This window comes from Nostoc sp. NMS7 (genome assembly GCF_017115085.1).
In the GTDB taxonomy this organism is placed as follows: Bacteria; Cyanobacteriota; Cyanobacteriia; order Cyanobacteriales; family Nostocaceae; genus Nostoc.
The window spans coordinates 1-57,671 of sequence record NZ_JABXKJ010000233.1; the positions used below are offsets into that span (position 1 = coordinate 1).

49 protein-coding genes and 5 pseudogenes (1 of these 54 running past the window's edge) are annotated in these 57,671 nt (G+C 41.4%); 33 read left to right on the forward strand and 21 right to left on the reverse strand.

The genetic code is table 11. The annotated features are described in order from the left end of the window. From HWQ38_RS30090 to HWQ38_RS30100, 3 genes and pseudogenes are all read left to right on the forward strand, one after another. Positions 1-464 (forward strand): DUF4114 domain-containing protein (locus tag HWQ38_RS30090; protein WP_292801187.1); only part of this gene is annotated, 464 nt, incomplete at its 5' end. A 95-nt stretch (positions 465-559) separates the two neighbouring features. Continuing rightward, entirely contained in the window at positions 560-841 is a 282-nt protein-coding gene (locus HWQ38_RS30095) for a hypothetical protein (RefSeq protein ID WP_292801189.1), read from the forward strand. A gap of 167 nt (positions 842-1,008) precedes the next feature. Further along, positions 1,009-1,350: pseudogene (locus tag HWQ38_RS30100) on the forward strand (ISNCY family transposase); the annotation flags it as partial. 292 nt (positions 1,351-1,642) lie between these two features. Here HWQ38_RS30100 and HWQ38_RS30105 read toward each other — a convergent pair. From HWQ38_RS30105 to HWQ38_RS30115, 3 genes are all read right to left on the reverse strand, one after another. Continuing rightward, complete coding sequence (locus HWQ38_RS30105) at positions 1,643-1,978, reverse strand: hypothetical protein (protein ID WP_292801191.1); 336 nt, start codon at positions 1,976-1,978, stop codon at positions 1,643-1,645. Positions 1,979-1,999: 21 nt separating this feature from the next. Then, positions 2,000-3,673, reverse strand: a complete 1,674-nt coding sequence (locus HWQ38_RS30110) for a SulP family inorganic anion transporter (RefSeq protein WP_292801193.1) — start codon at positions 3,671-3,673, stop codon at positions 2,000-2,002. Positions 3,674-3,946: 273 nt separating this feature from the next. After that, on the reverse strand, positions 3,947-4,111 hold the full coding sequence (locus HWQ38_RS30115) for a hypothetical protein (RefSeq protein ID WP_292801195.1): 165 nt from the start codon (positions 4,109-4,111) through the stop codon (positions 3,947-3,949). Positions 4,112-4,117: 6 nt separating this feature from the next. On the opposite strand from HWQ38_RS30115, the gene HWQ38_RS30120 reads away from it, so the two are divergent. Together HWQ38_RS30120 and HWQ38_RS30125 are read left to right on the forward strand one after the other, a co-directional pair. Continuing rightward, positions 4,118-5,926 carry an ABC transporter ATP-binding protein gene (locus HWQ38_RS30120; RefSeq protein WP_292801197.1) on the forward strand — a complete coding sequence of 603 codons (1,809 nt, stop codon included), beginning with the start codon at positions 4,118-4,120 and terminating at the stop codon, positions 5,924-5,926. Between the two features lie 39 nt (positions 5,927-5,965). Further along, positions 5,966-6,394: a hypothetical protein gene (locus HWQ38_RS30125; RefSeq protein ID WP_292801198.1), complete on the forward strand. Its 429-nt coding sequence runs from the start codon at positions 5,966-5,968 to the stop codon at positions 6,392-6,394. A gap of 188 nt (positions 6,395-6,582) precedes the next feature. Here the strand turns inward: HWQ38_RS30125 and HWQ38_RS30130 are convergent, their stop codons facing one another. From HWQ38_RS30130 to HWQ38_RS30145, 4 genes are all read right to left on the reverse strand, one after another. Next, positions 6,583-6,930 carry a hypothetical protein gene (locus HWQ38_RS30130; RefSeq protein ID WP_292801199.1) on the reverse strand — a complete coding sequence of 116 codons (348 nt, stop codon included), beginning with the start codon at positions 6,928-6,930 and terminating at the stop codon, positions 6,583-6,585. 139 nt (positions 6,931-7,069) lie between these two features. Continuing rightward, complete coding sequence (locus tag HWQ38_RS30135) at positions 7,070-7,468, reverse strand: hypothetical protein (protein ID WP_292801201.1); 399 nt, start codon at positions 7,466-7,468, stop codon at positions 7,070-7,072. Between the two features lie 12 nt (positions 7,469-7,480). After that, positions 7,481-7,789 carry a hypothetical protein gene (locus HWQ38_RS30140; protein WP_292801203.1) on the reverse strand — a complete coding sequence of 103 codons (309 nt, stop codon included), beginning with the start codon at positions 7,787-7,789 and terminating at the stop codon, positions 7,481-7,483. Between the two features lie 122 nt (positions 7,790-7,911). Then, positions 7,912-9,294, reverse strand: a complete 1,383-nt coding sequence (locus tag HWQ38_RS30145; RefSeq protein WP_292801301.1) for a cytochrome P450 — start codon at positions 9,292-9,294, stop codon at positions 7,912-7,914. A 258-nt stretch (positions 9,295-9,552) separates the two neighbouring features. On the opposite strand from HWQ38_RS30145, the gene HWQ38_RS30150 reads away from it, so the two are divergent. From HWQ38_RS30150 to HWQ38_RS30190, 9 genes and pseudogenes are all read left to right on the forward strand, one after another. Then, positions 9,553-10,185 carry a ParA family protein gene (locus HWQ38_RS30150; RefSeq protein ID WP_292801205.1) on the forward strand — a complete coding sequence of 211 codons (633 nt, stop codon included), beginning with the start codon at positions 9,553-9,555 and terminating at the stop codon, positions 10,183-10,185. 3 nt (positions 10,186-10,188) lie between these two features. Beyond that, positions 10,189-10,929 carry a hypothetical protein gene (locus tag HWQ38_RS30155; RefSeq protein ID WP_292801207.1) on the forward strand — a complete coding sequence of 247 codons (741 nt, stop codon included), beginning with the start codon at positions 10,189-10,191 and terminating at the stop codon, positions 10,927-10,929. Between the two features lie 741 nt (positions 10,930-11,670). Then, complete coding sequence (locus tag HWQ38_RS30160; protein ID WP_292801208.1) at positions 11,671-11,982, forward strand: BMC domain-containing protein; 312 nt, start codon at positions 11,671-11,673, stop codon at positions 11,980-11,982. 85 nt (positions 11,983-12,067) lie between these two features. Next, complete coding sequence (locus HWQ38_RS30165; protein ID WP_292801210.1) at positions 12,068-12,418, forward strand: carbon dioxide-concentrating mechanism protein CcmK; 351 nt, start codon at positions 12,068-12,070, stop codon at positions 12,416-12,418. 141 nt (positions 12,419-12,559) lie between these two features. Beyond that, positions 12,560-12,742, forward strand: a pseudogene (locus tag HWQ38_RS30170) (type II toxin-antitoxin system ParD family antitoxin); the annotation flags it as partial. 1,170 nt (positions 12,743-13,912) lie between these two features. Beyond that, positions 13,913-15,100: a HetZ-related protein 2 gene (locus tag HWQ38_RS30175; RefSeq protein WP_292801212.1), complete on the forward strand. Its 1,188-nt coding sequence runs from the start codon at positions 13,913-13,915 to the stop codon at positions 15,098-15,100. A 272-nt stretch (positions 15,101-15,372) separates the two neighbouring features. Then, positions 15,373-16,641 carry a pilus assembly protein PilB gene (locus HWQ38_RS30180; RefSeq protein ID WP_292801214.1) on the forward strand — a complete coding sequence of 423 codons (1,269 nt, stop codon included), beginning with the start codon at positions 15,373-15,375 and terminating at the stop codon, positions 16,639-16,641. Between the two features lie 188 nt (positions 16,642-16,829). Continuing rightward, positions 16,830-17,513: a Crp/Fnr family transcriptional regulator gene (locus HWQ38_RS30185; protein ID WP_292801216.1), complete on the forward strand. Its 684-nt coding sequence runs from the start codon at positions 16,830-16,832 to the stop codon at positions 17,511-17,513. Between the two features lie 49 nt (positions 17,514-17,562). Further along, positions 17,563-17,688, forward strand: a pseudogene (locus HWQ38_RS30190) (RNA-guided endonuclease TnpB family protein); the annotation flags it as partial. On the opposite strand, the pseudogene HWQ38_RS30195 reads toward HWQ38_RS30190, so the two are convergent. Beyond that, a pseudogene (locus HWQ38_RS30195) lies at positions 17,687-17,998 on the reverse strand (LLM class flavin-dependent oxidoreductase); the annotation flags it as partial. The pseudogenes HWQ38_RS30190 and HWQ38_RS30195 sit on opposite strands and share 2 nt — an antisense overlap. Positions 17,999-18,127: 129 nt before the next feature. Then, positions 18,128-18,412: pseudogene (locus tag HWQ38_RS30200) on the reverse strand (LLM class flavin-dependent oxidoreductase); the annotation flags it as partial. A 633-nt stretch (positions 18,413-19,045) separates the two neighbouring features. Between HWQ38_RS30200 and HWQ38_RS30205 the strand changes: the two are divergent. The 4 genes from HWQ38_RS30205 to HWQ38_RS30220 all read left to right on the forward strand — a co-directional run bounded on the left by HWQ38_RS30205 (position 19,046) and on the right by HWQ38_RS30220 (position 24,472). After that, positions 19,046-20,863, forward strand: a complete 1,818-nt coding sequence (locus tag HWQ38_RS30205) for an iron uptake porin (RefSeq protein ID WP_292801218.1) — start codon at positions 19,046-19,048, stop codon at positions 20,861-20,863. Positions 20,864-21,445: 582 nt separating this feature from the next. Then, positions 21,446-23,071: an FAD-binding protein gene (locus tag HWQ38_RS30210; RefSeq protein ID WP_292801220.1), complete on the forward strand. Its 1,626-nt coding sequence runs from the start codon at positions 21,446-21,448 to the stop codon at positions 23,069-23,071. After that, a complete protein-coding gene (locus tag HWQ38_RS30215; RefSeq protein ID WP_292801222.1) occupies positions 23,068-23,397 on the forward strand; it encodes a 4Fe-4S binding protein in 330 nt (109 codons plus the stop codon). Before HWQ38_RS30210 ends, HWQ38_RS30215 begins: the two co-directional genes overlap by 4 nt. A gap of 19 nt (positions 23,398-23,416) precedes the next feature. Next, the gene (locus HWQ38_RS30220) at positions 23,417-24,472 is read left to right on the forward strand and encodes an ABC transporter substrate-binding protein (RefSeq protein ID WP_292801224.1); all 1,056 of its coding nucleotides are present in this window, start codon (positions 23,417-23,419) and stop codon (positions 24,470-24,472) included. Here HWQ38_RS30220 and HWQ38_RS30225 read toward each other — a convergent pair. Next, positions 24,446-24,877, reverse strand: a complete 432-nt coding sequence (locus HWQ38_RS30225) for a hypothetical protein (RefSeq protein WP_292801226.1) — start codon at positions 24,875-24,877, stop codon at positions 24,446-24,448. The two genes, HWQ38_RS30220 and HWQ38_RS30225, sit on opposite strands and share 27 nt — an antisense overlap. A gap of 57 nt (positions 24,878-24,934) precedes the next feature. Between HWQ38_RS30225 and HWQ38_RS30230 the strand changes: the two genes are divergently transcribed. The 8 genes from HWQ38_RS30230 to HWQ38_RS30265 all read left to right on the forward strand — a co-directional run bounded on the left by HWQ38_RS30230 (position 24,935) and on the right by HWQ38_RS30265 (position 36,281). Beyond that, on the forward strand, positions 24,935-26,428 hold the full coding sequence (locus tag HWQ38_RS30230; protein WP_292801228.1) for an amidohydrolase family protein: 1,494 nt from the start codon (positions 24,935-24,937) through the stop codon (positions 26,426-26,428). A gap of 94 nt (positions 26,429-26,522) precedes the next feature. Next, positions 26,523-28,004, forward strand: coding sequence for an amidohydrolase family protein (locus tag HWQ38_RS30235; RefSeq protein ID WP_292801230.1), 1,482 nt, complete (start codon positions 26,523-26,525; stop codon positions 28,002-28,004). A gap of 183 nt (positions 28,005-28,187) precedes the next feature. Then, positions 28,188-29,369, forward strand: a complete 1,182-nt coding sequence (locus HWQ38_RS30240) for an acyl-CoA dehydrogenase family protein (protein ID WP_292801232.1) — start codon at positions 28,188-28,190, stop codon at positions 29,367-29,369. A gap of 152 nt (positions 29,370-29,521) precedes the next feature. Continuing rightward, positions 29,522-30,343, forward strand: a complete 822-nt coding sequence (locus HWQ38_RS30245; RefSeq protein WP_292801234.1) for a class I SAM-dependent methyltransferase — start codon at positions 29,522-29,524, stop codon at positions 30,341-30,343. 321 nt (positions 30,344-30,664) lie between these two features. Beyond that, the gene (locus HWQ38_RS30250) at positions 30,665-31,771 is read left to right on the forward strand and encodes an aliphatic sulfonate ABC transporter substrate-binding protein (RefSeq protein WP_292801236.1); all 1,107 of its coding nucleotides are present in this window, start codon (positions 30,665-30,667) and stop codon (positions 31,769-31,771) included. A 41-nt stretch (positions 31,772-31,812) separates the two neighbouring features. Next, positions 31,813-32,676 (forward strand): TauD/TfdA family dioxygenase, encoded by an 864-nt coding sequence (locus tag HWQ38_RS30255; protein WP_292801238.1) that lies wholly within the window; start codon positions 31,813-31,815, stop codon positions 32,674-32,676. Positions 32,677-33,571: 895 nt separating this feature from the next. Continuing rightward, on the forward strand, positions 33,572-34,660 hold the full coding sequence (locus HWQ38_RS30260; protein WP_292801240.1) for a sulfonate ABC transporter substrate-binding protein: 1,089 nt from the start codon (positions 33,572-33,574) through the stop codon (positions 34,658-34,660). A 577-nt stretch (positions 34,661-35,237) separates the two neighbouring features. Next, positions 35,238-36,281 (forward strand): aliphatic sulfonate ABC transporter substrate-binding protein, encoded by a 1,044-nt coding sequence (locus tag HWQ38_RS30265; protein ID WP_292801242.1) that lies wholly within the window; start codon positions 35,238-35,240, stop codon positions 36,279-36,281. Between the two features lie 69 nt (positions 36,282-36,350). On the opposite strand, the gene HWQ38_RS30270 is transcribed toward HWQ38_RS30265, so the two are convergent. Further along, positions 36,351-36,485 (reverse strand): hypothetical protein, encoded by a 135-nt coding sequence (locus tag HWQ38_RS30270; RefSeq protein WP_292801244.1) that lies wholly within the window; start codon positions 36,483-36,485, stop codon positions 36,351-36,353. 110 nt (positions 36,486-36,595) lie between these two features. Here HWQ38_RS30270 and HWQ38_RS30275 point away from each other — a divergent pair, with 110 nt between their 5' ends. After that, on the forward strand, positions 36,596-36,877 hold the full coding sequence (locus HWQ38_RS30275) for a hypothetical protein (RefSeq protein WP_292801246.1): 282 nt from the start codon (positions 36,596-36,598) through the stop codon (positions 36,875-36,877). 233 nt (positions 36,878-37,110) lie between these two features. Here HWQ38_RS30275 and HWQ38_RS30280 read toward each other — a convergent pair whose 3' ends face one another. Then, positions 37,111-37,923 carry a hypothetical protein gene (locus tag HWQ38_RS30280; RefSeq protein WP_292801248.1) on the reverse strand — a complete coding sequence of 271 codons (813 nt, stop codon included), beginning with the start codon at positions 37,921-37,923 and terminating at the stop codon, positions 37,111-37,113. Between the two features lie 436 nt (positions 37,924-38,359). Here HWQ38_RS30280 and rnhA point away from each other — a divergent pair, with 436 nt between their 5' ends. Further along, positions 38,360-39,268: a ribonuclease HI gene (rnhA, locus tag HWQ38_RS30285; protein ID WP_292801250.1), complete on the forward strand. Its 909-nt coding sequence runs from the start codon at positions 38,360-38,362 to the stop codon at positions 39,266-39,268. 43 nt (positions 39,269-39,311) lie between these two features. Here rnhA and cruG read toward each other — a convergent pair whose 3' ends face one another. Both cruG and cruF read right to left on the reverse strand, forming a co-directional pair. After that, the gene (cruG, locus tag HWQ38_RS30290) at positions 39,312-40,541 is read right to left on the reverse strand and encodes a 2'-O-glycosyltransferase CruG (protein ID WP_292801252.1); all 1,230 of its coding nucleotides are present in this window, start codon (positions 40,539-40,541) and stop codon (positions 39,312-39,314) included. 129 nt (positions 40,542-40,670) lie between these two features. Further along, positions 40,671-41,579 carry a gamma-carotene 1'-hydroxylase CruF gene (gene cruF / locus HWQ38_RS30295; protein ID WP_292801254.1) on the reverse strand — a complete coding sequence of 303 codons (909 nt, stop codon included), beginning with the start codon at positions 41,577-41,579 and terminating at the stop codon, positions 40,671-40,673. A 458-nt stretch (positions 41,580-42,037) separates the two neighbouring features. On the opposite strand from cruF, the gene HWQ38_RS30300 reads away from it, so the two are divergent. From HWQ38_RS30300 to HWQ38_RS30310, 3 genes are all read left to right on the forward strand, one after another. Then, a complete protein-coding gene (locus tag HWQ38_RS30300) occupies positions 42,038-43,123 on the forward strand; it encodes a spermidine/putrescine ABC transporter substrate-binding protein (RefSeq protein ID WP_292801256.1) in 1,086 nt (361 codons plus the stop codon). A 91-nt stretch (positions 43,124-43,214) separates the two neighbouring features. Then, positions 43,215-44,108, forward strand: coding sequence for an ABC transporter permease (locus HWQ38_RS30305; protein WP_292801258.1), 894 nt, complete (start codon positions 43,215-43,217; stop codon positions 44,106-44,108). Positions 44,109-44,162: 54 nt separating this feature from the next. After that, the gene (locus HWQ38_RS30310; protein WP_292801260.1) at positions 44,163-44,867 is read left to right on the forward strand and encodes a Uma2 family endonuclease; all 705 of its coding nucleotides are present in this window, start codon (positions 44,163-44,165) and stop codon (positions 44,865-44,867) included. Between the two features lie 22 nt (positions 44,868-44,889). Here the strand turns inward: HWQ38_RS30310 and HWQ38_RS30315 are convergent, their stop codons facing one another. From HWQ38_RS30315 to HWQ38_RS30345, 7 genes are all read right to left on the reverse strand, one after another. After that, positions 44,890-48,510, reverse strand: coding sequence for a response regulator (locus HWQ38_RS30315; RefSeq protein WP_292801262.1), 3,621 nt, complete (start codon positions 48,508-48,510; stop codon positions 44,890-44,892). Positions 48,511-48,559: 49 nt separating this feature from the next. Then, positions 48,560-48,910 carry a four helix bundle protein gene (locus HWQ38_RS30320; RefSeq protein WP_292801264.1) on the reverse strand — a complete coding sequence of 117 codons (351 nt, stop codon included), beginning with the start codon at positions 48,908-48,910 and terminating at the stop codon, positions 48,560-48,562. Positions 48,911-49,068: 158 nt separating this feature from the next. Next, a complete protein-coding gene (locus HWQ38_RS30325; RefSeq protein WP_292801266.1) occupies positions 49,069-52,383 on the reverse strand; it encodes a GAF domain-containing protein in 3,315 nt (1,104 codons plus the stop codon). A 126-nt stretch (positions 52,384-52,509) separates the two neighbouring features. Next, positions 52,510-52,983, reverse strand: coding sequence for a chemotaxis protein CheW (locus HWQ38_RS30330; RefSeq protein ID WP_292801268.1), 474 nt, complete (start codon positions 52,981-52,983; stop codon positions 52,510-52,512). A 104-nt stretch (positions 52,984-53,087) separates the two neighbouring features. After that, positions 53,088-53,453 carry a response regulator gene (locus tag HWQ38_RS30335; RefSeq protein ID WP_292801270.1) on the reverse strand — a complete coding sequence of 122 codons (366 nt, stop codon included), beginning with the start codon at positions 53,451-53,453 and terminating at the stop codon, positions 53,088-53,090. 776 nt (positions 53,454-54,229) lie between these two features. After that, complete coding sequence (locus HWQ38_RS30340; RefSeq protein ID WP_292801272.1) at positions 54,230-55,450, reverse strand: response regulator; 1,221 nt, start codon at positions 55,448-55,450, stop codon at positions 54,230-54,232. Positions 55,451-56,156: 706 nt separating this feature from the next. Continuing rightward, the gene (locus tag HWQ38_RS30345; RefSeq protein WP_292801274.1) at positions 56,157-57,020 is read right to left on the reverse strand and encodes a WYL domain-containing protein; all 864 of its coding nucleotides are present in this window, start codon (positions 57,018-57,020) and stop codon (positions 56,157-56,159) included. 118 nt (positions 57,021-57,138) lie between these two features. Here HWQ38_RS30345 and HWQ38_RS30350 point away from each other — a divergent pair, with 118 nt between their 5' ends. Next, on the forward strand, positions 57,139-57,309 hold the full coding sequence (locus tag HWQ38_RS30350; protein WP_292801276.1) for a hypothetical protein: 171 nt from the start codon (positions 57,139-57,141) through the stop codon (positions 57,307-57,309). Positions 57,310-57,473: 164 nt separating this feature from the next. After that, positions 57,474-57,671: the 5' portion of a DUF433 domain-containing protein gene (locus HWQ38_RS30355; protein ID WP_292801277.1), read on the forward strand. Its footprint extends 54 nt past the window's final position; the window shows 198 of its 252 coding nt (coding positions 1-198); its start codon is at positions 57,474-57,476; the stop codon falls past the right edge of the window.

Consider the following 57,671-nt stretch of genomic DNA (forward strand, 5'->3'; position numbering starts at 1 on the left):
CAGTCAAAGCGGAATTTAATGTTTACAGAGAGGCGTCTTACAACGATTACGTCGGCTTTTATCAGGTGACTGATCCAAATGGTGGAATTGATACCAATGGCGACGGCAAGCCTGATATTCTCGCGGGACAGGCTGGTTATATTCAGGCTGCTGTGCGTGGTCGGGTTGCTGGTATTGATTTGAGTGTGAAAAATCAAGGTACTGCTACTGAGACTGGTATTTTCCAACCTGGTGCTATCTTTGCTCCATTCATTATTGTTAATGCTAAACCTGATGCGCTTTTAGATAACAATTCTAGTAATGATCCGGCGGTTTATTTCCCGTTCTTGGGTGCTAATTCTGATCATACGGATCACATTCGCTTGTTAGCTAGTAATACTTTTGGCTTTGAGGATTTAGCCAATGGTGGCGACAAGGATTTCAATGATCTGATTATCAAAGTTAATTTGACAACCACAATTTAGTCATCTTATCGAAGAAAGGCTTTTTGTAAGGAGGCAGAAGGAATTCTGACTCCTTACAAAAAGCCGTGAACGAATGTTCAAGGGTTTAAACCCGAATGGCATTAAGAAAAGCCGAAACGCTTGTGGATGCTGCACAAAGTAATCCCGCAACTCTTGGAGACGCTGCGCGAACGTTGCTAGCTGAAAACCTCTCTTGTGGTGTTGAATCGAGCGACTGTCATGTTCGCGCAGCGTCTCGTAGAGAAGGTACTTGTTGCGCCTCGCCCATCGCACAAAATAAATTTTCTTCAATTTCAGCGAACGCTAATCAAACACAGGGGCAGGTAGAACAGGTTTATCTGCTTCCTTATCGGGAGAAAACCAAGTTTCGGGTGTAGAAGTCAAAGCGGATAAAGCAAGCGAAAGTTCCGCCGCATCCGTGCCACAGCCTGAAAAATGGTCGCATGAGGCGATAGTTGCTTTTGTCAAATATGCGACCGAGGCGTATGCAGAAACTGAAAGTTGCGGCGAATTCGGGGTTGGGCTTCTTGCAAGAGTGCTGGATGTCAATCAAATTCCCTTAAAGGATGGGGAAGATGCCTTATTGGTCAACTGGTGTGAGTTAACTATTACTCGTGATGATGGCACTCTAATTTACAAAAATAACTTTGCCACAAATCATCAAATTACTGAGATTAACGTTGAGGCAATTGTATCGGCTGGTCGCACCAGATGGAAAGTGGAAAACAAAAATAACAATACACTGAAGACCAAGGGTTATAACTTAGAACACAACTTTGGACATTGAAAAAACCATTTATCTTCCCTATTAGCGACCTTTAATATTCTGGCATTTCTGTTTCATACTCTACTTGACCTTACTTCAGTAAAATACCAATTTATTCGCTAGAATTTACCAACGCGCAAGACCTTTTTTGATGATTTACGAGCTTTAATCCGTTATCTCTACTTTGATTCCTGGGACAATCTACTCGACTTTATGATCCACGGTTTGGAATTAGACTTTCATCCCAACACAAGCTGAAAACATCATTTTTGAGAATATTCACAATTCCGTGTAATACATGGTCATTTTCTCCCATTCCATCTATTACTTGGTGGATTTTTGTACCTATCAATTTATTTTAAATAGCCATAGATACCTTTAATTCATTACTCAGCAATATTCTCAACAGATTTCATGTTCCATCAGTTAGTTTTACGCTAAAAATGTTGATAACCATACTCATAATGAGAATTGCTGACAAGTGCTTTATAGAGTTGCTAAGTAACGTAGAGTGTGCATTGGCATAACCAGCCGATGCATTGGCATAACCAGCCGATGCAATGGCATAACCACTCGATGCATTGGCATAAGCAGTCGATGCATTGGCATAACCAGCCGATGCATTGGCATAACCAGTCGATGCATTGGCATAACCAGCCGATGCATTGGCATAACCAGGCGATGCAATGGCATAACCAGTCGATGCAAGTTTAATCTGGCGGAACAAACTCAACAAAGCCGCCTTCATTGCAAAATATTGTCAGTCATTTTATTCCATCAATTCTTTCGTTTTTAAATCAGCCGCTATCGGTAGAGAACATCCTGCAATCTCAGGAGAGATAGAGCAAATCGCATCTGTCGTTGTTTCAAAACAATTTGATAACCCAATTGTTTTTAACAATCCTGAACGTTCTAATAGTTGTTTGACTTCGGGTTGTAAACCTGTGAGAATTAACCGGCAATTGTGCCGTTCCATGTCATGATAAATATCCTCTAAGGCTACTAACCCAGTTGTGTCCATATTTGGCACAAACCGTAACCGTAGAATTAAATACTTCACTTCCGGTTCATCGCGCAGGAAGGTAGCAAACCGTTCAGCAGCACCAAAAAATACGGGGCCATCTACCCGATAAACGGCAATTTCCTTACCTAATTCCAGAGGAGTACCAGGGGGAAATACTTCGGTTTCAGGTATTTTAACTAGGCTTAAATCGCTCATCCGTTTGATGAACAAAGCTCCAGCTGCAATCAATCCCACTTCGACAGCCAGAACTAAGTCAAACAAAATTGTCACTAGCCAGGTGAGAATCATCACCGCAAAGTCGGAGTAGGTAGCACGCATTAACAAACCAATGCCTTTCCACTCAATCATCCGCCCACTAACTACCATGAGAATCCCAGCAAGTGCCGCTAAAGGAATCTGTGCTGCTAAGGGTGCTAAAGTTAAAACAATAATCGCTAAAGCAACGCCGTGAATTACCCCAGATAGTCGGGTTTTACCGCCAGAACGGACATTGACAACAGTCCGAGCGATCGCACCTGTTGCGGGAATGCCACCAAAAAATGGCACAATAATATTTGCCAATCCTTGACCAATCAATTCGCGATCGCTATTGTGTTTTTCGCTTACCGTCATCCCATCAGCCACCACCGCCGATAGCAACGATTCAATACTTCCCAGTGCTGCTAAAGCCAAAGCCGGATTAATCAGTTCCCGAATCAAGCCAAAATTATTCCAGTGGGGAATACCTTGGGGCATCGGTAAGGATTGCGGAATGTTGCCAATTGTGGGTACATCGAGATGGAAATAACTAGCGATCGCTGTTGCCAACACCAACCCCATTAAAGAACCCGGTATTATAGAATTAATCTTGGGCCACATAACCGTGGTTACAATCACCACTATTGCCAACCCAACAGCAGCCCAATTTAAAGCTTCTACATGAGTTAGACTTTGCCAAAGTCCCGGCGCAAAATGTTCACTGCGCGGTAGTTGTAAACCAAAGAAATTATTTAATTGACCACAAAATATAATCACGGCAATACCATTGGTAAAGCCTGCCGTCACTGGATAGGGAATAAACTTCACTAGCTGTCCAAGTTTGGCAACCCCCAAGGCAATCTGGATAATCCCAGCCATCACCCCAGCAATCCAAACTTTCTCAATGCCGTACTTGGCGACAATTCCCACTAAAACCACAGCCATTGCACCTGTTGGCCCTGTAATCTGTACCGAGGAACCGCCAAAGATTGCCGCGACAATTCCCGCCACAATCGCGGTGTAAAGTCCAGCTTTTGGTTCTACTCCACTCGCTACCGCAAAGGCTAAAGCTAAAGGTAAGGCTACTACTGCTGCTGTCAGCCCTCCCGTCAAATCGCCACGCAGTCCACTAAATAAGCGTCCCAGACGCTGTGGTTCTTCGAGGATATCTGAGATTGCCATATTCAGTTTCAACTCTCATACAGAATTTGCTGATACATACATTGATGTGATATGATATCCGGGCAATTAAGCATAATACCCGGAACCCCAAAGAGCCTGCGGGGAAAAGCCCCTTTATTATAGACATCTGGGAAAAAAGTCAAGATTATATTGTGATTAGCTTGTAGCGTGCAATATTGAAGAATCCGCCCATTTGGGTTTTAGATGAAGCTCCCTTGGCGGTGGATAAGGGACTGACAACAAATAAATTACCCAATCTTGTGGGGTATTTTTTTATTTGTCAGTCCCTAATGAAACAGAAGCGGCAATCTGGCGATCGCTCAAAGGGATTATAGTCGATAAAACTATAATTGCGTTCGCGTAGCGTACCGTAGGTAATCGCTCATCGTCAGACTCAGGACTTTGTTCTGTGTTAATATCAACTGCACGAAACCGCAAAAAGCCGTGGCTACTCTATTAAAATCTCATCGGATATCAAGAAGGCGTAAACATTCAACGCATCCTCTCCAGCGCTTGCTTGAGTATGGACACCAGTATCGTAAACAAATTTGGCTGGCGACTACTTATTCTACGCTCAATAAATTTTTCGACTTGGCACCACCCGGCTTAATTGGCGTTGCGGTGGATGTGGTAGTCAAACAGCAGGATTCCATAATTGCCCAGTTAGGGGTACGCGATGTCTTTCAACAATTTTTGATTATTTCCTTCCTGACTGTGATCATTTGGATACTAGAATCTGTTTTTGAGTACGCCTACGCTCGACTTTGGCGGAATTTGGCTCAGAATATTCAGCATGACTTGCGTTTGGATGCATACAAACATTTGCAAGAGTTGGAATTGGCTTATTTTGAAGAACGCAGCACTGGCGGTTTAATGTCTATTCTCAGTGATGATATTAACCAATTAGAGCGGTTTTTGGATGGAGGAGCGAATGATATTATCCAAGTTTCCGCAACTGTTGTAATTATTGGCGCTGCTTTCTTTATTTTGGCTCCTAGTGTAGCGTGGATGGCTTTGTCTCCAATGCCGTTTATCCTCTGGGGTTCCTTTGCTTATCAACGATTACTTGCACCTCGCTACGCCGAAGTACGAGAAAAGGTAGGTTTCCTGAATTCGCGTTTGTCAAATAATATTAGTGGAATTACTACTATTAAAAGTTTCACTGCTGAAGCTTATGAAGCCTCTCGTCTGGAATTAGATAGTGAAGCTTATCGCCGTAGTAACTCTAAAGCAATTACTCTTTCTGCTGCTTTTGTCCCGTTAATTCGGATGCTAATTTTAGTGGGTTTCACGGCATTACTGTTGTATGGCGGGATGGCAGCAGTTTCTGGAAAAATGTCTGTAGGTACTTACAGCGTATTAGTATTTTTAATTCAGCGCTTGCTGTGGCCTTTAACAAGATTAGGCGAAACTTTTGACCAATATCAAAGGGCAATGGCTTCTACTAATCGAGTCATGAATTTGTTGGATACTCCTATCGCTATTCATACAGGTGATGTATCGTTACCTGTGAATGAAGTGCGCGGTGAAGTGCAATTTAAAAATGTTTATTTTGCCTATAAAGATAGATTTCCAGTGATTAAAAATCTGTCTTTGGATATTCCGGCAGGAAAAACGATCGCAATTGTCGGTTCAACTGGTTCTGGTAAAAGCACTTTAGTCAAACTCTTGTTGCGGTTGTACGAAGTGCAAACGGGAAGTATTACTCTCGATGGCATTGATTTACAAAGTTTGAATTTGCAAGATTTACGCCGTTGCATTGGTTTGGTGAGTCAAGATGTCTTTCTATTTCATGGCACTGTAGCGGAGAATATTGCTTATGGTAGCTTTGAAACTAGAGAAGAAGAAATCATCACGGCGGCGAAGATAGCGGAGGCGCACGAATTTATTATTGAATTGCCCGAAGGTTATGAGACAATTGTAGGAGAAAGAGGACAAAAGTTATCTGGTGGACAAAGACAACGGATTGCGATCGCCCGTGCAGTTCTCAAAAATCCCCCCATTCTGATTTTAGATGAAGCAACCTCAGCAGTGGATAATGAGACAGAAGCGGCAATTCAGCGATCGCTCGAACGGATTACAGTCGATAGAACTACAATTGCGATCGCTCATCGTCTTTCCACCATCCGCAATGCCGATTGCATTTATGTCATGGAACATGGGAAATTAGTAGAGTCGGGAACTCATGAGCAATTGCTGGAGAAAGATGAGATTTATTCTAGTCTTTGGCGTGTACAGTCAGGTTTGAGATAACTTTCGCGCAAAGTTTTGTGTCTTCATTACGAATTATTTATGTTTTTTGGTAATAGTCAACCAGAATCAGGTGATACTAAGTGGCGTCGCCAGTTAGATAGGTTTGTGAAAGCAAATCAGCAGGAATTGGCGGCGCTGTTTTGGGGATTGTGGTTAGCAAATGGTGACAGTCAGGGTACTGTTGGTATTGATTTGCAACCAACACCGCATTTTGTTTATTGTCCGAAAGAGCAGATAGATAAGTTAAATAATCAAGTTGATAATCGGCTTCAGGAAATTTTGGGAATTGTTGAGAATCATCAGCCGGAAGTGGAAGTTGTGATGATTGGGATTGGTAAGGGGGAAATTAAGTTAATTCAGTTTGCACCGGAACCAGCACCACCGATTTGTTTTGAGGAAGTTGGGAAGGATGTGGATGGGTTATTGGATGTGCTGGAAGAGAGGATGAGGGAGGAGATTGTTTTTTAACGCAGAGGGACGCTGAGGGAAGCGCAGAGGAACGCGGAGGAAGAGAAATAACTCTGCGCTTATTTTTTAGTTGATTGCTTTGTAGAAATCTGGGTAAGTTAGATTTTCAGCACAATGCCAGATAATGTTAAATACGGCTTCGTAGCGATATGAACTGTTTTTGTAGAACTGTTCACTCAGATAGTCTTTTAGGTTATGACTACTTGTGATAAATGTTCTTTTTGAAGGATTTTCGTCAAGCTTTCTGCTATATCCAATAAACAGGATTCATAAGATAGTTGATGTGTGGGTTTAAGGCTGAATTTGTTTTCGTAGTCATCATATTCCTGAAAATTCTCAATGTCCTGAACAAGAAGAAGGACAGCTTGTTTTAGGCTCTCTTTAACTAATTTATTGCCTAGATCAAGTTGTTCTAGATTTTGAACAGCATTTACTAGACTTTGAGATGCTTGCAAACGCATGAATCTATTTTGATTACTTTCACGTATTTGGAATAAAGTAGCGATCGCCTTTGGATTACCTGAATCAATTTTCACTAAATCAGTTGGCTTCCTGTCAAGTCTACACGCAATAAGTATCTGTAAAGTTTTCCCTCTTATGACTCAAAAAATACAGATGGTGAAATGTGAAAAAAACTCTGCGAGGTGAGCGATATGATTAACTGTCAGATAGACTTCAGAGTTGTATCTCAAGCATTGGAGAATCAATATCTAAAAGCCAACTTTCATCAATAAAATCTAAATTTTCATTGTAAATAAGAACCAACTCACCTAACTTTTGAGCGTTATTACTTGCCGTCTGTGTCCCATCAACAGCAGAAGCTATAAGGAAAAACTTTAGTTGTAGAAAACGTTCTTTGTGGGTAACGCCAATAGAGCTACTAACTAATTCAGCTTTTAGGAGACGAGGCAAAGTAATTGTTTCATAATATTTATCTTGTTCATCCCAGTAACCGCATATTTTATAATCAGATAGTTCCAGATGTTGTTTAACAACAGTATTAGCATCTAAAGTTTCTAATATTTCAGTTAAATCTCGCCAAACTTGATGATTTTTCAATTCAAGTTTTTTCATAGTTCTGCGGGTTTAATGTTCTGTTACCAAACCGGGGAAGTGTAATATACCATCAATAAATTTTGCATGAAATCGGCGCTCACCACCTTTACCTAATACTTTAGATTTCAAATCGTAGCCGGATTCTTGGGAAGTCACCAGTCCCACATTACCACGAGGAGGTACTTGCCCTTTCTCAATAGCTTTTAAATGTTTGCCATTCTGATCGTATTTTAATGAAAACTTTATTTGTTCACTTGCAAATGAAACTAGCAGACCACTGGTTGACAAATATACAGCATTAGGTTGAATATCTTCCCAATTATTGGGTAAAGCTTCCATTTAATTTACTAGTGATATACTAGTCAAATTTAATTCGTAATGGGCTACGTCCCGCTACGCTAACGTAATTCGTAATTATTACCCCATAGTAGGGTGGGGATTAAAATGCCCACCCTAATTGCCTAAACTAGCGCTGGTGTATTTGCACGCTTAACTTGAGGTGTAGCAATCATCCGCATTCCGGCGGGTGCAGCTATAGTTAACCCACGGCGCACAGGACGCACAGGACGCTTATTCACCTGCGATACTTGAAATTCCGACAAAACAGTTGCCAAGACGATTTTCATTTCATACTGGGCAAATGCCATCCCAATACAGCGACGATTACCGCCACCAAAAGGTAAATATTCATAAGGTGAATATTGTCTTTCTAAAAAGCGTTCTGGTTTGAACTGCTTGGATTGTGGGTAAACTTCTTCCCGATGATGCGCTAAATAAATACTGGGGACAATTACCGTTCCCTCTCGCAGTTCGTAGCCCATAATTGTAATTGGGGTCTTCACAATCCGGGGGAAAGCAGTCATGGCGATTGGGTAAATTCGCAATGTTTCTTGGCAAACTGCTGTCAAATAGGGCAATTTAGCTACATTACTCAAATCGGGGTTAACTCCAATGGTGTTGAGTTCCTGTAGTAACTTCTCACGCACCTCTGGTAAATGGTCAATCCAGTAAAAAGCCCATGTCAATGCCGAAGCGGTAGTTTCATGTCCCGCAACTAGCAACGTCATTAACTCATCGTGTAATTCTTCATCTGACAGCCCTTGACCATCGTCGTAACGAGCCGCCATCATCAAACTTAGGATATCTTGGCGATTTTGCTCAGATTCAGCCCGGCGTTCTCGAAGCAAAGCATAAATCAGTTGATCAATTTTTTGCCGTTGTTGCAGAATCCAACCCCACGGACTCCACGCACCAAAATCTTTTTGCATGAACTGGAAAAAGAAGGCGCTGGACATTACAGGCGAACTGATGAAGTCTAATAAGTCACTTAGCGATCGCCTCAGTGACTCAAAAAGCTGTCCTTCATTCAAACCAAATACAACCCGCAGAATAACACGCAAGGTGATTTCTTGCATCGACTCACGGATATTAAAAGGCTTGCCAATTTCCCATTCGTTACTCACCTGTCGGGTTATTTCGCGGATATCCTGACCATAAGCCCGCATCCTCTCGCCATGAAAGGGAGGAGCTAATAGTTGCCGTTGACGCTGGTGGCGATCGCCATCTGATAACATAAAGGAGCGATCGCCAAGTAAAAATCTTAGTCTTATGTTCCCTCTCCCAACCTCAAAATACCTAGAATCAGCAGTAAAAATCTGCTCAAGCGCTTGGGGTTGACTAAAGTACACAAGATGATTATCAGAGCGACTACTCCTGATCGTGAAAGTGTCACCATAGATTTCGGCAAAATCATCCACATATTTCACTGGCTGACCAATAAACTTGATCATCCGCAACCAGCGCGGTATTTCAGGCCCGTCAGGCAGATTGTAAGTTGTTGTCATAGAATTTTGTGGAGTTGATGGCTGATGAATTTTATTGTTACGAGTTTTCATGTTATTTAGGGTTACAGAAAGCGGTATATTCATGATTGGGGACTAGGGACACAACGACTTGCTCAGTGCATCGCTGGGGAATGGGGAGACAAGCTGGACAAGAAGGAGAATAATAACTCCTAACTCCTGTACAGACGCGATTAATCGCGTTTCTCCTAACTCCTAACTCCTAACTCAGCACTCAAGAGGCAGCATCGGACGCAAGCAGTGCCAAAAATCATCGCTATTCTCAACGGTAAAGGAGGAGTCGGTAAAACGACTACCGCAGTCAATCTGGCTGCAAACTTTGCCAAGAAAAAAAAGGTGCTGCTGATTGATGCAGATATTCAAGGTTCTGCCAGTTGGTGGTTTGGGCGCAGTCAGCAGGGAATGGGATTTGATTTATCTCAAGAAACTGATCCCACACTTTTAGGTGATTTAGGAAAGATAACAGGTTACGATTTAGTAGTGGTGGATACACCTCCCGCGCTACGCTCTGAAGCATTAGTCGCGGTAGTTGCGATCGCAGATTATCTAGTTTTGCCTACACCCCCAGCCGCAATGGATTTAGCAATCCTCGTGGAAACAGTCAAGGAAGCCGTCATCCCCTTGGGAACCCCCCATCGGGTATTGCTCACCAAAGTCGATACGCGCAGTCTGGGGGAAGCACAAGAAGCAAAAAATACTCTGACTCGCTTAGGTATTCCTACTTGTAATACCTTTATTCGTGCCTATAAAGCTCATGAACGAGCAGCACTTGAGGGTGTAGCGATCGCTCAATGGCGAGGAAGTAACGCGCGGGAGGCGGAATCAGACTATCGCCGCGCAGCTGATGAATTACAGCGTGATTGGAGAAAATAAATAATGGCTAGGAAACAAAGTCTCTCTGACTTATTACAAGAAGAAGCGCAAAAATTTACACCCTCAGAAGGTGAATCTGCGATCGAAGTTACAGCAGAAAAAATTGTCGAAAAACAGGCTTCATCTGATGAGGAATCCTCAGACCAGACAGATCACTCAACTTCTATTAAGCGCACAAGTCCAACTAAGGCCGATTTAGAAGAAACTGTCAAAGAGTTGACAAGTAATCTAGAAACAAGTCACAAAAAAGAAGCATCTCTTGAACAGGAGATTGCTAATTTACAATCAAAATTATCTCAGCAAAAAACATTAGCATCAGAACAACGATTAATAGCAGAAGAGCTAACAAAAGAACTTGACGAAACCAAAAAAACAGCACTGCAACTTGCAGAAGCAAATTCCCATCTGATAGAAGAAATTAATTCTTTAAAACAAACAGCAGAAGATAATTCTAAACTTGTTGTCAAAGAAACTAGTGCGATAAAACCAGTAAAAGAACAGTACAATCCATATAACTACAAAAAATCACATCGGCCATCGGAAAAACTAGCTCAAAATCAACCAGGTGAGTATGCTGATAGTGTTGTAAAAGAAACTAGTGCTATACAACCAGTAAAAGACCACTACAATCCACTTAACTACAAAAAATCACATCGGTCATCGGAAACACTAGCTCAAAATCAACCTCAAAATCAACCAAATGAGTATCCTGATAGTTCTAATGAGATGTGGTTACTTGACTAGAGTCAGATTAATTCGTAATACTTCTCTACGAGAGGCTGCGGTTCCATCGAGCGAAGTCGAGATGCTCAGTACAAGTTCGTAATGACGCTCTCTAGGAGATGCTAAAAGCGTAGCTTGCTTCTCTGTAAGAGTATGATGACTCTCTCTCCATGGCGCTAAGGTAATTCGTAATTAAGAAACCGGTTTAATTTACCTACCAAATTTTCTTTCTTAGTGGTTTGGAATTAGTTGGTAAGTAGGTAGGCGTAATTAAACATAAGATCAAACCTCACCCTCAATCCCTCTTCGTGAGTTCGGAGAGGGAAGCCGGAGGCAAGGTGAGGTTTTATATTTAATTTGACCCACTTATATCATGTCCGCTTGATTACTTACTAAACCCCAAGAACCCCACCTCGCCAAAGCTACGCTTTGTCAGGGAATGGGGGTGGGGTGCAATGACTATGGGAATCACAACTAATTACCGGGACATGATATTACTTATCTAAATCTCCAACTAAGTTTAATTACGAATTACGTTAGCAATGTTCGCGTACGACTTCTAGTCACCCGGCAGTAATAAATTAGACTTTACAAACATCCTCTCAACTCCTCACTCCTGTACAGACGCGATTAATCGCGTCTCTCCCCACTCCCCACTCCCCAAAAATTATGGCATCAAAGAAAGTTTTCCAAAATGTCAAAATTTGGACTAAAGCCACGTACAATTGAAGTCGCCTATCACTTAATCCAGGAGCTAATGCCATGCCAATGGCCGTTGGCGTAATTGAAACTTTAGGTTTTCCTAGTGTCTTAGCAGCAGCAGATGCAATGGTCAAAGCTGCGGGTGTGACAATAGTGTATTATGGTCAAGCCGAAAGCGCTCGCCTGCTAGTTGCTGTACGGGGACACGTTGCTGAGGTAAAAAGAGCAGTTGAAGCCGGAATCGCAGCCGGAGAGGAAGTAAAGGTTGGTACAGTAATTACCTACTACATCGTTCCTAATCCCCCGGAAAATGTAGAAACCATATTACCAATCCATTTCACTGAAGAATCAGAACCTTTCCGCATCTTCTAAGCAATTTTGCAATCAAAATCTGTAGCGAAGCTTCGGACAATTAACTTGTCGCCCCCATATCGTTTATTCATAAAGGAGATTAATAATGTCATTACAGGCAGTTGGAGCACTTGAAACGAAAGGTTTTCCTGCGGTGCTAGCAGCAGCAGATGCGATGCTAAAAGCTGGTCGAGTTACCCTCGTTGGTTATATCAGAGTAGGTAGCGCTCGCTTTACAGTTAATATTCGTGGCGATGTTTCTGAAGTAAAAGCCGCTATGGCTGCTGGTGTTGAAGCCGCAGAGAATGTTTATGGCGGTACCCTAGAATCTTGGGTGATTATTGCTCGTCCCCATGAAAACGTTGAAGCTGTTCTGCCAATTGGTTACACAGAACAAGTCCAAGAGTATCGAGAATCTGTAGAAAATCCCATTGTTAGATCATTGAACAGTAGATAAAGTCAACCCCCTGCGGGGGAATTCAAAATTTCAAACGAAGAATCTCCATAAATGAATACTCGTTTGAGGAGAGAATAGCAGTTCAGGCGGCACTCTTGTTAGAACAAAGGTAATGCTGTTTTCTTAACTAGAGTTAAAATCATCAACATCCAACTTAAACCTGAACACGAGCAATTTATCCAAAGCCGAATTGCTAACGGTAGATATGAGAAAGCTGATGATGTTATAGCATTAGCATTAGCATTAAAACTGCTGGAGGAATGGGAAAAGGGTGATCAGGATTGGGAAGAAGAAACCTGTAAAAAAATAGCTGTTGGGCTTGGTTAAATCGAACGTGGAGAGGTGCTTAATGGGGAAGTGGTAATAGCATGACTTGAAAAAAATTACGTTAAGCAACAATGTCAAGATCGGGATCGATTCCACTAACATTAACCTCTTTGAGATCGATCCCAGTAAAATCTCTTTCCCCAACAGCGTAACGTTTTCTCAATTCTTCGCCGTCCATAATTTACTTTTATTATTGTTCAACAGATATAAAATCTTAACCGCTAGTTTACGTATATACACTTAATAAAATCAAAATATATGACGAAATTTAACTTAATAGGATTCAGTTAAGGCTTGCTCCTTCATAACCCTCCTTAAAAAAGAGGGAATTAAGCCCATTTATTTTAAGAGGGGTTGGCGGGATCTTCCGGGGCAAAAATATCAATAACACCAAGCATATTGAGATTTAACTAAGTACACGTCACCCTAAAAGCAGGGCTGTTTCATTCGATAAGGTCATGATTTTGTCAACAGTATGAGCGATAAATTTAGGGAAGTGGGAAAAAGAAAAATTACCAGTTCAACGGATAAATTTAAGTACAAATGCCATTTCCTTGTCTAATCAGATTTTCTAGTTACCTGATTTTTTTGCTTGAAACGCTTGTAAACCACCGCTTTTTAGGGGATGAAACAGCCCTGACCCTAAAAGGGGTTCGGAAATATTCAGACTTGATGTTGGGTTTCACTTCCCTACGGGACGCTATCCGCGTTTGTTCTACCCAACCTCCGAATGATTAAATTCCATACCCTTTTTGTGGTCTTGTGTACTAAGTATTTTACTAAGTAAGGGGTTGTAAAAGGTTGAAACTTATACAGGTGAAATAACGTCTAAATATTAAGTTAAATTATATTCGTTCCTCGGCTCGGTTACAAAATGTCAGATTTCCCTGATCCATCTCGTGCAAAGGTGTATCCTCACCACTCTAGGCAAATTTCTGATCTGAGTTAAATAACATAACTTTACAAAAAGTTTAAATTAACAGAACTGACCCAAAGGACTCATAGGCATGGGTTTGGGGCATTTGGAAATTGCAAGTAAAACATCAATCTAGCAATTTCTGCATAATTTTAGTGAATTAAGACGTAATAAAAGTGGAATCACTTAGATGTTTTCATGATTTTCATGAAATCCGGGGAAGTTGCCAGTTAAACAATTAGGTGGGACGAATGGGGGTTGTGATGCAAACTTCAAAATTGAGTTTCGAGGAACGCAATCTCACTATGACAAAGGATGTAGAACAACTGGCTCTAGATTGGCGAAAGCGCTTGGCTGCGGAATGTCCAGACCAAAATGAAGCTGCGAGGCAAAGTATTATTTTCTGGCTATTTGGATCTGACTCAAAACGGTTTGATCTGTTTAACCCTAAGGAATTCGATATTGCCAAGCAAGCGATGGAATATCGCTGGAGAATTTTACGTCAACGCTACTTGGGGCTAGGGCGAGAACGCGCTTATCGCAACTTGATAACGCGATTGGGGAGTTTAGTAACATTACGAAATAAGATTCAGACTTGGGTTTCCCTTAGCCGCGATCGCCAGCGCAGTGTGATCGATGTGTTACAAGAAGTACTCCAAGAATTATTGCAAAGCGATAGCCACATGCAACAGCAAATGGCTGATATTGCTAAATATACAAGCGATCGAAGATTAGGGGATGCTCTGTTATTTGCCAGTCTAGAAGAATATTCTCTACGGCCAGTACGCAATCAACCCCTATTAGCTTACCGATTTGTAAATTACTTGCGTCGCACTCAGCGCGGTGGCTTAACCCAAGTGCCGGGACATGACTTGATTAGACTGGTGTCGGAAGAAGTTCTCACAGACGACAGTGATAATCGAGTTAACTTAATCGATAGTCAGGCGATCGCAGCATATCAACAAGCACAACAATTAGAGGAACAACAAGCGCTGCGTCAGTCAGTACAAGAAGAATTTGAAAATTATTTACAAGAAAATCTGGGAACAGACGCAGTGGAATGGCTACGACTGTATCTGCAAGGTAAATCTCAGGAAGATATTGCCCAGAGATTAAATAAGCAGACCAAAGAAGTATACCGTTTGCGAGAAAAAATTAGTTACCACGCCGTGCGCGTCTTTGCGCTCAAAGGTAAACCAGAACTCATAGACAATTGGCTCTCAATTTCCTTGCAAGAACATAATTTGGGATTAACACGACACCAATGGCAGCAACTTGATCAAAAATTGACTCCTCTGGGGCGGCAGATCCTAGATTTGCAAAGAGCAGGTAACTCAATAGAAGCAATAGCTCAACATTTAAAACTCAAAACTCATCAAGTGCTAGGCGAATGGACAAAAGTCTATCTTGTTGCTCAAGCTTTAAGAACCCAGGAGTAGGATGTGAGGCTTCTAGTTGATTTACTGAGGTCGTGGGGAAGAGTAGAAGATGGAGAAGACCGGGAGAAGAGTTTTCGCCTATGCCCTATGCCCCTGATCCATAACTCAGTATTATCACTAAACTACTATCCAAAATTCATCATATATTTACTTCTACTGATGTTATGTGTAGATAATTTAATTATTAACAATTTAACAAAGGATCTTGATTAAATACCTACTAAATTAAAGGAAAGACAGTATACAAGCCAACGCCAAGCAAATCTAAACCTATGTTGTCTTCAGAGGGCAAACAAACAGATACCGGAGTAAATAGAAAGCAAGTGCTAACTGGTACACCAAGTCAGTGGGAGCAAGTAGATATTCGTAAGCAAATATTCCAGCTGATTGATAGTTTTTTGTCTTTTGAAGCTTGCCTCTACCACCAAATTTTGCCTTTGGAATTACAAGACAACAACCTCTTGCTAGGTATGGTTCATCCAGAAGAGGGCGAGGCACTAGATTACGTTAGTCGCATCTTGTCTTATATCAATTGCACAAAAGTGATTGAGGCGATCGCAGCCGACGCTCACCGCAGAATACTGTCAGCCTACCTCAATCATAAAAATACATCTCAGCTAGATGCTAAACAACTGCATCAGCCAATAACAGAATTTCCCCCAACAAATAGTGCAGCTAGCATTGCTGACAAACCTATTCTCCCTGTAGATGCCGACTTGGAATCAAATCACCAACCAATATTGATCGTGTTTCAGACACAAAAACCTCAACATTCTTGGCAGCACGTAGACTTGCCTCCGATCCCAGAGCTAGATAAATTATCTCAAACTACGACGTTGTTGACCCCGATTTCCAGAGGTCAGGAGGGAGACACTTCAGAAGCAGCAGCACCAAACAATTTACCTATTTTGTCTACACAACTTCCCGAACTATTTAGTCCGATTGAGGTGCTACCAACACTACCACCCAAGAAATTACTAGAAGAATTGCTAGGGCGAATTCTGGCTGGGGGAATTGGTCGCCTGTACTTAGAAAGACAACCTTATGAAGGCAGGATACTGTGGAGTGATAATGGAGTCTTGCAGTCTGTATTAGATAAACTGCCGCTCTCGGTTTTCCAAGGAGTACTGAATGAATTAAAGCGCTTTGCTTCCCTGCCTCTCACCACGGTTACAGAACCAAAACAGGTAGAGAAAGAATACGTATATCAAAAAAACGGCTTGTTATTACGCTTGCGAGTCATGCCGGGAATCTACGGCGAAGAAGCAACACTCCAAGTCTTGCGGGGAGCAGCATTAAAATTCTATCAACAACAACAGTTAGCGCGTTTGAGCCGCGATGTCTTAGGAATTTCTCAGCAACTAAGCTTCAAGTTGCATGAACTACAACAACGACTTTTACTCAATCCCAGCTTTGACTCTCAGCAATCAGAGGCAATGGTAGCCCTGAATCAACTAGTGAAAAATTTAGACCAACAGATCAAAATACTAGCACTGGAAAGCAATCGATCAACAAACAGCAAATCATCGATCTGTCAGTGAAACCCCTGATTGCGAGCGCATACATAATTGTTATGTTGTAATGTAACCTTAGACCGATCAACCTTCGAGGTTCATCTCAAAATAAATACAAATTTTGCGATCGCATTCTGAGTAAGATTACGGTTTAAACAAATTTATAGTAGCAAAGTTAGTTTCCCGCTCTTAAATCCATTTCTTGCAAATATTTCATGCTAACTGAGGTTTTTAGTAAACTTTTCCCCTTAATGAGTACAGCCACTCCCCAGACTTTGGAATGGCTACTCAACGTTGCAATTGAACATGAATACCCATTTGGGCGAGCTATTGTGATGGAAGATGCCTGGGGTAACGCCGTTTACTTCGTGGTTTCTGGTTGGGTAAAAGTCCGGCGTACTGTCGGTGAAGATCCGGTAGCTCTAGCAATTTTTGGTCGGGGCGATTTTTTTGGAGAAATGGCAATTTTGGATGAATCTCCACGCTCAACCGATGTTATTGCCCTTTCACCTGTGAAGTTGATTAGTATCTCCAGAGAGCGTTTTATTCAAATCTTGTTTAAAGACCCGCAATTGCATCACCGGATGTTGCAACTGATGGTGCGGCGATTACGGCAAATTAACGTGCGCTTACAGATGCGGTCTTCACCACCAGCAGTCAAACTCGCCCATACCCTAGTGAATTTAGGCGAAAGTTATGGTCAGGAATCCAATTTGGGGAAGGAAATTTTTAACATTCCCTTCAAAGATTTAGCCGAGGTTACAGAAATCGGCGTTGAAGAAACCACCAAAATTATGGAAAAGCTCCATGAGAAAGGGTGGATCAAAATTGACAGCACCAACAACATGATTTATCTTGTGAACTTCAAACAGTTGATGAACTTGGCTGGCAAACTGTGATTACTTTATTCATTCAGCGATACAAAATCTAAAATCTAAAATGCTATAAGTTGCTGATACTCGAAAAGACTTTCACTTCAAAACAGCGAAATCACTTCTAAATAAATATGATGTTATCGCAGTGGAAAAACTGAAAATCAAAGGACTGGTTAAAACACGATTGGCTAAAAGTATTCGCCCCACGTCAGGTAAACATCGATGTGTTTGGCAGCAACTCGCTTGGCAGCAGCCGATGAACCACCAAACCATAAGGGTGGATAGGGTTTTTGAACTGGTGGAAATAAGAGTTTACCGCCTTTGATATCGAGGTAGTTTCCTTTAAAATCGACTGTTTTCTCACTGACAATACCCCGCCAAACACTGAGAAATTCATCGGTTAAATCATAGCGATCATCATGACTAAGATGCAAACCATCTCCAGCCAGTTGCACCGGATCTCCACCTGTCACGACATTAATCAACAATCTTCCTTTAGAAATTCGGTCAACGAAAATCGGCGGGAATCCCATCCCTTCAAGGAGTGGGAGGAATAGCCGCCCGTCGATTTAGTCATTAGTCATTAGTCATTGGTACTAATGACTTCGATTTACCCCCAGATTGAAGCCGGGGGATGAGTTAAATGTTGCTGCCATCCGTGCAGCCGCACCTGGAGAAGTAATTCCTGGGCGAATTGCCACGAGAAATTTCATCCGCTTGGTGACAGAGATAAAAGCGGCGGCGGTAATTCAAGCATCTTCACAAGAACTCCCTGTGGGTAACAATGCGCCCGTATAGCCCAAATTATTTACAGCTTGGGCAATTTGCTGTAAATAATCAGGTGTGACAACACCAGAGCCAATATCTGTGCCTAAATAGCGTCCGTCATGAGATCCAGTATGAAGAAACCAGAGAATTTGCATATTTATCAGGGTATAAAATTAAAATCTACAATTCTCCGACCGAATTACCCCGGTTTTTCGCTCCGCCCAGACTTCTCTTCGTCCACGTACTGATTATCTGCGGCGATCGGCTACGGCACACTGCGCGATCGCAGTTGGTGAATTGATACCATTTCTCATATTTTCACCTCATGAAAAAATACTGGGTCTTGCATTGTACCAAGCTCTATGCAAAGATAATTCTACACAAAGTACGGTAATTCTATCGATTTATCGTATTTAGCTGACAATTGATGCTGTCAAAATCTAGCTGATTGCAAATTAGCGTTTTCAGCTAATGTTCATTGGCAGATAATAAATCGAATCCAAATCAAGCTTTAGTCAATGTCAGTAATCATTGATTAACTTTGTACAGTGTAACCAAAAAAACAGGATTTCAAAGGTGGTTTTACTGCGGCTTTTGGATTCTACATTCAACTGCTTAGTACTGGTTTCGATATCTATAGGAGATTGCTACTTTTCTCCCTAGTGAAACCTTTGCTCAGGTTATTCTCTAATGGTTGAGCAGCGACATTGCATCAAGTATTCCCACTGGTTTATCTGTCCAAATTAGAGCTAGTTTATTCATCATTAAGGTTGAGGAGTTGAAGAGTCATGTCTAATTTTCGCTGGAATTATAGATGCCTAATGTTCCTGTTTTCGTTGCTAGATATTCTCATTATCCTGGTCTTTTCTCCGGCAAAAAGTAAAGCTGAACTGCCTAAATCTGATGCTGCATCTACTGTCCAAATAGAAGTGAATAAAGCTCCAGAAGGAGTTATCAATCAAACAGTAGAAACTTCAAATGCACCATTAAGTGCTAAAAAGGCTAGAAATAATCTTACCGAACGAGTGACACCTGTATCGCAATTGTTGGAAGTTGCACCGCCAACTAATAAAAAAGCTCCAAATAATGTAGCAGGACAAGTGACATCCGTCTCACAACTGTCAGATGTTAAGCCGACAGATTGGGCATTTCAAGCATTACAGTCTCTAGTTGAGCGCTACGGTGTAATTACAGGATATACAGATGGCACATTTAAAGGGGATCGTTCCCTAACGCGCTATGAATTTGCGGCTGGGTTGAATGCAGCTTTAAATCGCCTCAATGAACTAATAGCAACTTCAACGACAGATTTAGTTAAACGGGAAGACTTGGATACCCTCAAAAAACTACAAGAACAATTTTCTCCAGAACTTGCTCAACTTCGGGGACGCTTAGATACCTTAGAAGTGCGAAGTGCGAAGTTAGAATCAACTCAGTTTTCGACCACAACCAAACTTATTGGCCGAGCTCAGATTGTTGTTGGCTCAGTTCTGGCGGGCAATAACGTCGTCAGTAAGACACCCGCAGCTCACAATCCCACACTTCAAGGTTTAACTTCTTTACGGTTAAACACCAGTTTTACCGGTAAAGATTCACTAGGTATAACACTCTCAGGTGGAAGTATTGAATCATTGGGACAAACAAGAGCTGGATTATTGGGAACTTATGAGGGGAGAACTGCTGATAACGCCAGTATTACTTTTGCACGCAATCAGATTATTCTTGGTGGTGTCCGCTATCGGTTTCTACCTTATCCCAATACCCAAGTCAACATTTATGCCCTGTCTGATGGAGCTAGTGAAATAGGTCTTTCTGGCCCGATTAACCCATATTTTGAATCCTCTTCTGCGACTGGTGGTAATGGGATTTCACGATTTTCACGGCGGTCTTTGGTCTATAACTATGGAGATAGCGGTGCCGGAATTGCCGTACTCCAGGGATTAGGCAAACAGGTTCAATTAGGATTAGCGTACAGTGCACCAAACGGCAACAATCCGACAGCTAATAATGGCTTCTTTAAAGGCAGGTATTTAGCTTTAGCACAGTTAATATACTACTCTTCTGATCGGAATTTTCGGGTGGCGGGAACTTACGTTAATACCTATAGCCCAGCAAATACCATAGGTTTTAGTGGAACAAACTTCGGTCCAGCAGACGGCAGTAACCTGATAAACAGCACTGTGCCCGGAGCGGGAACTGTGGGCAACCTTTATGGTCTACAGACGTTCTATCAAATTAGTCCCAAGTTGGCAATCGATGCGTGGGTAAGTTATGCAGCACAACGCTATTTGGGACACGGAGATGGCGATGGCATGGATTGGGCGGTAGGGCTGGCATTCCCCGATCTTTTTAAGGAAGGTGCTCTAGGGGGGGTTTTAGTTGGTATGGAGCCGAAAATGATCAGTCTCAGCAAGAATGTAGATTTGGGAGCAGGTGCCGGACAAGCGGACAAAGATACTTCCCTGCACATTGAGGCATTCTACCAATATAAAATCGGAGATAATATTGAGATTACGCCGGGTTTGATCTGGATTACTGCACCGAATTCTGATTCCAGCAATCCTGATAGTTTATTTGCTTGGGTTCGTACTCTGTTTAGGTTTTAACAAACTATGTTCAGTTTAATTTCCCTGCCTTTACAGCCAGCACGTTTTGATGCCTAATTGAAATCTCCGTATTTCGACTTCGCTTAACACAAGTCACAAAACTTAATTACGAATGAAACCGCGTCTATCTTGAAACCTGTAGTTCTTCGGTGATCAAAAGGATTTGCCCTCATCCCCCAACCCCGAATCCCAGATTTGGGATTCGGGGAGCCAGAATTTCAAAGTCCCTCTCCCATATCTGGGAGAGGGATTTAGGGTGAGGGCAAAAACTACGGTTCTCGACTTAGATGAGGTTTATCCCCACTCCCCATTCATATAAATTTACGTTTGAATTTGTTTGTGAAAATGCTTGCTTTTTGTCGGAAACTGTGAAAGACTTTGTTATATTATAAACTACGGTTTATCGGTCAAGATAAAGTATTTAGCGAGTGCCAATCTAGTGGCAACCTGTCTTAAGGAGCCACAATTTAAGGCAACTAGTAAGCCGTCAAGTAGATAGACAAACAGGTTTATAAATATTTTGCAGCATTGATGGGGTGAAGACTTGATGCTTAAGACTTTATCGATGGGGGGAAATTGTAGATGCTGAAGACGTTAACAACCGATTTTGAACTCGACTTAGAAGCAGATGTGCTTGTGATTGGAGGTGGGCCAGCTGGAACTTGGGCGGCATGGAGTGCTGCATCAAATGGAGCTAGGGTGATCCTTGTAGACAAAGGATATTGTGGCACAACTGGTTGTGCTGCGGCATCTGGTAATGGTGTGTGGTACGTGCCACCTGACCCAGAAGCACGAGAAACAGCAAAGGCAAGTCGGGAATCTTTGGGTGGGTTTTTATCCGATCGCAACTGGATGGATCGGGTACTGAATCAGACTTATCTAAATGTCAATCAGTTAGCAGAGTGGGGTTATCCCTTTCCTACCGACGATGAAGGTAAACCCTATCGGCGATCGCTACAAGGGCCGGAGTATATGCGGCTGATGCGGCGGCAAATTCAACGGGCCGGAGTCAAAATTTTAGACAACAGCCCCGCCTTAGAATTACTGGTTGATGATGATGGTGCCGTTGCTGGTGCATCAGGTGTGAACCGTCAGACTGGTGAGAAATGGCTAGTGCGATCGCAGTCCACAATTATCGCAACAGGTGGCTGTGCATTTCTCAGTAAAGCGTTAGGATGCAACGTCCTGACAGGGGATGGTTATTTAATGGCGGCGGAAGCTGGTGCCGAGATGTCGGGTATGGAATTTTCCAATGCTTACGGCATCTCTCCCGCTTTTTCTTCAGTTACCAAAACCCTGTTCTATAATTGGGCAACCTTCACCTACGAAGATGGTACTGTGATTCCGGGGGCAAGTTCTCATAGACGTTCAATAATTGCCCAAACATTGATGCAACAGCCAGTTTACGCCATCATAGACAAAGCGGCGGAATCGATGCGGCCATCTATGCGTTTAGCACAGCCCAACTTCTTTTTACCCTTTGACCGTGCAGGCATTGATCCATTTACTCAACGTTTCCCTGTGACTCTGCGCCTAGAGGGAACTGTGCGCGGTACGGGGGGAATTCGGATTGTAGATGAGAGTTGTGCAAGTTCTGTACGGGGACTTTATGCGGCTGGAGATGCGGCTACACGCGAACTGATTTGTGGCGGATTTACTGGTGGTGGTAGTCACAATGCAGCTTGGGCAATATCTTCTGGCTATTGGTCAGGGAAATCGGCTGCTGAATATACCCGCAGTTTGGGGGAAAATAAAACTCAACGCCGCGTTCATGGTGTTGGAGAGGTAGGATTAGAAAGTGGGAGCGATCGCTCTCAAACCTTGGCAACTGATGAAGTGATTCAGGCAGTCCAAGCTGAAGTATTCCCCTACGAAAAGAATTATTTCCGTACAGAACAAGGCTTAACCGAGTCTTTGGGTAGGTTAAATCATCTTTGGCAAGAACTCCGCAGTAGCCAGGTAAGATCAGATAAAGAGCTAATCCGGGCGCGAGAAGCTGCGGCGATGGTAGCCACAGCGCGATGGATGTACAGCAGTGCCATCGAACGTAAAGAAAGTCGTGGTATGCACAGACACTTAGATTATCCAGAACTTGATGCTAACCAGCAACATCACTTGATTAGTGGTGGATTAGATCAAGTTTGGGTGAAAAGTCAGCCTTTACAGAGTGCAGAAAAGCCTTTATCTAAAATAGGAGCGTTAGTGTGATTGAGTTGGTCAGCGATTCGCGGTGCATAAAATGTAATATCTGCGTGAACATTTGCCCGACCAACGTGTTTGACCGTGTGCCAGATGCGCCGCCAACCATTGCGCGACAGAGTGACTGCCAAACCTGTTATATGTGCGAATTGTATTGTCCAGTTGATGCTCTTTATGTTGCACCAGAAAGCGATATGAAGACTTCAGTCAACGAGGCAGAATTGGCAGAAGTCGGGCTACTGGGTAGTTACCGTGAAAATGTTGGTTGGGGAAATAAACGCACATCAACAGCAAAAACTGATCAAACATTCCAAATTCTCAAGCAGATGAAATAGTAATGCGGAGAAAATAGTCATGCTGTCGATCACAGTAGGAACAGGTTGTATGAGTAAAAATAAACTTCCTTCAAGATTATCAACCTCAGTGGCTTGTGTCCTACTGCTACTGACTACAGCGTGTAGCCAAGGCGAAACTAAATCGGCTCAATCCATTGATGCCAATAAAGCCAGTAATGCTAGCGTTGTAGCCGCATCTAACAATATTTCTACCCTACGAATAGGTTATGTAGGTAGTTCAGAACCTACAGGTCCACTTGGTTGGGCAAAGAAAAAGGGGATATTAGAGCGTGAGTTGCAAAAAGCGGGATTTAAAAACGTTACTTTTGCAAGGTTTCCTAATGGGCCGGATCTAAATGAAGCTCTTGTTGCAGGTCAATTAGATGTTGGTTCTTTAGGCGATACACCAGCCATAGTTTTGAGAGCTAGGGGTATTGAAACGCGACTGCTGCGGATTACTCAGTTTAATACAACCGCGTGGTTAGTGGCAAAAAAGAATGGCGCGCGATCGCTCGCTGAACTTAAAGGTCAGAAAATAGCTACCCAAAAAGGCTCTTATATGCATAGATACCTGTTGGGTCTGTTAGCTGAAGCTAAAATTGCCCAGGATGTAAAAGTTGTCCACTTGATGACTACTGAGGCAAAAGCAGCTTTAGAACGTGGCGATGTCGCAGCTTATGCAGCTTCAAGTGATCTAGGGCCTTTTTTGAAATCACAAGGGTTTCCAGTGATTGATTCTTCGGCGAATCATAAAGGTTTGTCAGGGACATCATTAGTTATAGCAACCGAAAGCTTTCTGGCGAAACAACCTGATTTTCCAGAGAAATTTAATGCAATTCTCACAGAAGCAGCTAAGGATTTAAAAGCTAATTCTGAAGAATATTATCAGTATCACGCCCAAATTACTAAATATCCCATCGATATTATCAAAGTATCGTTACCACTCAAACAGATATCAGAAGAACCATTACCAGCTGAGGGTGTGAAACTTTTAGAGGGGACAAAGAATTTTTTAGTTTCGCAGGGTTTAGCAAAGTCGGACTTTAAATTAACAGATTGGGCTGTTGAAAAATAGGGAGTGGGGGGATGAGGGAGCATAAAAGGCGGGAATCAGTAACTTTTCTGAGCAAGAAAAACAGATTTTTGTAATCAAGTCTTTCAAAAGCGCAACTTCCATGCTCAAAGGTGCAACTTCCATGCTCAAAGGCTCAACTTCCATGCTCAAAGGCTCAACTTCCATGCTCAAAGGCTCAACTCCCATGCTCAGAGGCTCAACTCCCATGCTCAAAGGCTCAACTTCCATGCTCAGAGGCTCAACTCCCATGCTCAAAGGCTCAACTTCCATGCTCAGAGGCTCAACTCCCATGCTCAAAGGCTCAACTTCCATGCTCAGAGGCTCAACTCCCATGCTCAGAGGCTTTCTACTTCCCTCCTGACCAATAATTCCTTGATAGTACAGAGCAAGTATCTGTTGAATCAATCCAAAATCTAAAATCCAAAATTGTTTAATCCATTTGAAAATTCCAGGTAAAATGCTATGACTATTGCGTTAGACCGTCCACAAAAAACTAAGTCTGCTCAAATTCGGGAAAAACTGGGTTATCCGATTATTGATACCGATGTACATACCCAAGAATTTCCCCCAGCATTCTTGGACTATTTAGAGCAAGTTGCTGGAACTGCGATCGCAGAACGTTTCCAAGAACACTTACCCGGTGCATCTCGCTCTAAATGGTTTAAGCAATCTTGGGATGAACGCCGCGCTAACCGCACCGCCCGCCCTCCTTTTTGGACTCGTCCCACTAACGATGCTTTAAATTTAGCTACCATTAGTTTGCCAAAATTGTTGCACGAACGCTTACAAGAAGCGGGGACAGACTTTGCCGTTGTGTACCCCAACTTGGCAACAATGGCGCCACATATCGGTAATGAAGAAATGCGGCGGGCTGTTTGTCGCGCAGCTAACACTTACCACGCTGAGATTTTCCGCCCTTATAGCGATCGCTTAACACCCATCGCTTCCATCCCCATGAATACGCCTGAAGAGGCGATCGCAGAGTTGGAATATGCAGTGAAGGTTCTGGGACTCAAAGCCATTCAAATCCCCGGCCATATCCGCCGCCCGATTCCCGCCTTTGAGAAGTATGGCGAAGAAGTAGCCAACGAAGCCATCTGGATTGATACCTTTGGTTTGGATAGTAAATATGATTACGATCCCTTCTGGGCGAAGTGCGTAGAACTGAAAGTTGTACCCACCACCCACTCTTCCGGTATGGGCTGGATCAATCGGCGTTCCATTAGCAATTACCAATACAACCATATTGGTCACTTTGCATCGGCTGCGGAAGCACTATGTAAATCTCTATTCTTTGGTGGTGTAACTCACCGCTTCCCCACACTCAAGTTTGCCTTTTTAGAAGGAGGTTCAGCTTGGGGTGCTAGTTTGTACACCGATTTAATTTGGCACTGGGATACCCGCAATAAAGACCATTTGGTGGAAAACAACAATCCTGGCAATGTTAATTATGAAGAACTGCTAGAACTATATACCCGTTATGGTGGTGAACTAGTACATGGTCGTTTGGATCAACTTGGCAGTGGTTTAGGTTTCCACGCCGACTTAGTATCCCCCCTAGAACCAGGTGATTTGGATGAATTTGCCGTTGCAGGAGTTACCAAGCCAGAGGATATCCGCGATCGCTTCTTGAATCATTTCTACTTCGGGACAGAATCAGATGATACCCGTGTAGCTCAAGCTTTTAACCGCAAAGCTAATCCTTATGGCGATCGTGTTAAAGCATTTTTGGGTTCCGATTCTGGGCACTGGGATGTACCTGATATTACTGCGATCGCTGCTAATACCTATTCAATGGTAGAACGCAAGATTATCACTGAAGAAGATTTGCAATATTTCCTATCAATTCATCCCCTGGAGTTGTACACCAGTCTGAATCGTGACTTCTTCAAAGGGACGGCTGTTGAGAAAACCGCAGATGAATTTTTGGCTGCGAAAGCGAAAGAGACGCGATAAATTGCCGTCTCTACAAAGGATTGATTCTTGTAAAGACGGCGATTTATCGCGTCTTTGCCAATGCCTATAAACATTTGATGAGGGTAAACATATCATGACGATCGCTTTAGACCGCCCCCAAAAAACCAGGTCTGCTCAAATTCGGGAAAAACTTGGTTATCCGATCATTGACACTGATGTACATACCCAGGAATTTGAACCAGCAGTCTTGGATTATTTAGAACAAGTTGGTGGAACTGCACTTGTTGAGCGTTTCAAAGAGAATTTACCAGGATCTTCCCGCTTTAAGTGGTATAAGCAAAGTTGGGAAGAACGTTTTGCTTATCGCACTAATCGTCCTAACTGGTGGGGTCGTCCCACAAAAAATACTTTGAATTTGGCTACCATTAGCTTGCCCAAGTTGCTGCATGAGCGTTTGCAAGAAGCAGGTACAGACTTTGCTGTTGTGTACCCCAACTTGGCAACAATGGCTCCGAATATCGGTAACGAAGAAATGCGGCGGGCTGTTTGTCGAGCAGTTAACACCTACCATGCTGACATTTTCCGCCCTTATGGCGATCGCTTAACACCCATTGCCGCCATTCCCCTGTACACTCCCGAAGAAGGGATTGAAGAGTTGGAATATGCGGTGAATGTTCTCGGACTCAAAGCGATTCAAATCCCCGGTTACGTCCGTCGTCCAATTCCTGCCTTTGAAAAGTATGGCAAAGAAGTGGCTAACGAAGTGGTTTGGATTGATAACTTTGGCTTAGATAGCGAGTATGATTACGATCCATTCTGGGCTAAGTGCGTAGAACTGAAAGTTGTACCCACAACTCACGCTTCTAGCCAAGGTTGGACAACTCAGCGATCTGTCACCAATGCCCAGTACAATCACATTAATCACTTTGCTTTTGCAGCCGAAGCATTATGCAAATCGCTGTTCTTTGGGGGAGTTACCCGCCGCTTCCCACAATTAAAGTTTGCCTTTTTAGAAGGTGGTTCAGCTTGGGGCGCTAGTCTATACGCTGATATTATTTGGCACTGGGAAACCCGCAACAAACAACATTTGTTGACAAATAACAATCCTGCCATTCTCGATAAGGAAGCACTTGTAGAGTTGTACACCCGCTACGGTGGCGAACTTGTAGATGGACGCTTAGATAAAATTGGTGACGGTTTAGGATTCCACCATCAACTATTGGCACCAGAAGATCCAGGCGAACTCGATGAATTTGAACTCGCGGGAATTGAGAAACCAGAAGATGTGCGCGATCGCTTCTTGAATCATTTCTACTTCGGTACAGAATCAGATGATACCCGTGTATCCCAAGCTTTTAATCGTGCAGCTAATCCCTTTGGCGATCGTGTTAAAGCATTCTTAGGTTCCGATTCTGGTCACTGGGATGTGCCTGATATCACCGCCGTTACTGCCAACGCCTACTTAATGGCAGAACACGAAATCATTACCGAAGAAGACCTCCGCTTCTTCCTCTCAATCCATCCTTTGGAGTTGTACACCAGTCTCAATCAAGACTTCTTCAAAGGCACAGGTGTTGAGAAAGCCGCAAACGAATATTTAGCGGCGAAGAAATAACTGTCATTAGTCATTAGTCATTTGCAAAGGACAAATTACAAATGACAAAGGACAATTACAACGTTCCATGTTCCATTTCCTCGGTTCGCTTGTAGCGTGGGCTTTGCCCACTCTACATTTCTCTTAAATAACGTTTATTTGGATAATTTATTGCTTTGAAATTCCTCAAAGGATGATTTGATTATGGTGCTAGAAATTACAAAACCAAAGGATTACATTGACCTAGCAACTTCACTATCCAAGGAACTTGCTAAATCCGCAGTTGAAAGGGATGCCCAAGCCGGAATTCCAGAAGAAGAAATTAATAAACTGCGTGAGAGTGGCTTGTTATCACTGATTGTACCCAAGCAATATGGTGGGATTGGCGCAACTTGGATTGATGCCTTAAAAATTGTCAGAAAACTGTCAAAAGCTGATGGTTCAATTGGTCAATTGTATGGTAATCACCTCAATTTGACGGCTTTGGGTCACGTTTCCGGCACACCAGCCCAAAAGGAAAAATATTATAGACAAACTGCTAAGAAGAACTTATTTTGGGCAAATGCCATAAATACGCGGGATACTAGGCTGAAAATTAACCCAGAAGGTGAGAATTTCCGGGTTAATGGGGTTAAAAGCTTTGGTACGGGTATTTCCGTTGCAGATTTCCGGGTATTCTCCGCTTTGGAAGATGGCGTAGAATTGCCCTTCATATTCATAATTCCCAAAGACAGGGAAGGGTTAGTTTCCAATCAAGATTGGGACAACATCGGGCAACGTCGCACTGATAGCGGTAGTTATACATTTAACAATGTCCTAGTAGAAAAAGATGAGATTTTGGGGCCACCCAATCCCCCTGATAGTGCCTTCTCAACTTTTCTTGGTATTATTGCCCAGCTAACAAAAACCAACGTTTATCTGGGAATTACTAAAGGAGCTTTCGCCGCCGCTCGTGAGTACACTAAAACTACTACTCAACCGTGGATTACATCAGGAGTAGAGAGTGCTACTCAAGACCCATATATTCTGCATCATTACGGAGACTTTTGGGTGGAAATTCAAGCTGCGATCGCTCTAGCTGACCAAGCAGCCGAAAAAGTACAAGCAGCATGGGAAAAGGATGCAGAACTCACTCATCAAGAAAGGGGAGAAGTAGCGATCGCAGTTTCCGCAGCCAAGGCATTAGCTACCCGTGTAGGTATAGATATTACCAACCGCATCTTTGAAGTTACCGGAACTCGCGCCACAGCAACCAAATATGGATTTGACCGTTACTGGCGGGATTTACGAACCTTTACGCTCCATGATCCTGTGGACTACAAATTGCGAGCGATCGGCGATTGGTTACTCAACGAGCAACTACCTGTTATTACACAATATTCTTAGGGACAAGGGTGATAAAGGAGACAAGGGGAATAACCCATGCCCACTTGCCCTGAGCGAAGCCGAAGGGATGCCCACTTGCCCTGAACGAAGCCGAAGGGATGCCCACTTGCCCTGAGCGAAGCCGAAGGGATGCCCAACAATCTAAAATTGATATGACTCAACTAAAAACACTTCCTACCTACGACCCAAGTTTATTTGAGGGAGCTGCTGAAGGCTACGCTCAATATAGAACCAAATACCCACCAATTGTATTCGACAAACTAGCCGAAATATTTAATCTCAATGGTCAAGGACGACTTCTTGATTTAGGTACTGGCCCAGGATTAATTTCAATTGCTCTACGAACCAAATTTGAAGAAGTTGTGGCGATCGATCCCGATCCCGATATGATTGCTGAAGCCAAACGGCAAGCAGCAGCAGTCGGAGCAAATAATATTACTTGGTTAGAACAAGGGGCAGAGTTAATCGACTCTAGTTTAGGGACATTTAAGTTAGCCACTATTGGTAGAGCCTTCCACTGGATGGAACGCGAATTAGTGCTTGAACGCCTTTATGAATTGCTCACTGATGATGGTGGACTAGCACTGCTTCAGACTAGTGACAACCCTTGGGAAAGCAATCTACCTTGGAAACAAGCTGCCGTTGGAGTAGTGAAGAAATGGTTAGGTGATGAACGGCGGACTGGACAACGAGGACAAGGCACTCGTAAGCCAGTCGATCCTCCCCATGAAGTCGTAATTGGCAATTCGGCTTTTGCTCGTCAACAAGTCTATGAAGTGCCATTTGAAAAATCTTGGACTATCGATAGCTATCTCGGCTACTTATACACTACAGCCTTCTCTCTGAAAATTTTCTATGGTGATAACGCCCCAGCATTTGAAAAGGATCTCAAAGAAGCACTACTAGCAGTTGAGCCGTCTGGACATTTTACAGAAGAACTCAAAGCTACAATCCTAGTCGCTTGGAAGCACTAGCAAAATTGAACAGGAACAAGCCAGAGTTTAACTCACAAATTTCAATCTTCCACTAGCACGACATTGGAGTGAGAAAGGCTCACTCCACTTCCTAAATTTTTCCCTCCTCACTATTAAATTTCCAGTTCATCGAGTCGTTGCAGGGTGGGTTATACCCACTCTATTTCCTAATTTTATAAGTAAAGTTTTGAAAACTACAAAAAAATAATTATTGTCGTTTTCAAATAAATTAGTAGATAAGATTTTTTGCTTTTTATATTGCAATTAATCATATAATCATAATTGTTCTAACCACCTACAAGGGAATAAATAAAACAACCCATGCCAGCTTTAAAAGGAAAGTTTGAATTCAGGAAAAGCCAGAAAACAACACGTCGTTCCTTGTTGTTTGCTCTGGGCTACTGCTTAATGCTATCGACGGCCTTATCGAGTTGTAGTGAACCCAAAAAGAACACTCAGCAGTCGGCAGCTTCCCCTGAATCAGTGGCTTTATCTAGCACTACAGAGAAATCAACCCAGAAGCAAGTAGTGCGGATTGTACGTTCCAAACAACTTACACCTCTAGCAGTTTTAGAAAAGCAAGGTTCCTTGGAAAAGCGATTAGAGCCGCTGGGTTTTAAAGTACAGTGGGCTGAGTTTGCGGCTGGACCACAACAGTTAGAAGCCTTGAATGCAAATGGACTGGATATCGCATCTACAGCCGAATCGCCTCCTGTATTTTCACAAGCAGCAGGAGTGCCTCTTGTTTATTTAGCTACTACATATCCCAGTGGTAAAGCAATTTCACTTTTAGTTCCTGTAAACTCTCCGATTAAAAGTGTTGCCGATTTGAAAGGCAAAAAAGTGGCTTTCCAGAAAGCCTCCATCGGTCACTACCTATTAGTTAAGGCATTAGAAGACACGGGACTGAAACTGAGTGATGTCAAATCAGTTTTTTTAGCACCGGCAGATGCAAATGCGGCCTTCAGTGAGAACAAGGTGGATGCTTGGTATATTTGGGAGCCATTCGCTACCAGAAATGTACAAAAGAAAATAGCTCGTGTTTTAGCAGATGGTGGGAAGTTGCGAGATACTGGCAACTTTTACTCAACCTCACGCCAGTTTTATCAGGCTCATCCTGACGTGATTAAAGTGTTTCTAGAGGAGCTACAAAAGACAGAAATCTGGACTAAGGATCATCCCAAAGAAGTAGCACAACTGCTTGCTCCTGTAACTCAGCTAGATCCGCCAACTTTAGAAATAATGCATGATAAATATGACTATGGGGTGTTACCAATTACAGAGAAAGTCATCATCAAGCAACAGGAAGTTGCAGACAAGTGGTACAGCTTAGGACTTATCCCCAAGAAAGTGAATGTTAGAGACGGGTTTTTGACACCTGAAGAGTACGCCAAAATTACTCCCTCAGACGTGTTAGCGAATAAGTAGTTATCCCCAAGAAGAAACAAACTAAAACACAGGAAAATGTGATGTCTACCTCGACTTTAAGAAAAGTTCAAATTAGGTCTATTGATGCCCCTTTGGGAGCGATAGTTACCGATCTTGATGCCAGTCAACCGATCGCACCTGAAGTCATCTTAGAACTTAAAGAAGCTCTGCGCGATCGCCATATCTTGATCTTCAAAGACCAAAAGCTTTCTGATCAACAACTTTTGAACTTTTCATTATACTTTGGCGCACTCTTTGTACCATGTGATCAGACTCCAGTATTGGCTTCTAAACCAGGAGAAACTCCGGTGGTGATTCCGATTTCCAACGTCGATGGTGGCTATACCGGTACTGGAGAACTCACTTTCCATTCTGATCACAAATGGACTCCCACCCCATCTAGTGGTTCGCTTCTTTATGCCTTGGAAATACCGTCTCAAGGTGGAGATACTTATTGGTTAAATACCAATTTGGCCTATGAGGCGTTAGATGAAACCACCAAAGAACGAATTGCAGATTTACAGTTAATTACCTACAACCCATTTTTGCAAGACCGGAATGCACCCCGCTCTTTGTATCGTTTAGATAAGAGTATTCCTTTAATAAGTCCGATCTTTCCCCATCCTTTAGTTAGGACACATCCAGAGAATGGTAAAAAGCATCTTTATTTAGATATTGCTACGGAAGTGGAAATTGTCGGGCTAGAGCCGGAAGAAGGATCTAAACTGATTGAACAGTTGCGTCAGCATTTGAATCAGCCCCGATTCTACTACCAACATAAATGGTCTGTAGGTGATATTGTCTACTGGGATAATCAAGCTACCTTGCACTACCGTCAAGCATTCGATCCAAATCAGCGACGAGTATTGAAGCGGGTTAGCCTTGCAGGTAGTCGTCCCTTTTAGGCTTTATCACTCAGTAAATTAAGCTCATAGGTTTAGATTTTACATTTTATTAACGCAGTCAAGAGTTATTCTCGACTCTTGACCCCGTGAAAAACAAGATCCCCGACAACTTTTACGAAGTCGGGGATCTTCGGCTGCAATTCTCACAAATTAAATAGGATTGCTATAGATATCTTTATTTAGATAAACAAATAAAAACCTAATAAAACTTGTCTAATTTTCACATTATATGCTTATAAAAATATAAGCAACTCAAAGTATTATTTTTTTTAAAACTAGTGTTGATGAATACTTTATTTTCAAAACAAATCCGATAAAATCTAAACTGAAATTGATAGTTGTTGTCACTCATTAAAAACGCCGTGACGAAAATTTTTAAATTTCAATAGACAAAAAATGTTATGGCATTTTTGAAATCTTTGCATAGCCTCAAGTTGTCTAGCAATAAGCCGCTACAACTAAACAGAAAAAAGACAAAATCGGTATATGAATATAGCCTAAATACTAAATCTATAGAAGCTGAGTCACCACCTAGATTCGCTCAAGCCGCAGGTACACCTCTTGTATATGTTGCAACGACCCCATTTAATGGTAAAGGAGTTTCTTTTTTAGTACCAAAAAACTCTCCGTAAAGCAGTATATGGTCTGCTACCAATCACCGATGAAGTTGTTAACAAACAACAACAAATAGCTGATTTATGGTATGCACAAGGATTTCTACCAAAAAAGATTAATGTCAAAGATGCAGTACTTACTCCAGAAGAATATGCAGCATTCACACCTGATTCCATTAAATCTAATAAGTAAATAATTGTAATCAACTAAAAAAATGGATAATTTACGTTGTTAGCTGATGTTTTTCTATCAGTAGTTAATCAAAAGTTGGGGTGCAAAAATGTTTAATAATTTCGTGAGAGATCAGACAACAATAATCGGTAAATTAGCCTTATTTGTAATGCCTGGCTTTCTAACTTTGTCTACTACTTTAATCAGCTGTACGTCAACTGTATCTAATACAAATACAGGAACTAATCCGAAAGCAGATCCAGCCGGGGCAAAGACTATAACTTTTAAAACAAAAGTGCTGCGAGTTGGGTATCAAAGCTCTGGTGATTTAGTTAGGGTGAGGAAAGTTTTAGAAAAACGTTTGGAACCCTTGGGTGTGAAAGTTGAGTGGGCACAATTTGCTCAAGGGCCGCAACTAATGGAAGCGATGAATGTGGATAAAATTGATATTGGCTCAGTTGGAGAAACTCCTCCCATTTTTGCTCAAGCTGCTGGTGCGAGAATCGTCTATCTTGCTGGTAGACGAATTACTGCTACTTCAGGTAAAGGGAGTGCGATCGCAGTTCCTAAAGGTTCTCCAATTAAGACTTTAGCTGATATCAAAGGACAAAAAGTCGTCTTTCAAAAAGGTTCTGCTTCTCACTATTTTATCATCAAAGCTTTAGAAGAAGTCGGCTTGAAATACAGTGATATTAAAGTCTTGAGTATGCCCAATGTCGAAGCCCGTGGTGCATTTATTCAGGGCACTATTCCAGTTTGGGTAACTGGTGATCCTCACTTAGCTTTAGTGGAAAAACTCCACGGTGCGCGTGTGCTGAGAGATGCGACAAATATTGGTACTCCAGGTGGATATTATGTAGGAACACGCCAGTTTGCTAAAGATAATCCCGAATTACTTCGGATTATCCTGGAAGAGATTGATAAAAATGGTCAATGGGCAGAAGCAAATCGTAAAGAGGTAGCCAAACTAATAGCACCAGTACTTAAAATTGATCTCCCCATTCAAGAAATAATTTCTGGACGCGCTAATTATCGACTTAAAGGAATTACTCCAGAATTGATGAAAGCTCAACAAAGTGTTGCAGATTTATTTTATCAGGAAAAAATATTACCCAAAAAGATTGATGTTCAAGAAGCTTTGCTTACACCAAAAGAATATGCAGCTATTACTCCACCAACACTTATAAGTGAAAAGTAGAAAATAATCAGATATGAAGACTGGGGATTAGGAAATAGTTTTTTACTAGCAAATCTCGAATCCCTTTAAATGCTTCATGCTAAACAAGCCTAATTGAGTAAAAGCCACTTTTTGTAAATCTCCAGACTTGATTTGTTAATAAATGCGAATCATTTTAGCTATTTCTAAAATGATCGCTAAGTTTTTTCAAACCAACTAGAATACCAATTTACTAAAACGAAAAACAGATTTGTTCAATTAGTGCAATCTCAAGTTTTAATACTAAATTGGTGTTCTAGGAGGTTGACAAAACAACTTCCGATTATCTTACTTGCTTTTGAAAGTAAGACTTACAACCCACATTCCGCAATTCATTTTGTAATCTATGAAGATTAGGAAATATAGCGATGTCTAGGTTCGGCTGCGCCTACGCAATCTAACCACAAGCATAGCCCAACCACCAATAATCGTCAGTATTAATATTTAATAACATGACCATTATTGGTAATTATTTTTGAACTATTCAGAGAATACATTTTGAAGTGCAAAATATGGGTTACAACTTAAAAGCTAAAACTTACGAGGAAAATCACAACTCATGAACAAGCCATTTCAGCCACAACGCCGCACAGTTTTAAAGCGTATTGTCCAATATTCAGCCCTAGGACTGGTTGCTTTATTATCTCCTTTTGCGGGTAGCGTTATGCAAAGCACCCAAGCGCAAACAAACGCCAAAGTAATTAACTTGGCCTATCAAAGTTCTGGTGATATTGTCAAAGCTAGCAAACTTGTTGAGCCACGTTTGAAAGCATTGGGTGTAACCGTGAATTGGGTTGGGCCATTTGCAGCAGGTCCGCAATTGATAGATGCGCTGAATGCAGGTAAGGTGGATATCGGTAGTGTCGGAGAAACACCTCCAATATTTTCCCAAGCCACAATCCCAGGCGTCCCTCAATTTGTCTATATTGCTGGACGCACGCCCACCGATGGGACAAACCAAGGTATTGTGGTGAAAGCTAATTCTCCCATTAAGAAAGTAGCGGATCTTAAAGGTAAGAAAATTGCTTTTCAGGTAGGGTCGAATGCACAGTATTTACTAGCAAAAGCTTTGCAAGAGGTAGGATTAAAAATTAGCGATATTCAAATCGTTGCTTTGACTCCAACTCAAGCCTACAATGCCTTTCTTCAAGGCCAGGCTGACGCCTGGGTGGGTGGCGATCCCTTCTTAGCTGTTGTGCAAAGTACTAATACTACTCCGATTCGGATTTTGAGAAATGCAGCCGGAATTAACACTCTAGGCGGATTTTATCTTGGCAGGCGTTCATTTGTCACCCAAAATCCGGCATTGGTGCAAGCGTTTTTAGAGGAAGCAGAGACGGCAGGAGAATTTGCTCAAAAAAACCCAACTATAATTGCCAACGAATTAGCTCCTGATCTGAAATTACCTGTACCAATTGTAGAAAAGGTGGTGCTTCGTAGTGCTTATACATTGAGAAGACTGACACCTGCGATCATTGCCCAACAGCAGAGCGTTGCTGATTTTTACTTTGCACAAAAAGTCATCCCACGTAAGGTAGATATCAAGCAAGCAGTTCTTCCTACTCTAGAATATCAAGCCATCACACCTGCTAATATCAAGTAACGATAAACAGGTAGAGGCAGGTTTATCATGATCGGACAACGGCTCTCGTGAGGGAGTCCTTGGCTTTAATCACATATTAAGTTGGCGATCGCTTCTACTAACAAAGGTTGGCTGTAATGGTTTGGCAAGATGAAGAGTGAAATCCGGCTCTTGCTTGGCCTTAATTTCTTCAGCATGGGCGGTAAGTGCGATCGCCCCGCTCATTCTGACTGTATCTATTTAGGGTTATCGGGGTTGTGATTATGTACTACATCAACTATCATGCAAGCTATTTAAGCTAGTAATAGAGTTGTTTCAATCCAGGTTATGAGAATATGAGAATTTGGCTTGCCTGCTTTTTGGTGCTGTTTGCCTTGGCAGAACTGTTTAACTGGTTGCAAGAATTTAATTTGCCATTACCTATCTATATTTTGGGTGGCGCTTTTTTAGCTGTTGCTTCTAACTATGATAAAATCTTTAGCTCCTATGCTGATTCAAACATTGAAGCATCACTCGAACAACCCCAGCTAGATTCACTAACCCCATCTACTAATCCTATTTCTTTCCCAATTGCCAGTCCTGTTGAAGATGCTCAAACATCTCAAACAGATGATTAGCCTGGTTTGCTATCATTTTAGCGATCGCTATCAATCAGTTGCCGCAGTTTTACAAGATTTAAAACGTCTGTGTAGTCCTGGCGATTTTTAACAAAGTATGTTCAGTTTAATTCCCCAGTAAGGTAGGCACAAATTTTTGTAGCGAGGATTTAGACCACGCTACAAAATTTAATTGCGTTAGCGTAGCGGTAGCGAGTCCGCGAGTGTCGCGTCATTGCGAATTGCGAATTGTTTTAAAGGCTGGGTTGCTTCTGCTTTCTACCTTCTTCCTTCTGCCTTTGGAATTCCGGATCATTTTTGGCAAAATTTCTTAGCCGCAATAATCTATAAAAAAACACAGTTTCTTTAATCAATTTATCAGTTATTTTTTTGAAATTTGGACGTTTTGGATATTCAATATTTTCGTGAATCTCGAAGTATATTTGTTTGTCCTGTGGATTTGATTGTCCCTTTTTAATTCTCACTCGCTCTATATTGTCTTTAAAGAACGGAAATTTATCTTCACGCTCAAATCTGATTGTCATTCCAAGTTTAGCGGCAGCTAGTCCCATAGCATAACCTTCACCATGATAAATTCCTCGGATTTCAAATAAGTAAGAAATCGTCTGCCAAAGCTGAAAAAACTTTTCTTCCAATCCGGCCTGTCCCCTCATAGCAAACATAAATTCATGCAACCATTGCACTTCTTGAAGATCAATATTTAGTTTTTGAGCGACTTCTTCTATAACTTGAATCTCTTTGGTGTTATTGATATTTGCCATATGGTGCAGCAAATCACAACCAGCTCTGGCTGTGATTCCAGGAAGCCAATTCATTTCTTCTACTACACCACTAATAATTCGTACATCAGAGTCTAAAAACATGCAACTCTCAAATAGTGAGAGAGCCTTTTTAAGGACGAAGCGTTTATCATGATACCCTTTCACACTTTGAAGGCGGTGCTTAAATGCCAGAACGTGAGGAAATTCCTTAAAATACTCTGGCTGATCAGTCAGAACGCATAGGGCTGTAGCAGGTGAGTGTTGCTGAATATCTTTAGCTAGCATTAGTGCGTGAGTACGATACCTGTCACCCACAGCCAAGGTACAAAAGCAGAATTTATTAGACATGTTCATATGAATTGAAAGAATTAAACCATTAACTATATTTATGTTTCCCAAATCTGGAAGCACATATTCAAGTCGGCTAATAATTTATTAGACATAAAAAGTAAGTATAGTTATTTAATTACAGTTGTACTCGTGTTTTACCATTTGGACGTGCGATCCCAGGTATCAGATTTAGCAACCAGCCAAATCGCATCTTCAGTGTTGGTTGCTCAATACCCACCAAGTAGCAAAACACCATTTTTCCTCACAACAGCCTTTGCTTAGAGCGTTGTTGCTGGAGCGCTTACCAGTATAATAGCCAGGATATTGTTTAAAAAAATTCGCCGCCAATAACTCTTCCCTTATGCATCCTTAGCGGTTCGATACCTTAACCATGTCCACCCAACCCACAATTCAAAGCATATACACCGATGGTGCTTGCACCGGGAACCCTGGCCCTGGCGGTTGGGGTGTTGTCGTCTACTTCAGCGATGGCTCAATTCACGAAATGGGCGATGCATCCCCTCATACCACTAATAATAAAATGGAAATGCAAGCTGCGATCGCGGCCCTGCAATTCCTGCAAACATCTCAACAAGCCCAAGCCATCACCCTTCATACGGATAGCGAATACCTGATTAACTGCGTTACCAAATGGGTGAAAGGCTGGAAAAAGAAAGGCTGGAAAAAGTCAGATGGTAAACCCGTCCAAAACCAAGACCTTTTGGAAACTCTCGATGAACTTAATACCCAACAGGTAAAATGGCAACACGTCAGGGGACATTCTGGTAACATAGGTAACGAACGTTGTGATGCGATCGCTCGCACCTATGCCAGTGGCAAAACCCCTTCCCTACAACAATTATCTCCCACAGATTTTTACAACTCTTTACCTGATTCTGGCGAACTAAATGTAGCAAAAGTAGCTGATGATCAAAAAAACTCTAGAATAATTAACCAAAATACCCAACAAGTCAATACTTCTGCACCAGAAATAACTGTTATGGAACCATCAACTGGGCCTAATGCGATCGCAACCGATGAAAAACCGTCAGAAATTAGGGTTTCGCAACTCCGCAGCTTGGTCGAAACTCTGCGTATCGCTGACGAAATTTCTGAAAAAGGCTACTTAATTACCAGTTCTGAGTTAGCCGACTTGATGGATGTCCACGCCAGCGCTGTTACCAGTCGGGGAGATCAATGGCGCTGGCGAAACTGGATAGTGTCACGGGTGCGTCGTGAAGGAAATCAAATTCTTTGGGAACTGGAACGCGGGGATCAAATAGGAGGTGAAGAAGAGTAGGGAGTGCTGAGTTATGAGTTATGAGTTATGAATTTTTAACTCCTCACTCCTCACTATACTTGCGTCCCCGCCACTCGCGCGGGGTGCGGAACGCAGATAAGAAAATTCGCAGCACAGCTAAAGGATCAGCCAAAGGGGAAAGCCAGAATAACCAACTACCTTTGGTGGTTGTACGATCGTAGGAAGGTGCGATCGCTATTAGCATCGCAAAGCGAATCACCAGCAAGAATAAATTCAATCCCAGCAGAAGAAGTGGGGGAATGGATAGAGACGCGATTAATCGCGTCTGTAGCAAGTAGGGGAGTGGGGCAAAAATCAACAAAAAAGTGAGGACAATAAAAAGGGGTAGACCCTGAACAGATGTAAGTAGCCATAAATCTCCCCACAACTGAAAACGAGAAGTTGCATCTTTGAGATCGAGACTCCGCCCCCATTCCTTCCACGTCTCCATCGCCCCTTCATACATCCGTACCTTCAACACCTTTGCGCCATCTAAAAAGCCCACCTTATACCCTTGAATAGCAATATTTCGTGCCAAAGTGACATCATCACAAAAAGAACCACTCGCACTGCTATAACCACCCACAGCAGCTAAAACGGAGCGACGACACAAAAAACACTGCCCATTTGCCATCACCCGTTCTGGCTGCTCTGTATTGATCCCGGCGGGGTCAAATCGGTAAAGCAGAGTCATCAACAAAGCCGGTTGTAGCCAGCACTCGCCAGGATATTTGAGGATGAACTGGGGTGAAAGGGAAACGAGATCATAACCTTGTGCTTCGGCCGTCTTCACCAAAGCAGCAACCAAACCCGGATGCGGTTGGATATCAGCATCCAGTCCGAGAAACCACTGACTCGCTTCAGAGCTATATAGAAAACCGTTATGCAACGCCCAAGGACGCCCCACCCAACCAGAGGGTAAGGGATCATCTGTCATCAGGCGAAAGCGCGGATCTTTCTGCTGTATCGCTTTTACCAAGTCGGGGGTGCCATCACCAGACTTACTGTCTACAACAATTATTTCCCGAACTTCGTAGCTTTGCTGACTTAAACCAGCTAACAGAGGGCTAATGCGAAGCGCCTCGTTCAATGTGGGAACGACAACACTAACCTTACCCAAAAGTTCCAGCGTTGGCTGTTGCGGTTCTATTGGGGGAAGGCGTCTTGGCCCCTTTAGCAGACGTGAAAACAGAATCGCCGTTGCTGGTACTTGGATAAGTAGCAATAAAAGGGAGATGGCGCTTTCTACTATCAAAGCGTTGTCATTAGTCATTAGTCATTAGTCATTTGTCATTGGGCATTAGTCATTGGGCATTAGTCATTGGGCATTGGGCATTGCTTATTTCTCCCTTGTCTCCCTTATCCCCCTCATTTCCCCCCACTCCCCACTCCCTAAATAAGCTTATTTCAAGGCAACTTCAACCTTTGCCACTGATACTTCTTTGCTTGCTGGTTCAACAGCAACTTGAGTGAGTGTGGTTGAACTGCTTAACCACAGCGCCACGGCGGGAGTCACACCTAGCAATAAGCCGAGCAACACAGGGATGGAGAACCCAGCCGCCAAGCTTAGTGCGGCTGCGAAGACAAAGTTAGTTAAATATACGACTAAGGGTAGATTGAGTTGCGATCGCTCTAATTTAATCGAGGTATTTCTCCACAATAATCCGGCCACACTCATAAACAGGGCGCTAGTGCCAAACCAACCTGCATAGTTCTGGTAAGGTGTCCCAAAGAAAGCTCCTGGTTGTTCCCAATACCAAAAGGGCAGAGAAGATTGACTCATCGCTGGTTCAAGGGCAAAATCCCAGCAAGTGAAGAGCAAAGCACCAACGGCTATAGCAGCAATATGGCGTCCCCAACTAGGTTTTTGAGCCACTTTCAAACCAGTTCTCGCAATTAAGTAAGACGACAGCCCAACATAAAACCAAGATAAAGGAATTGTGAAAGGAACTAGCCCCGCAATCTTATAACCCAAGCCACTCAAGTAGCTATAATCACCAAATGGAAAACCCGTACTGGTTCCCAGTAGTTCACTTCCCAAAGAGATAAACACAGCCGGCAGCATAAATGCTAGCCAAGTTCCCAACCCCAACGTCCGGTAGGCATAAATAGAGACAGCTATTGTCCCCAAAATGATATCAACGACACCGCCACCTGCCATACTTAACTGGATGGCAGTTTCTCCAACCTGCGATAAGTTGAAAATTATTTCGGCATTAGGTACGACCAGTAGCATCCCTACCAGTCCAAAGGCTTTTGACACGATATGACCAATGAGGCATACGCGTTCAGCAATAACAAGTTGTCTCATGATAATTCCTTAACAAGATGTGACACGCGGCTACTCGGCTGCTAATAGTTTACAAATGTTTAACAACATATCTAACTAGTTTGTACCGCAATTCTCTACAAACTTGTTTGGCTTTCTTGGGAAGAGCATAACAGCCTATTGATTGATAGGTATAAAAAATATGATAATAGACTTACCAGTTTAAGCCATATAGTCAAAATATACATAACTTCATCTGTAAAAACTTCTGGTTTATTGTCCCACTGATACCCATATGATGAAAAACTCCTTCCATGCCGGCATCTCCTTGAGGGAGTTTAATCAAACAAGGGATACTGTCCAACTAGGCGATCGTTTTCACTAACCCTTGTGCCAGGAAAAATGTTGTATGTGATGTAACATTTTGATAGTAAGTGTGAACAATGACACATTTACCCCAAAAAATCACGCTAGGGGCTACGAGGTATCCCGTAATCTAAATGACTAGCAGACGCCAATTTTTAAAAGAGGTGGCAGCGCTTTCTAGCTTATCTTTAGCTGGTTGTGGCTGGAGGCTGGCTGAAGTACGTGCTAATTCTAATCCGAATGGTCAACGTGACCAACTTTATATTTTTACTTGGACGCAATATACTGACAACCAATTACTGAAAACTTTTAGCACCCAAACCGGCATGAAAGTGCTAGCGGATGTGTATGATTCCAATGATGTCATGCTGGCTAAGTTGCAAGCTGGAGGCGGTGGCACTTACAGCATCATCTACCCATCCGATTATATGGTGCAGAAGATGGTCAACAAAGGTTTGTTAACAGAAATAAATCACGATCGCTTAATTGGGTTAGAGAATTTATTCCCTCGGTTTCAGAATCCTAGTTATGACCTCAATAACCGATATAGTATCCCTTTTAACTGGGGGACAACAGGTTTAGTTTACAATTCCGAAAAACTCAAAGATGCACCACAAGACTGGGATTACCTTTGGCAAAACAAAGAGCAACTTAATCAGCAGATGACCTTGCTGAATGATGTTCGAGAAGTAATGGGTGCAACGTTACGGATGCTAGGTTATTCTTACAACTCAAAAAATGAACAACAAATCAAACAAGCTTATGAAAAGTTGAAGCTGCTAAAACCTGCGATCGCACGTTTTGACACCGACGCTTGGCAAAATCAAATTCTGGCAGGAGATTTACTATTGGCAATGTGTTATTCAGCAGATGCAGTGAAAATCTCTCAAGAAAACCCTAAACTAAAATATGTGATTCCTCGCAGTGGTTCTTCATTATGGACAGACACTATTGTTATTCCCAAAACAGCCCCCAATCAGGCTGGAGCCTATGCTTGGATTAACATGATTCTGCAACCAGAATTAGCAGCCCAAATCAGTCAACGCCTGAGTATTTCTACACCTAATAGCGCTGGATTCGAGCAACTGCCAAAAAGAATACAGAACAACGCTAATTTGTTTCCCTCAGAGTCGGTTTTAGCAAATTGTGAACGTGTTAGTCCTGTAGGAAAATTTGAAGAGGTTTACGATCGCTATTGGACTCAATTAACTAGCAGCTAACTAAATTTTGGATTTTGGATTTTGGATTTTAGATTTTTAATTCAATCCAAAATTTAAAATTAAAAATCTAAAATTGACAGAGTTATAAGTGATGAATTTTCAAAAAAATGATATTTCTAAAATCAAAGAATTGCATCGTCTGCGAGGAAATTGGCTCCAACCTTTGGTATTACTTGCACCATCTGGGATTTGGTTACTACTTTTGTTGGTGCTGCCAAGTTTGATAATTTTTGAGTTGAGTTTAGTTGCAGACATCCAACCGGGAGATTTAGTTAATCCCAACGGAATCAAAAACTACATCCGAATATTTGACCCCCTTTATTTGCAAGTAATCGTGCGATCGCTATTTTTTGCGTTTGGCACCACAATCATTTGTTTAATTATGGGCTTTCCCGTCGCCTATTGGATTGCTCAGATAGCACCGCAGCGTTGGCGGAATTTGCTGCTATTAGGCTTTATATTGCCTTTGTGGACTTCCTCGTTACTTCGTTCCTATGCTTGGATTACAATTCTTCGTCCGACTGGTTTATTAAACAGTTTACTCAGCAATTTGGGCTTGCCTACTTTGGAATTACTTAACCAGAGTCAAGCTGTATTTATTGGCATGACTTACAGCTTATTACCCTATATGGTTTTGATTTTATATGCTTCTCTCGAAAAGCTAGACAAGCGGTTGCTAGAAGCGGCGGCTGATTTAGGTGCAAATCCGGTGGAAACTTTTTGGCAAGTAACCGTACCGCAAATTTTACCGGGAATTGCGGCTGCTTCCATGCTTGTATTCATCACAGGCTTGGGGGATTTTGTCGATCCAGAATTACTTGGTGGTGCTTCTAGTATGACGGCGGCGCGGTTAGTTTATAACCAGTTTCTGGGAGCAACCCAAAATTGGGGATTTGGTTCAGCTTTAAGTATGACATTAATTTTGCTTGTTAGTATTGCGATCGCGCTTTTGATTAAGTTTGGTGAAGCTTCACCCAAACGCTAAACTTTTGGTCACTCACTTATAATAAAGTCATCAAACGCCAGCGAGACAACGGTTATGCTCTCACCTGATCTCAAAAATGCGTTACCAACTACTGATGAACTTCCCTGTTCAGACGATACGCCAGTGGATAACGAAGATCAAAACTTTTTGCCCAACATTTTACTTTTCCTACTCAACTCCATTTGGGCAAATCGTATGGATTGGTACTTCGGAGTAGATATGGGAGTCTATCACACCACAGGAGTAAATCCCAGAGTACCTGTAGTGCCAGATGCTTTTTTGAGTGTGGGAGTAGAACGAAAAAAGGGTGGTAAATCACGCAAAAGTTACGCGGTTTGGGAAGAAAATGGGATAGTTCCAATATTCACATTAGAAATGGTATCCCACACCCCAGGAGGTGAATACGACGAGAAGCTAGATATATACAGAAAGCTCGGTGTATTGTACTACGTAATTTATAACCCTGAGTTTTGGCGACGCGACCAACATCAACCCTTTGAAGTGTATAAGTTGATAGATGGAAACTACCAACTACAAATAGGTGAACCCTATTTGATGCCAGAGGCAGGATTAGGTATTGGGCGACACCAAGCTGTAATTGCGGGTATACAACAGGAGTTTTTATGTTGGTATGATCAGCAAGGAAACCGCTATTTGACAGATGCAGAACAAGCACAACAGGAGCGATCGCGGGCTGAACAATTAGCGCAGTATTTACGTTCTCTAGGTGTAGATCCAAATAATCTACCTGGTAATTAAGGCGATGGAATTTCCCAAATTATTAATGATTTGCCACCAGGAGTGAATGGTTCAAATCATCTGTATTACTATTCATTAAACCCTTAATTGTAGAAAGAAACTCATGCTCTAAATAAGGCTTGGTCAAGTAAGCCTTTGCACCCAATTCTTGGGCAAGCTGGCGATGTTTTTCAGCGCTGCGAGAAGTGAGAATCACTACAGGGATTTTTGCTAGATTCGGGTATTGACGGAAATTGCTCAACAACTCAAAACCATTCATTCGTGGCATCTCTAAATCCGAGACGACAACTTGTATTTCTGGATATAACTGCAACTTTTCTAGAGCTTCTATACCATTTTGAGCTTGTATTACTTGATAACCAAATTTTTGCAGAGTCAGAGAGAGAGTTTGCCGAAGACTAATTGCGTCATCTACTACTAAAACAACTTTTGGTGATTTATTATCTGGTTCTTGAGAATAACTGGGCTGGGTTTCTATAGTTGTTGTGGAAGTAGATGGAGTAAGTAATGGTGTAGATGAAAAATTGTGTCCTGATATCGGCAAAGCTTTTTTATTTGACAAAGAAGCTATTGGTAGCGGCCTGATATCAAGTGTTGTTTGTTGAATATCGCTAGAATCCACCAGCAATGAAGCATCAATCACTAAGATGAGATTACCATTAGCGAAACTACTACAACCATAAATGTATTTTGGTGGTGCGATCGCATTTCCTAAAGGTCTAATTACCAGTTCTTGTTCACCAATTATTTGGTCAACTTCTAAAGCAAACATTGCCTGATTTCGTCGGAGCAAAAGCACCGGATTTTTCCCTATGCTTGGGTCGTGAGTATTTGATGTGTTGTATGGAGTAGCACTACTAATGAATGAACCATTATAATTAATCAACTTTGAAAGTTGACGAATGCTGACCATAGTCTCATCATTCTCTGTGTTCCAATGCAAGACTTTTTTACCTTCAATTTCTTTAATCTGTTGTTCAGAGGGAATCAATATTTTTTCGATACTGTCCAAAAGAAGGGCATAAACAACACCTTTGGCTTGAACTAGCATTAATTTTTCTGTAGTCATAGAAAAAGGAATTTTGAGTATGAATATTGTTCCTTGGTTGGGGAAGGATTGTACTGAAACTGAGCCGTTAAGTGCGTGCATCTGAGTACGCACAATATCTAAACCCATACCGCGTCCAGAAATTTCGCTCACTTTACCAGCAGTAGAAAATCCAGGCGAAAATATCAAATCTAAAAGTTCAGATTCAGCTAGATTAGAAGCAGAACTGCTAGTTTTTTCTTTAGTTTCTATGAGACAAAATTCATCAGCTTTTCTACGAATTCTGTCTAAATTCAATCCCTGACCATTATCCCGAACTTCGATAACAGTTTGGCTACCCTGATGATAGGCGCAGATTTCGATTAAACCTTGTTCTGGTTTACCAAACTCTCGGCGAACTTGCGGAGTTTCAATCCCGTGGTCAAAAGCATTACGCACTAAGTGTAATAAGGGATCGTAGAGCTTTTCAGCGATCGCTTTATCCACTAGTACCGCAGTACCAGTAAGTTTCAATTCTACAAGTTTGGCATAAACATTCCCCAACTTATTTACCATGTGGGGAAAGCGATTTAGAATATTGCCCAAAGGTGACATTCGTGCTTCTACTAAGCTATCTATAATATTAAGAGTTAAATTCTCTTGTTTGTCACTAATTTGAGCAGCTTGCGTTAGAAGCAAGTCAAGAGACTCTGTGGTTTCTTGTAGTTGCAGTGTCTCTTCTATTGCTTCATGCAATGTCATATGGAATTCTGTATATATATCCATTTCTAGAGAGTCAAATTTCACTGCAAAATCTTGCGTTTGTTGTGAGCTAATATTTTGTACTTGTAATGGTAAATCACCTAATTCATTTAAAGTTGTTTGGTGTCTAGTCAGTTGCTGTACTAATTGCTCAATTATTTCTTTGACTTGTTCATCTCGCAAACTACGCCGTTTTTGGTAAATCAGCAATTCTCCCGCTAGATAATTGAGGTGTTGCAGTCTCTCTGTATCTACTCGGATAAATGAAGGTTGACGCAAATTTTTAGTTTGAACATACTGTGATTTTTCTTCTATTTCTTTGTTAATTTGTGTAGCTAAATCAGGCATGATTTCAATAGCTGTTTCAGAAACTACCGGCTCAATGACAGTTAATGAATCAAGCTTTTCTGAAGAATCATCAGTCTGGCTCCTCACAACTTCAGCCGCAAGGTTTTCGCTAGCTTCTTCTCCCCATATTGCTTCTAGTAAGTTATCAGTTGCTTCAGGAGATACCGATTTAGATATTTGTTTAAAAACTAACAGTGTTTGTAACTTGGGACTATCAAGCCAATTTTTCTCTTTGGCAGTAATAGGAGGATAATTTTTATATTCTTGTGCTAATGTATGAATTTGCTTCTGTAAGATTTTAATTACTAACAGGTAGCTGTCAGATGGGTTAACAGAATATTGAAATTTTGCAACTGCAAATAGGATAATTAAGATAATTCCGCGCCGATAAATACAAATACTTTGACTATCGTCTTCATCTTGAAGAAAATCGAGAAACTTTTTCAGCCAGTTGTCGAGATAATTAAGTAGACTTTTTGTTTCTAATGTGGGAATCAGTAAAGTCAAACTGAGTTCTGGCTCTGGTATTTCCATCTGGTGATTAAACCAGCCAAAAATGTAGCGAATGACTTTTAAATAAAATTGGGCAGTTGTTGGCTTTACCGATTCATTTTTAGTATTATCAGATGTAGTGATAAACTGGTAAAATTGTTCTTCATTGATGATAAATGTGCCAGCAGATGAATTATTTTGTAATTCTCCAGATAACTCATTATTTGCAACTGTCGTGAGTTTTCGCAAAGCTGGAGAACTTTCTCCCCCAGATGTGCGATCGCCTTCTAGTACCAATTTTTGTGCTTGTTGTAAATCTGCAAGGGCAATTTCTGCAATTTGCTGCACCTGGGTAGGATTTGCTTGCAGCGCTAACAGAATTGTTTGGGCAATTTCTCCCAATCCAGGTAAATTTAGAGATTCTGCCAAGCCGAAAAACACTTCAGCTTGAGAGTGTAAAAACTCGATAAAATCGCCACTATTTGGTGGATTGTTAACAGCACCGGCAAGACTGTTTAGACGTTGTTCTACTCCCACTTCAAAAACGGATTGCACAATATCAAATCCTAATTCTTCAGAAGTGGGAATATGAGATTCCGCACCAAAAGCATCACCCAGTTTTTCTTGCAACTGTGCAAAGACTGAAGTTGCTCGATTGATCAGTTCTTCATCATTAATACTACTGCCTATTAGCTCAGTATTTAATGCTATGCTCAGACACTCGTAACCTTGCAATAAAAGTGTTTGTAATTCGGCATCAATTACCACTTTTGGATTATAAAGAGCTTTAAATACATCTTCTAAAAAATGGGCTATTATCTTAATTACTTCTAGCCCAACATTAGCAGCTCCACCTTTAAGTGTATGAGTAGCTCGCATTAAGTTGTGAACTTTGGCAATGCTATAATCTTCTGATAAGCTAAATAGTTCTTGTTCAATAATTTGGATTAATTCTGGGGCTTCAGCCAGAAAGTAGATGTATCCTTGTTCACGAATTTCGTTATCTGTGATCATAAGTGGGGAGTGGGAAGTGGGGAGTTAGGAGTTGGGAGTTAGGAGTTGCTCAACCAATTGATTGCTCAGTTGTCTTGACTATTGAACTCAAAATCCGAATAATTTCGTCTGCATAGATTAATTCATTTGTTAAATCAATATTTACTAAATTAGACTGTTGTAGTAAACGTAGCCAGTATTTAGTTTCTCTAGCTTCTTTATAGGCAATATACATTTTTGCCAAGAAATCCTTTCTACTTTGACCTCCACTAGCTTCTTCAACATTTGCGCCAATACTTGTTCCACTGCGTAGTAATTGCTTAGAAAGCACATATTCCCGTTGTTTTTGCAGTTTAATATATAGGTGAATAATTTCCAAAGCAAATTTAAAACTCTTCTGTTGAATAATACTCTCTGCCAATTACTCTTCTCCTCTCTTAAAGTCAAAACTTACAATTTATTAAGGTCAAAGCATTTTTTAATTGGCAAAGAAACAAAGAAAATCCTGATTTCTGTAACTAATGCTTTGACCAATAAATCCTAACTCTTAACTCTTAATTCCTAACTCCTAACTTTTTATCAATTCACTTTAAACTTACCAGCAGTTGTTAATAAATCTTTTGCCATCCCTGATAAATCTTGGAACACAGTAGCAATTTCTTGAGATTCAGCAAAAGTTTTATTAGCAATTCCTGCTACATCTTGCATTGATTTAGTTACTGTTACAGATTGCGTCATTTGTTTTTGAGTCGCTGCGGTAATTCGTTCGATTAACTGACTAATTTCGGCAGTTGCAGAAACGATCGCATTTAAGTTTTGGCGAGTTTCACTGACAAGATTTGTACCTTCTACTACCTGCTGAATCCCAGTTTCCATCGCTACTGCAACTTCTCCAGTTTCTGCTTGAATCTCCTGGACTAATTTTTCAATTTCGATGGTTGCTGCTGCTGACTGGCGAGATAAAGAACGGACTTCATCAGCTACAACTGCAAAGCCTTTGCCATATTCACCGGCACGGGTGGCTTCAATGGCTGCATTCAGAGCCAGTACGTTTGTCTGTGTGGCAAAATTACCAATCAAATTCACCACTTTGGAGATTTTTTGTGAGGATTCGCTGAGGCGTTTAATTTTTTTGCTGGTTTGAGCAACGGTTTCACGAATCCCTTGGATTGCTTTTACTGTTAGGTTCATCGCAGTATCTCCAGACTCTACAGTTTGATTGGCTTTTTGCACTGCTAGTTGAACTAATTCAGCATTCGCCACCACAGCTTGAGTAGAGTCCACCATCTGTTGAATGTCACCTAAAGCTGCGGTAATTTCCTCAGATTGTTGTTGTGCCAGATTGGTCAATCCGGCTAGTGAAGCCTCGCTATTACTAGAAGTTTGAGCAACTTGTTGAGCAGCCCCCTGTACCTGAACAACGATTTGCCGCAGCGCTTGCAGAGTACTATTGTAAGCATCAGCGATCGTGCCTAGCTCGTCTTCTGTAATCGGTGCGCGTACCGTTAAGTCGCCACTGAGGGCGGGTTTAAGGGCTATTAGGAGTTGAATAGATCGTTGTTGTAGTAATTCCTTGGCTGCCTTTTCTCGTGCTGCTGCTTCTGCTAATTTTGCTGACTGCGCTTGTACTTGTTGCAAATATTCGGTTTGTTGTAATGCCAGTCCTAACTGGCTACCAATACGTGCTAACAAAGTGGCTTGGGATTCTTCCCAATCACGAGCTCCAGAATTTTGATAAGCTGCCAGCAATCCCCACAATTGTTCCCCAGAGAATACAGGTACAATTATGTAAGCTTTGATTTCAAATTGCTCTAAAACTTCAATGTGGCAAGGAGAATGATTTACCTGATAGATGTCATTTACAACAAAACTTTCACCTTTGGCATATCGACCTCCTTGGGTTTCTTGGATGTAGCTATCTGCCCAGACAGTTTTGATATCGGGGCCGACTAATCTTACCCAACCATGAGCTACTGACTCAGAGACAAATTCACCACTCCAGTCGGAATTAAACTGGAAAACTGAGACGCGATCGCATCGCAGTAATTGCCGTACTTGTTCAGTGGTTGTCTTGAAAATATCTTCCACATTGAAGGTTTGCCGGATCTGGTTGCTAATCTTGCTGAGTGCTTTCTCTTGTTCCGCTATTTGAGCTAATTGTCTAGATTTGACTCGCACTTGTTCAAGATATTCTGCCTGTGATATGGCTACACCCAATTGCAAACCAATTTGAGCCAAAAAGCTGACTTCGCAAGGTTGCCAATCACGAGAGCCTGAGTTTTGATAAGCTGCCAGCAAGCCCCACAATTTTTCCCCAGAATATATAGGTACAATCACATAAGCTCTAATTTGGAACTCCCCTAGCTTCTCAGCATGGCAGGGAGAATAACCCATCTTATAGACGTCATTAACAACAAAGATTTCACCTTGGGTATATCGACCTCCTTGATTTTCTTGTATGCAGGTATCTGCCCAGATAGTTTTAATATCAGACCCTACCAGTTTTATCCAATTATTACCCACTGACTCAGCGACAAATTCACCACTCCAGTCGGGATTGAAGCGAAAAACTACGACGCGATCGCATCGTAGTAATTGGCGGATTTCTTGAGTAATTGGTTTGAAGATGCTATCTATATCTAAATCTAAGGATTGTCGGATGCGGTTGACTATCTTGGTTAAAGCTTTCTCTTGTTCGACTATCTGAGCTAGTTGATCAGATTTTTTATGCACTTGCTCTACATATTCTCTTTGTGATATTGCCACACCAAATTGTAAGCAAATCTGAGTCAAAAAAGTTTCTTCCCAAGGTTGCCAGTCACGTGACCCAGAATTTTGATAAGCTGCCAGCAAGCCCCATAATTTCTCTCCAGTGAATATAGGTGCAATGATGTAAGCCTTCATTTCATACTGCTCTAAAAAATCAAGGTAGGATTGGGCATGACCCATTTTATAGATGTCTTTGACCACAAAGCTTTCACCCTTGGCAAAACGTCCTCCTTGAGTGTCTTGGAAGTAGCTATCTTCCCAGACCATTTTCAAATCAGGGCTGACCATTTTTACCCAATTATTACCCACTGACTCAGCCACAAATTCGCTACTCCAGTCTGGTTTAAAGCGATAAACACCGACGCGATCGCATCGGAGGAATTGGCGGATTTCTTGAGTGGTTGTTTGGAATATCTTATCAAGATTTGATCCGTGGATAATCTTTTCAATAACTTTAGCTATTGATTTCTTTACCTGTACTTGATTTTGCAGTTCTTTATGAAATTCAAAGCTCTGCAATTTATAAGTTAATTCTGTGGTAATTTGAGATAATAGGGTAATTTCTACCTCTTGCCACTGCCGCATTGAAGAGCAATTATTTACTACCAATAAACCCCATATTTTACCTTCTACTACAATCGGTAAACTCAAACTAGCTTGAATTTGAAATTTATCTAGCAGTTGCTTTTGATAAGGTGTAAGTTGTATCTGATTGATATCGTCAATAACTACAGGTTCTATATAGTCTTGATTGGTATATAAGCCAAAAATAATTACTGGAATATTTTCGCCTAAAGTCGGTGTCCAACCTAGTCTTCTAGATTCTGCTAAAACATTACCTGATTCCAGAGAAGTAAACTGATAAATTAAGGCGCGATCGCAACTAATCTTTTCTCTAATCTGCGCTACAGTGGCTTTGAGTAGACTATCAATATCTGGAGCTTGGCGCAGATGAGTTGTGATGTCTTCCAACCGTCTCCGCCAAAGTTTAAATTCCTCTGCGATCGCATTTAATAAAGATATTTCATCGCTAGCAATATTTGTTATATTAGCGTTCCCATTCTGATTTACTAATTCAGAAATTAGATGCTCATTTACATTGCTCTTTTTATTGACAATTACCATTTGATTGACCTCAAAACTTGTTATGGGTAGAAATTTGATATTTAGCAGGTAAGAATTGATTAGTATTTGGTCATAAAGGATTAGTAATTATCAAAATACTATACCTAATCAACCATTAACAAATGTTCAATTATGAATATCCCATATGGGAGCTTGAATAATCGTTATAGCATCCAAATTAAAAATCATCTCCTCCGAATCATTAATAAAGTATCCCTGCAAAAAAGGTGATATTTTCGGATAAAATAATTCAGTAGTTGCTGATTTCATTTGCTTAGTATCCAGCCATTCAATATCTAGAAGTTGTCGCACCAATAGTCCCAAATACTTACCCTTGTTTTCCAGAACAATCGCCATCATTCTTGAAACTAAATTTGATTCTTGCGAAATTGGCGGATAACCTAACATTGCCTGTAAATCTACTAACCAAAGCATCTCACCGCGCCAGTTATAAATACCCAAGATGCTACTGTGCATTTGAGGAACGCCACATATTTCAGGTAATGGTACTTGTAAAACTTCTATGATGTGTTGTAACGAAATTACGGCTGTATCCATTACTCCCAAATTAAAACTTAAAAACTTTTCCTTGGTTTCCAAAGTTATTAATCCTTTGCTCTTGATGATTTATCTTTAGCCACTATTTGTAATTATTATTTAATTTAGAAGTAGTGACTATTATTGACGGTTTCTTTCTGGCATTCTTACTTATTAATCAATCGGTTCAACATTATCATTAATTCCTCTCGTTCAATCGGTTTTGATAGATAGCCATCAGCGCCCAACATATTACCCCAAATTTTATCTACATCAGTATTTTTGGTAGAGCAAAAAACCACAGGTATTTTGATAGTGTTGGGATTGCTTTTCAATTCTCGGCAAATTTCAAACCCACTTTTACCCGGTAAAATTACGTCGAGAAATATTATATCTGGCTTATTTTTATCTATTTTGTCTTGAACCTCTTCACTACTTGTGGCGCTAATCACAGAATAACCTGCCTGTTGCAAGTAACAGCTGATTATTTCCATATCGGTTAAGCCATCTTCAACAACTAAAACAGTATTCATGGCAATTACTCGTTATATCTTTCTTAGAATGTGAACAAATTACACATACAAATCCTAAATGATTCCTCAACAAAGACATGGAAGGGACTAGAGACTAGCCCCTTTGCCTTAACCACTATTTCACAACTCAAACAGGACTGGTATAAATACAAAAATTTGTATTTGTCTAATTTTGACTCAATCTTTACGTATCAACCTCAGAGAAAATACGTACTAAATATAACTTAATATAGAAATCGTAAATTGTTTTTGAAAAAACCTTACTAGTCTTGTAGAGTGTGTTAGACGAGAGTACGGCACAAAAGCCTGGAATGATGCCATACTTTCTGTGCTAAGGGATTTCCAAGAAATAAATTATCCAAATAAACGAACCACAGAGACACAGAGAACACAGAGAGAGGAGAAATAAAGAGGGTTTTTGCGTCAGTTTTGGGATATTTTTTTATTTGGAAGTCCCTAACACACCCTACACTTAATATTTTATTTATAAATAAGTAGTGAGCGTAGGTAGATTAAATAAAATGGAAAACTTCATCCTGTCTCTAGCTTTCCTCTCCAATATATCGGAGAGAGAGTGAGGGTGAGGTAAGCCAGAGACATAAATTGTATGTTATTTAATTCTTATTTCTAAGTGAGCGTAAACAATTCAAGGTGCGTTAGCCTACGGCATAACACAACGCCACTTGCTTTAACGCGGGAAACCCGTGCAAGGGAGTGGCTCCCCTAATTCAAATTTATATTTCTTCATCTACATTGAATTTTTCTCGCCGACTTACTTATTTAGCGTCTAATTCCCTCTTATTAAAAATTTCTAAATTAGATTTATTCTTGTCGATGGATACACTCGCTGTAGGTAAATATTTACGTATTATAGCCATCACTTTATCAGGCATCACGGGTTTAGTGAGAAAATCTGTAGAACCGACTACCTTGGCACGAACTCTATCTAAAAAACCATCATTGCCCGTTAATATAATTATTGGTGTGTTGGCAAAGGTAGATATTCGTCGCAACTGAGTGCAAATTTCGTAACCACTGGCAACTGGCATAATCAAATCCAAGAAAATCAGGTCTGGTTTATCCTGAATGAGGATTGGTAGAGCTTGTACAGCATCTTGAATCTTGACAAACCTCAATCCATTGGAAGTGATAATATCCTCTAGCATTTTACATACCTGAGGGCTATCATCGACGCAAGCTACTAGTGGAGCAATCCGCTTCTTTGGTTGTGTGGTGGTAGAGTTATTGTTGACTTTAGTAACTCCTAAAGGCAAGTCAGGTACTTCCACCAATTCAATGATTCCTTTAAGGATATAGGGAAACAACGAACGCGTGAGTGGGAATACACCCTGCTTCATTTTCACGGCTAAATCTTGCAGAGTAAATTTGCCGTTGATTAAATTGGCAAAGTTTTTATAGACAAATGAACTTACCATCTGCTGGAGTATTTCTGGTCGCCGCAGAATTGGGGCCAAATCAGGAGAAAAATTTGCTAGACCAGCTTCTGACCAAATTTTCCACGAGTCTTGCATCTGCTTTACAGACATTTCTGTACTTGTAAAGCTCATTGGTGCTTCTAAGATAACTTCTTGGCTGCGATTGCAACTTATAGAAGCAAAATTTCCTTGCATAGCTACGTCAAATAATAGTTCTGCTATCGTGTTATCGACAATAGTATTAATCTGTTCCCGATGAACTTTCTGTTTTTTATACAAGATTTCTAAAAGGCGATAATCCCAGTAATCGATTGATAGGTCTTGCAAATGCAACTGCAACTTATCAACATCAATCTGAGGACAATTTTGAGCCATCTGTCTACGCCAGCGTCGGAAGGGATGAGTTCCCCCTGTTGCCCAAACTATGCGTCCCAGCCGATAGTAAAAAGTCCATTTGCTGCCCTTTGAACTCTTAATATTTAATTTGCCATTATATTGCAGCTGAGTACAAGTTTGAAATTCATTTACTAGATTATTTGAAATAACTTCCCGGTGGGACATAGTTTGTTCCTTTTATTAAAAGCCAACCCTTGAAAAACACACATTAGCTATATAGTGGTCAGCAGATAGATAAATCGCATCTATTTTGAGAACTAGAAGGGAGAACATCTTGCTAAGATGCAGGTAGTAGCCGATATCTTGTCCGTACTACTCCATATCTGAAAATGGACGAACTTTATGTCAGTAAGTGGAAATACATTTGGGATATAGCAGCCTAAATCAAGATTATTAAAAGCAAGAGAGATGGGAAAGATAGAAAAAATCTTGCTAGTAAATAAGTCATCTACTACAGAGTTTATTATTGGCAAGACTTTAATTTTATGCTAATATTTCATAACTCCAGTAGGTTACTATAGTCCAGATGATGATGAATTTAGTATTAATATATTATTTTAATAACTTCCGTACTGAATTATATCCGTATAACTCCTGAATTTTCGTTTAAAAAATAATTAGCAGTCTCCAGATATTTTTGCTTTTGGTAAAAATATTGATTTAAATTTACATTTCTTAATTGATATTAGTTTTAGGGAACGCTTGGTCTAGAGAGCCTTTGGGAGTTGCCAGGTCGAGGGGGAAAATCAAAATATAAGGAAGAGGACATAGTTTTTTTGGAAGAATGTCTCAAAAAAGAACCACGTACATACAATAGTGTTCAATTAGCTCAACTCATCTTCTCTTAAGGGGTTGGCATGGCTACTAAAATTTAACTCTTAGTTTCGATATTGTACAACTGGCAGAGGGTGGAGAGTTTTTGTTTTAGGCGATCGCGCAGACTCTCTGGTGATACAATCACGCAATCTTCCCAATAACGTGCAACTTCTCGAATCAGCCAAAACTCGTTGACAACCCGCCGCACCACTTGACGCACATCCCCAATCATTTCGTCTTCTAAGTCATCTTCCCTACGTTGATAAGACTTTACCATCCAACCTCGAAAGTGCAAGTACACTTTTATATCGTCTAATCCTTCTCGCCATTCGCCGCTTGCAGGTACGATTGAGCGGATTTTATCAAAGATTAAATTGCGGTTGTGCCAAAGTTCTGGCAAATCAGGAATCAAATTTTCTACATCCTCTGTTTCTTCACACCAAATCATTAAATAAAAGCGTGTCTCAAAGAAGCGTGGTTCTGCGTAACGTACTGTGTACTGTAGTTCTTTCCCTTGAGAATTGTCATAAAGTAGGTGAAAGGGCTGTTGATTTTTCCTATATTCATCTATTTGACTTCGCCATGTTTCTATGAGTTTACTTGCTTGCTTGAGTAAAGATTGGCGGATTGCTACATCTAAATTTCCTCGCTCCAACAAAAGTGTAAGTATAGTTTGAGCTTCCCCTATCTGACCTGCATCACTCAGGGCTTTTATCGCTTTCTGTAAAGCATTAACTTGGTTAGAGTCCAGCGTGAAGGGTTTTCCAACCTCTACGGATTGTTGGGCGATCGCCACTATTAACCCCGAAATACTGGGTTCTTTGCCCCAAGTGATATTGAGGCGGCGAGCGATCGCTTCTAGTTGTTCCTTAGTTCCTGGCGGGATTGACAGTGTAATCGTTTCTTTTTTTCTCGGCATCTAGAGTTTGTAATTACACTATTGACATAAATGGTATTTACAGTTATTTTATATGTATACCAAGTTAATCAATAATTTCAATACCAAAAAACACAATCCAGATCGTATGCTTCGGCTTATGTCCGATGCTTCCTGGTACTCTACCGAGGAACTGGTCAAGAAAATTAGCCATCGATTCTCTGCAACCATGTATGTTCTGAGAAAACGAGGTTATATCTTTGAAGATCGTCGTATTGAAGGCCAACAACGAGAGTGGCGGCTAGTAGTAGAGTCAAAAGCGATCGTATAAACAGTATTTCTCACCTATCGGGAGTAGTTACTGCTACTCCCATTTCCTGAAAAAGCAGCTAGTGAGGTCAAGGACCATGACCGATGATTATTTGCTGTCCAGAATTTCCCTTGACTCCAATATTTATTTCGGTAAACCTTGTATTAAAGGTCATCGTATAAACCATGAAGGAACAAACATTACTAGAAAGAATCACATTTAACCCCCAAATCTTTGGTGGTAAACCGATAATTCGAGGTCGTCGTCTAGCTGTTGAACATATTTTAGGAATGTTAGCAGTAGGAGATACTATTGAAACTTTGCTAGAAGCTTATCCCTGGTTAGAACGGGAAGATGTACAAGCCTGTTTAGTCTATGCACGA

Coding starts and splice junctions, on each gene's coding strand:
- HWQ38_RS30345 (WP_292801274.1), bottom strand. CDS start 57,020: ATGCCGAGAAAAAAAGAAACGATTACACTGTCAATCCCGCCAGGAACT.
- HWQ38_RS30300 (WP_292801256.1), top strand. CDS start 42,038: ATGACTAGCAGACGCCAATTTTTAAAAGAGGTGGCAGCGCTTTCTAGC.
- HWQ38_RS30230 (WP_292801228.1), top strand. CDS start 24,935: ATGACTATTGCGTTAGACCGTCCACAAAAAACTAAGTCTGCTCAAATT.
- HWQ38_RS30350 (WP_292801276.1), top strand. CDS start 57,139: ATGTCCGATGCTTCCTGGTACTCTACCGAGGAACTGGTCAAGAAAATT.
- HWQ38_RS30160 (WP_292801208.1), top strand. CDS start 11,671: ATGCCAATGGCCGTTGGCGTAATTGAAACTTTAGGTTTTCCTAGTGTC.
- HWQ38_RS30095 (WP_292801189.1), top strand. CDS start 560: ATGGCATTAAGAAAAGCCGAAACGCTTGTGGATGCTGCACAAAGTAAT.
- HWQ38_RS30125 (WP_292801198.1), top strand. CDS start 5,966: ATGTTTTTTGGTAATAGTCAACCAGAATCAGGTGATACTAAGTGGCGT.
- HWQ38_RS30265 (WP_292801242.1), top strand. CDS start 35,238: ATGAACAAGCCATTTCAGCCACAACGCCGCACAGTTTTAAAGCGTATT.
- HWQ38_RS30135 (WP_292801201.1), bottom strand. CDS start 7,468: ATGAAAAAACTTGAATTGAAAAATCATCAAGTTTGGCGAGATTTAACT.
- cruF (WP_292801254.1), bottom strand. CDS start 41,579: ATGAGACAACTTGTTATTGCTGAACGCGTATGCCTCATTGGTCATATC.
- HWQ38_RS30175 (WP_292801212.1), top strand. CDS start 13,913: ATGGGGGTTGTGATGCAAACTTCAAAATTGAGTTTCGAGGAACGCAAT.
- HWQ38_RS30210 (WP_292801220.1), top strand. CDS start 21,446: ATGCTGAAGACGTTAACAACCGATTTTGAACTCGACTTAGAAGCAGAT.
- HWQ38_RS30105 (WP_292801191.1), bottom strand. CDS start 1,978: ATGAAGGCGGCTTTGTTGAGTTTGTTCCGCCAGATTAAACTTGCATCG.
- HWQ38_RS30155 (WP_292801207.1), top strand. CDS start 10,189: ATGGCTAGGAAACAAAGTCTCTCTGACTTATTACAAGAAGAAGCGCAA.
- HWQ38_RS30280 (WP_292801248.1), bottom strand. CDS start 37,923: ATGCTAGCTAAAGATATTCAGCAACACTCACCTGCTACAGCCCTATGC.
- HWQ38_RS30110 (WP_292801193.1), bottom strand. CDS start 3,673: ATGGCAATCTCAGATATCCTCGAAGAACCACAGCGTCTGGGACGCTTA.
- HWQ38_RS30275 (WP_292801246.1), top strand. CDS start 36,596: ATGAGAATTTGGCTTGCCTGCTTTTTGGTGCTGTTTGCCTTGGCAGAA.
- HWQ38_RS30240 (WP_292801232.1), top strand. CDS start 28,188: ATGGTGCTAGAAATTACAAAACCAAAGGATTACATTGACCTAGCAACT.
- HWQ38_RS30145 (WP_292801301.1), bottom strand. CDS start 9,294: ATGACAACAACTTACAATCTGCCTGACGGGCCTGAAATACCGCGCTGG.
- HWQ38_RS30335 (WP_292801270.1), bottom strand. CDS start 53,453: ATGAATACTGTTTTAGTTGTTGAAGATGGCTTAACCGATATGGAAATA.
- HWQ38_RS30310 (WP_292801260.1), top strand. CDS start 44,163: ATGCTCTCACCTGATCTCAAAAATGCGTTACCAACTACTGATGAACTT.
- HWQ38_RS30140 (WP_292801203.1), bottom strand. CDS start 7,789: ATGGAAGCTTTACCCAATAATTGGGAAGATATTCAACCTAATGCTGTA.
- HWQ38_RS30220 (WP_292801224.1), top strand. CDS start 23,417: ATGCTGTCGATCACAGTAGGAACAGGTTGTATGAGTAAAAATAAACTT.
- HWQ38_RS30180 (WP_292801214.1), top strand. CDS start 15,373: ATGTTGTCTTCAGAGGGCAAACAAACAGATACCGGAGTAAATAGAAAG.
- HWQ38_RS30245 (WP_292801234.1), top strand. CDS start 29,522: ATGACTCAACTAAAAACACTTCCTACCTACGACCCAAGTTTATTTGAG.
- HWQ38_RS30305 (WP_292801258.1), top strand. CDS start 43,215: ATGAATTTTCAAAAAAATGATATTTCTAAAATCAAAGAATTGCATCGT.
- cruG (WP_292801252.1), bottom strand. CDS start 40,541: ATGACTAATGACAACGCTTTGATAGTAGAAAGCGCCATCTCCCTTTTA.
- HWQ38_RS30165 (WP_292801210.1), top strand. CDS start 12,068: ATGTCATTACAGGCAGTTGGAGCACTTGAAACGAAAGGTTTTCCTGCG.
- HWQ38_RS30205 (WP_292801218.1), top strand. CDS start 19,046: ATGTCTAATTTTCGCTGGAATTATAGATGCCTAATGTTCCTGTTTTCG.
- HWQ38_RS30255 (WP_292801238.1), top strand. CDS start 31,813: ATGTCTACCTCGACTTTAAGAAAAGTTCAAATTAGGTCTATTGATGCC.
- HWQ38_RS30315 (WP_292801262.1), bottom strand. CDS start 48,510: ATGATCACAGATAACGAAATTCGTGAACAAGGATACATCTACTTTCTG.
- HWQ38_RS30340 (WP_292801272.1), bottom strand. CDS start 55,450: ATGTCCCACCGGGAAGTTATTTCAAATAATCTAGTAAATGAATTTCAA.
- HWQ38_RS30235 (WP_292801230.1), top strand. CDS start 26,523: ATGACGATCGCTTTAGACCGCCCCCAAAAAACCAGGTCTGCTCAAATT.
- rnhA (WP_292801250.1), top strand. CDS start 38,360: ATGTCCACCCAACCCACAATTCAAAGCATATACACCGATGGTGCTTGC.
- HWQ38_RS30325 (WP_292801266.1), bottom strand. CDS start 52,383: ATGGTAATTGTCAATAAAAAGAGCAATGTAAATGAGCATCTAATTTCT.
- HWQ38_RS30185 (WP_292801216.1), top strand. CDS start 16,830: ATGCTAACTGAGGTTTTTAGTAAACTTTTCCCCTTAATGAGTACAGCC.
- HWQ38_RS30270 (WP_292801244.1), bottom strand. CDS start 36,485: ATGAGCGGGGCGATCGCACTTACCGCCCATGCTGAAGAAATTAAGGCC.
- HWQ38_RS30260 (WP_292801240.1), top strand. CDS start 33,572: ATGTTTAATAATTTCGTGAGAGATCAGACAACAATAATCGGTAAATTA.
- HWQ38_RS30250 (WP_292801236.1), top strand. CDS start 30,665: ATGCCAGCTTTAAAAGGAAAGTTTGAATTCAGGAAAAGCCAGAAAACA.